Source organism: Roseateles puraquae (genome assembly GCF_002205845.1).
GTDB classification, from domain to species: Bacteria; Pseudomonadota; Gammaproteobacteria; order Burkholderiales; family Burkholderiaceae_C; genus Pelomonas; species Pelomonas puraquae.
In genome coordinates this window covers 224,555-282,225 of the sequence record NZ_NISI01000005.1, presented here as the reverse complement: position 1 = coordinate 282,225, position 57,671 = coordinate 224,555, and the positions used below count along the sequence as shown (strand labels likewise).

General features: G+C 68.5%; 46 protein-coding genes (2 of these 46 running past the window's edge). 28 read left to right on the top strand and 18 right to left on the bottom strand.

Annotated features, from left to right (window positions below; genetic code table 11):
- Window positions 1–261: the 3' portion of a TonB-dependent receptor gene (locus tag CDO81_RS13830; RefSeq protein WP_158218277.1), read on the top strand. 2,439 nt of this gene lie to the left of the window's left edge; only the last 261 of its 2,700 coding nucleotides appear in the window; its start codon lies off the left edge, out of view; it ends in the stop codon at window positions 259–261.
- 199 nt (window positions 262–460) lie between these two features.
- Entirely contained in the window at window positions 461–1,072 is a 612-nt protein-coding gene (locus tag CDO81_RS13825) for a hypothetical protein (protein ID WP_088483805.1), read from the top strand.
- A 171-nt stretch (window positions 1,073–1,243) separates the two neighbouring features.
- Here the strand turns inward: CDO81_RS13825 and CDO81_RS13820 are convergent, their stop codons facing one another.
- Window positions 1,244–2,137, bottom strand: coding sequence for a DMT family transporter (locus CDO81_RS13820; RefSeq protein WP_088484050.1), 894 nt, complete (start codon window positions 2,135–2,137; stop codon window positions 1,244–1,246).
- 152 nt (window positions 2,138–2,289) lie between these two features.
- Between CDO81_RS13820 and CDO81_RS13815 the strand changes: the two genes are divergently transcribed.
- On the top strand, window positions 2,290–3,171 hold the full coding sequence (locus CDO81_RS13815) for a LysR family transcriptional regulator (protein WP_088483804.1): 882 nt from the start codon (window positions 2,290–2,292) through the stop codon (window positions 3,169–3,171).
- On the opposite strand, the gene CDO81_RS13810 is transcribed toward CDO81_RS13815, so the two are convergent.
- From CDO81_RS13810 to CDO81_RS13800, 3 genes are all read right to left on the bottom strand, one after another.
- Window positions 3,155–4,366, bottom strand: coding sequence for a glycoside hydrolase family 27 protein (locus CDO81_RS13810; RefSeq protein WP_206602103.1), 1,212 nt, complete (start codon window positions 4,364–4,366; stop codon window positions 3,155–3,157). The two genes, CDO81_RS13815 and CDO81_RS13810, sit on opposite strands and share 17 nt — an antisense overlap.
- Window positions 4,367–4,396: 30 nt before the next feature.
- A complete protein-coding gene (locus CDO81_RS13805) occupies window positions 4,397–5,881 on the bottom strand; it encodes an MFS transporter (RefSeq protein WP_144397246.1) in 1,485 nt (494 codons plus the stop codon).
- Window positions 5,882–5,984: 103 nt separating this feature from the next.
- A complete protein-coding gene (locus tag CDO81_RS13800; RefSeq protein ID WP_088483802.1) occupies window positions 5,985–7,031 on the bottom strand; it encodes a LacI family DNA-binding transcriptional regulator in 1,047 nt (348 codons plus the stop codon).
- Window positions 7,032–7,218: 187 nt separating this feature from the next.
- Here CDO81_RS13800 and CDO81_RS13795 point away from each other — a divergent pair, with 187 nt between their 5' ends.
- From CDO81_RS13795 to CDO81_RS13775, 6 genes are all read left to right on the top strand, one after another.
- On the top strand, window positions 7,219–8,142 hold the full coding sequence (locus CDO81_RS13795; protein ID WP_158218276.1) for a PfkB family carbohydrate kinase: 924 nt from the start codon (window positions 7,219–7,221) through the stop codon (window positions 8,140–8,142).
- A gap of 9 nt (window positions 8,143–8,151) precedes the next feature.
- On the top strand, window positions 8,152–9,546 hold the full coding sequence (locus CDO81_RS13790; protein WP_088483800.1) for a GH1 family beta-glucosidase: 1,395 nt from the start codon (window positions 8,152–8,154) through the stop codon (window positions 9,544–9,546).
- Window positions 9,547–9,642: 96 nt separating this feature from the next.
- A complete protein-coding gene (locus CDO81_RS13785) occupies window positions 9,643–11,145 on the top strand; it encodes a tryptophan halogenase family protein (RefSeq protein WP_088483799.1) in 1,503 nt (500 codons plus the stop codon).
- Window positions 11,142–12,707 carry a tryptophan halogenase family protein gene (locus CDO81_RS13780; RefSeq protein WP_338153599.1) on the top strand — a complete coding sequence of 522 codons (1,566 nt, stop codon included), beginning with the start codon at window positions 11,142–11,144 and terminating at the stop codon, window positions 12,705–12,707. The genes CDO81_RS13785 and CDO81_RS13780 overlap by 4 nt, the downstream gene beginning before the upstream one ends.
- 669 nt (window positions 12,708–13,376) lie before the next feature.
- On the top strand, window positions 13,377–13,871 hold the full coding sequence (locus CDO81_RS27630) for a hypothetical protein (RefSeq protein ID WP_158218275.1): 495 nt from the start codon (window positions 13,377–13,379) through the stop codon (window positions 13,869–13,871).
- Window positions 13,872–14,324: 453 nt separating this feature from the next.
- On the top strand, window positions 14,325–15,254 hold the full coding sequence (locus CDO81_RS13775) for a hypothetical protein (RefSeq protein WP_088483797.1): 930 nt from the start codon (window positions 14,325–14,327) through the stop codon (window positions 15,252–15,254).
- Between the two features lie 128 nt (window positions 15,255–15,382).
- On the opposite strand, the gene CDO81_RS13770 is transcribed toward CDO81_RS13775, so the two are convergent.
- Window positions 15,383–18,502, bottom strand: a complete 3,120-nt coding sequence (locus CDO81_RS13770; RefSeq protein WP_241516997.1) for a TonB-dependent receptor — start codon at window positions 18,500–18,502, stop codon at window positions 15,383–15,385.
- Between the two features lie 162 nt (window positions 18,503–18,664).
- The gene (locus CDO81_RS13765) at window positions 18,665–21,181 is read right to left on the bottom strand and encodes a glycoside hydrolase family 2 protein (protein ID WP_144397243.1); all 2,517 of its coding nucleotides are present in this window, start codon (window positions 21,179–21,181) and stop codon (window positions 18,665–18,667) included.
- Between the two features lie 316 nt (window positions 21,182–21,497).
- On the opposite strand from CDO81_RS13765, the gene CDO81_RS13760 reads away from it, so the two are divergent.
- The 6 genes from CDO81_RS13760 to CDO81_RS13735 all read left to right on the top strand — a co-directional run bounded on the left by CDO81_RS13760 (window position 21,498) and on the right by CDO81_RS13735 (window position 28,989).
- On the top strand, window positions 21,498–22,739 hold the full coding sequence (locus CDO81_RS13760; protein WP_088483794.1) for an extracellular solute-binding protein: 1,242 nt from the start codon (window positions 21,498–21,500) through the stop codon (window positions 22,737–22,739).
- Entirely contained in the window at window positions 22,736–23,620 is an 885-nt protein-coding gene (locus tag CDO81_RS13755) for a carbohydrate ABC transporter permease (RefSeq protein WP_088483793.1), read from the top strand. Before CDO81_RS13760 ends, CDO81_RS13755 begins: the two co-directional genes overlap by 4 nt.
- A complete protein-coding gene (locus tag CDO81_RS13750; RefSeq protein ID WP_088483792.1) occupies window positions 23,617–24,504 on the top strand; it encodes a carbohydrate ABC transporter permease in 888 nt (295 codons plus the stop codon). Before CDO81_RS13755 ends, CDO81_RS13750 begins: the two co-directional genes overlap by 4 nt.
- Before the next feature lie 65 nt (window positions 24,505–24,569).
- Complete coding sequence (locus CDO81_RS13745; protein ID WP_158218274.1) at window positions 24,570–26,741, top strand: GDSL-type esterase/lipase family protein; 2,172 nt, start codon at window positions 24,570–24,572, stop codon at window positions 26,739–26,741.
- A complete protein-coding gene (locus CDO81_RS13740; RefSeq protein ID WP_088483790.1) occupies window positions 26,738–27,973 on the top strand; it encodes an AGE family epimerase/isomerase in 1,236 nt (411 codons plus the stop codon). Before CDO81_RS13745 ends, CDO81_RS13740 begins: the two co-directional genes overlap by 4 nt.
- Window positions 27,970–28,989: a glycoside hydrolase family 5 protein gene (locus CDO81_RS13735; protein ID WP_088483789.1), complete on the top strand. Its 1,020-nt coding sequence runs from the start codon at window positions 27,970–27,972 to the stop codon at window positions 28,987–28,989. Before CDO81_RS13740 ends, CDO81_RS13735 begins: the two co-directional genes overlap by 4 nt.
- A gap of 10 nt (window positions 28,990–28,999) precedes the next feature.
- On the opposite strand, the gene CDO81_RS13730 is transcribed toward CDO81_RS13735, so the two are convergent.
- On the bottom strand, window positions 29,000–29,956 hold the full coding sequence (locus CDO81_RS13730) for a tripartite tricarboxylate transporter substrate binding protein (RefSeq protein WP_088483788.1): 957 nt from the start codon (window positions 29,954–29,956) through the stop codon (window positions 29,000–29,002).
- Between the two features lie 169 nt (window positions 29,957–30,125).
- Between CDO81_RS13730 and CDO81_RS13725 the strand changes: the two genes are divergently transcribed.
- The gene (locus tag CDO81_RS13725; RefSeq protein ID WP_088483787.1) at window positions 30,126–30,923 is read left to right on the top strand and encodes a class II glutamine amidotransferase; all 798 of its coding nucleotides are present in this window, start codon (window positions 30,126–30,128) and stop codon (window positions 30,921–30,923) included.
- Here the strand turns inward: CDO81_RS13725 and CDO81_RS13720 are convergent.
- The 3 genes from CDO81_RS13720 to garD all read right to left on the bottom strand — a co-directional run bounded on the left by CDO81_RS13720 (window position 30,920) and on the right by garD (window position 36,889).
- Entirely contained in the window at window positions 30,920–32,569 is a 1,650-nt protein-coding gene (locus CDO81_RS13720; protein WP_088483786.1) for a phosphohexomutase domain-containing protein, read from the bottom strand. The genes CDO81_RS13725 and CDO81_RS13720 overlap by 4 nt on opposite strands.
- Before the next feature lie 69 nt (window positions 32,570–32,638).
- Window positions 32,639–35,224, bottom strand: a complete 2,586-nt coding sequence (locus CDO81_RS13715; protein WP_088483785.1) for a PAS domain-containing hybrid sensor histidine kinase/response regulator — start codon at window positions 35,222–35,224, stop codon at window positions 32,639–32,641.
- A gap of 75 nt (window positions 35,225–35,299) precedes the next feature.
- A complete protein-coding gene (garD, locus tag CDO81_RS13710; RefSeq protein ID WP_088483784.1) occupies window positions 35,300–36,889 on the bottom strand; it encodes a galactarate dehydratase in 1,590 nt (529 codons plus the stop codon).
- Window positions 36,890–37,000: 111 nt separating this feature from the next.
- Here garD and CDO81_RS13705 point away from each other — a divergent pair, with 111 nt between their 5' ends.
- The 6 genes from CDO81_RS13705 (at window position 37,001) to CDO81_RS13680 (ending at window position 44,170) form a co-directional block, all read left to right on the top strand.
- Complete coding sequence (locus tag CDO81_RS13705) at window positions 37,001–37,735, top strand: FadR/GntR family transcriptional regulator (RefSeq protein WP_088483783.1); 735 nt, start codon at window positions 37,001–37,003, stop codon at window positions 37,733–37,735.
- Between the two features lie 79 nt (window positions 37,736–37,814).
- Window positions 37,815–38,726: a 5-dehydro-4-deoxyglucarate dehydratase gene (gene kdgD, locus CDO81_RS13700; RefSeq protein ID WP_088483782.1), complete on the top strand. Its 912-nt coding sequence runs from the start codon at window positions 37,815–37,817 to the stop codon at window positions 38,724–38,726.
- 33 nt (window positions 38,727–38,759) lie between these two features.
- Complete coding sequence (locus tag CDO81_RS13695; RefSeq protein WP_088483781.1) at window positions 38,760–39,731, top strand: Bug family tripartite tricarboxylate transporter substrate binding protein; 972 nt, start codon at window positions 38,760–38,762, stop codon at window positions 39,729–39,731.
- Window positions 39,732–39,843: 112 nt separating this feature from the next.
- Complete coding sequence (gene gudD / locus CDO81_RS13690) at window positions 39,844–41,172, top strand: glucarate dehydratase (RefSeq protein WP_193466501.1); 1,329 nt, start codon at window positions 39,844–39,846, stop codon at window positions 41,170–41,172.
- 133 nt (window positions 41,173–41,305) lie between these two features.
- Window positions 41,306–42,751 carry an aldehyde dehydrogenase family protein gene (locus CDO81_RS13685; protein ID WP_193466500.1) on the top strand — a complete coding sequence of 482 codons (1,446 nt, stop codon included), beginning with the start codon at window positions 41,306–41,308 and terminating at the stop codon, window positions 42,749–42,751.
- Window positions 42,752–42,814: 63 nt separating this feature from the next.
- A complete protein-coding gene (locus CDO81_RS13680; RefSeq protein ID WP_088483779.1) occupies window positions 42,815–44,170 on the top strand; it encodes an MFS transporter in 1,356 nt (451 codons plus the stop codon).
- Here the strand turns inward: CDO81_RS13680 and pelA are convergent.
- Window positions 44,154–45,413, bottom strand: a complete 1,260-nt coding sequence (pelA, locus tag CDO81_RS13675; RefSeq protein WP_206602102.1) for a pectate lyase — start codon at window positions 45,411–45,413, stop codon at window positions 44,154–44,156. The two genes, CDO81_RS13680 and pelA, sit on opposite strands and share 17 nt — an antisense overlap.
- A gap of 141 nt (window positions 45,414–45,554) precedes the next feature.
- Between pelA and CDO81_RS13670 the strand changes: the two genes are divergently transcribed.
- The 3 genes from CDO81_RS13670 (at window position 45,555) to CDO81_RS13660 (ending at window position 49,162) form a co-directional block, all read left to right on the top strand.
- Window positions 45,555–46,946, top strand: coding sequence for a metallophosphoesterase family protein (locus CDO81_RS13670; RefSeq protein WP_158218273.1), 1,392 nt, complete (start codon window positions 45,555–45,557; stop codon window positions 46,944–46,946).
- A gap of 179 nt (window positions 46,947–47,125) precedes the next feature.
- Window positions 47,126–48,559: a S41 family peptidase gene (locus CDO81_RS13665; protein WP_088483776.1), complete on the top strand. Its 1,434-nt coding sequence runs from the start codon at window positions 47,126–47,128 to the stop codon at window positions 48,557–48,559.
- A gap of 123 nt (window positions 48,560–48,682) precedes the next feature.
- Window positions 48,683–49,162 carry a hypothetical protein gene (locus tag CDO81_RS13660; RefSeq protein ID WP_088483775.1) on the top strand — a complete coding sequence of 160 codons (480 nt, stop codon included), beginning with the start codon at window positions 48,683–48,685 and terminating at the stop codon, window positions 49,160–49,162.
- A 14-nt stretch (window positions 49,163–49,176) separates the two neighbouring features.
- On the opposite strand, the gene CDO81_RS13655 is transcribed toward CDO81_RS13660, so the two are convergent.
- Window positions 49,177–50,361, bottom strand: coding sequence for an MFS transporter (locus tag CDO81_RS13655; protein WP_088483774.1), 1,185 nt, complete (start codon window positions 50,359–50,361; stop codon window positions 49,177–49,179).
- 101 nt (window positions 50,362–50,462) lie between these two features.
- On the opposite strand from CDO81_RS13655, the gene CDO81_RS13650 reads away from it, so the two are divergent.
- From CDO81_RS13650 to rocF, 3 genes are all read left to right on the top strand, one after another.
- Window positions 50,463–51,212, top strand: a complete 750-nt coding sequence (locus CDO81_RS13650) for a HesA/MoeB/ThiF family protein (RefSeq protein ID WP_088483773.1) — start codon at window positions 50,463–50,465, stop codon at window positions 51,210–51,212.
- A 64-nt stretch (window positions 51,213–51,276) separates the two neighbouring features.
- Complete coding sequence (locus CDO81_RS13645) at window positions 51,277–52,152, top strand: LOG family protein (protein WP_088483772.1); 876 nt, start codon at window positions 51,277–51,279, stop codon at window positions 52,150–52,152.
- A complete protein-coding gene (rocF, locus tag CDO81_RS13640; RefSeq protein WP_088483771.1) occupies window positions 52,149–53,069 on the top strand; it encodes an arginase in 921 nt (306 codons plus the stop codon). Before CDO81_RS13645 ends, rocF begins: the two co-directional genes overlap by 4 nt.
- 156 nt (window positions 53,070–53,225) lie before the next feature.
- Here rocF and CDO81_RS13635 read toward each other — a convergent pair whose 3' ends face one another.
- From CDO81_RS13635 to ntrB, 6 genes are all read right to left on the bottom strand, one after another.
- Window positions 53,226–53,891: an HAD family hydrolase gene (locus CDO81_RS13635; RefSeq protein ID WP_158218272.1), complete on the bottom strand. Its 666-nt coding sequence runs from the start codon at window positions 53,889–53,891 to the stop codon at window positions 53,226–53,228.
- Window positions 53,892–53,957: 66 nt separating this feature from the next.
- Window positions 53,958–55,106 carry an aminotransferase class V-fold PLP-dependent enzyme gene (locus tag CDO81_RS13630; RefSeq protein ID WP_088483769.1) on the bottom strand — a complete coding sequence of 383 codons (1,149 nt, stop codon included), beginning with the start codon at window positions 55,104–55,106 and terminating at the stop codon, window positions 53,958–53,960.
- Between the two features lie 43 nt (window positions 55,107–55,149).
- Window positions 55,150–55,599 (bottom strand): nuclear transport factor 2 family protein, encoded by a 450-nt coding sequence (locus CDO81_RS13625; RefSeq protein ID WP_241516995.1) that lies wholly within the window; start codon window positions 55,597–55,599, stop codon window positions 55,150–55,152.
- Between the two features lie 134 nt (window positions 55,600–55,733).
- Window positions 55,734–56,177 carry a cyanase gene (gene cynS / locus CDO81_RS13620; protein ID WP_088483767.1) on the bottom strand — a complete coding sequence of 148 codons (444 nt, stop codon included), beginning with the start codon at window positions 56,175–56,177 and terminating at the stop codon, window positions 55,734–55,736.
- Window positions 56,174–57,058 carry an ABC transporter ATP-binding protein gene (locus CDO81_RS13615; protein WP_088483766.1) on the bottom strand — a complete coding sequence of 295 codons (885 nt, stop codon included), beginning with the start codon at window positions 57,056–57,058 and terminating at the stop codon, window positions 56,174–56,176. Before CDO81_RS13615 ends, cynS begins: the two co-directional genes overlap by 4 nt.
- Before the next feature lie 132 nt (window positions 57,059–57,190).
- Window positions 57,191–57,671 carry the 3' portion of a nitrate ABC transporter permease gene (gene ntrB / locus CDO81_RS13610; RefSeq protein ID WP_088483765.1) on the bottom strand. Its footprint extends 392 nt past the window's final position, so only the last 481 of its 873 coding nucleotides appear in the window; the start codon falls outside the window, past its right edge; it ends in the stop codon at window positions 57,191–57,193.

The window sequence follows — 57,671 nt, the reverse complement described above, 5'->3', positions numbered from 1 at the left end:
CTGGGCACGGCCGTGCACTACAAGTCGGGCTACACCGACTTCGTGCCGACGAACCGCGTGTCGGCCTTCACCACGACCGACCTGTACGGCAGCTGGACCCCGATGAAGGGCACCTCGCTGGTGCTGGGCGTGCGCAACCTGTTCGACCGCGATCCGCCGTTCACCAACCAGGCCGACCTGTTCCAGTCCGGTGGCTGGGACTCGCGCTACGCCAACGCAGCGGGCCGCACCTACTACGTGCGCGGCACCTACTCGTTCTAAGCCTGCAGCGGGCCCATCACCCGCTCCAAGCACAGAGGGCCGCCCGGCATCCGCCGGGCGGCCTTTTTTTTCGCGCCATCAAATCACCCAGCCTGAATCGGGTACGGACGCATCCAGCGGCCATATTCACCTCAAGCTGCACCTATATTCATCGAACCGAATATCTACACTGCTAACTCCATTAGCAACTGGCGTTTTGATGTACAGGATTTCGCTTCTTCTCGGCGCAATGCTCAGCGTTTGCACCTCAAGCTTCGCCCTCCCTGAAGAGGGCGACGACTTCCAGGATCAGTGCACCCAAGAACAGGTCACCATCCTTTACTACCAAGGTACCGCTTACTGCACTGCCTCGGTCAACGGCATCAACTACCCGCTGTCCCTCTTCGTCGAGAAGACGACTGAATCAAGCGTGATCCTCAACGGCGGCAATGGTGCGTCCTGCCGAGCGCAGGTGCCGTTCTACACATCCGAGGCCAGTGTGCGGAACGTCTGCAAACGCGTACCCGCTCAGCCCTTCTACAGAATGGAGCACACATACCTGGGCTGCATCTCGCAACGAGCAACTGGCAAGCTCAACTGGAGCCGCTACCAGAACAAGCTCTACTTCGTGGAACGAAGCGTCAACGGCGGCGCCTTCCAGCCCGTCGGCACGTTCACCGCTGATTCGCCCGTGCTTCAGTACTCCATCTCGCCCCCTGGCGGGCGCTTCGTGTACCGGCTGCAGGCGCAGGAAACAACCAATGGCGTCTACGGTTCATGGTCCTACGTGACCCTGAACGTTCCGAACTGTCAAGGCATGAAGGACTGGTAAGCCACCAGATCACCTGATCAATTGACTTGGGCGAGTCACCCGCGCAGGCATGTGGCTCGCCTTCAAGAATCTCACTTGGCATCGGCGATGGCGAACCCGCCTCGTCATGTCCTCATCTTGACGGCACGAAATCAAAGCGGCCAAACGGGCCTGACTTCGCCCGCCCACGCACTACGCACGCGACCTGCTGCCCGGCTGAGCCGCCGGCCAGTTCGCCGCCGCCACGCCCAGCAGCACCAGGGCGCTGCCGGCCAGGAAGTTCGGCGTCAGCTTCTCGTCGAGCAGCAGTGCGCCCAGCACCACGCCGAAGAGGGGCGTCAGGAAAGAAAAGGCCCCCAGGCGCGACGCCAGGTAACGCCGCAGCAGCCAGAACCACGCCAGGAAGCTGGCGAACGACACCACCACGCCCTGGAAGGCCAGATGGGCCCAGACTGTCGGCGTGGCAGCCCATTGCGATTGGCCCGTCAGGGCGGCCGCCGGCAGCAGCAACACCACGGCCCCCATCAACTGGTAGCACAGCGTCTCGGTCGCCGGTGCGGCGCTGAGCCGACTGCAGCGAATGGCGACGGTGGTCGCTCCCATGGCCAGGCCTGCCAGCAGCGCCAACCCATCACCCAGCAGCGCCTGCTGCGCGCCCGCCGCCCCGCGCGCGCCGCCCAGGAAGGCCAGCACCAGCCCCGCAAAGGCCAGCCCCAGCCCCAACCAGGCGCGCGGCCTCAGGCGTTCCGCGGGTTTCAGCAGATGCAGGCCGAGTGCCGTGAACAGCGGCGAGGTGTACAGAAACACCACCACATGCGCCGCTTGCGTGCGTTGCAGCGCCTGGGCCACCCACAGGAACTCCAGCCCGAACAGCAGGCCGACCAGCGCGCCGGCAGGCCAGTTCGCACGCTGCAGTCGATGGCCCTGCCAGCGCATGACCGCTCCGAGCAGAGCAAGTGCCAGCAGCGAGCGCCACGCGATCATCAACATCGGGCTGGCCTGGGTCGACACGGCCTTCAGTGACACCTGCTGCAACCCCCAGAGCGTGCACAGGCAGAGCATCACGCCGAAGGCGCGTGCATCCATCGGCGCTGGGGCGGCAGGCGCAGACACGGGCGTCAAAGGGCTGGCCAGCGGCGGGGCAACAAGCTTCAGGGCATCCATGCGGCCAATGTGCCGCGCAAGCTCGCATCCGAAAAGCGCACAATTCGCCCACTATCCATTCGTTTCTCGAAAGCATGCGAGACCTGCAGATCGATTGGCTCAAGTGCTTCGTTGCCGCTGTGGATGCCGGCTCGCTGTCCAGCGCGGCTGCCGACATCCACCGTTCGCAATCCGCCGTCAGCATGCAACTCAAGAAGCTGGAGGCCACCGTCGGCCACGCCTTGCTGGTGCGTGGCGCACGGCGTTTCGAGCTCACGCACGAGGGCCAGACACTGCTCGGCTACGCCCGCCGCATGCTCGACCTGCAGGCCGAAGCGCAGGCGGCACTGCAAGAGGACGAGGTCACCGGCCTGGTGCGCCTGGGCGTGCCGGACGACTACGCCAGCCGCTACCTCACGCCCGTGCTCAAGCGCTTTGCCCCGCGGCACGGCGGCGTCGAGATCCAACTCGACTGCGAACAGTCCACGTCTCTCATCCCCCGGGTGGCGCGGGGCGAGCTGGATCTGGCCCTGGTCTCCCGTGACAACGCCCGCCGCGGCACCCTGCTCTTCCACGAGCCCATGGTGTGGGCGGGCTCGCCCCAGTTCGACGTCTGGCGGCGCCACCCGCTGCCGGTCGCGGTCTACGAGCCGGCCAGCCCCGGGCGGCGCAGTGCGCTGAACTCGCTGGCCCTGCAGGGGCGGCCGTATCGCATCGTCTACAACAGCTCCAGCCTGGCCGGGCAGATTGCGGCCGTGGAGAGTGGCCTGGCGGTCGCGGTGCTTACCCAGTGCAGCCTGCCGCCGCACCTGCAACGCCTGGGGGCGGAACACGGCCTAGGCCCGCTCGCGCCGATGGAAGTGGCCGTCTACCGCAGCCCCGCGTCCAAGGGCAATGCAGCGGTGGACAGCCTGCAGCGCATGCTGGTGCAGACCCTGCGCCAGCCGGTGCCCGGCCCCGTCAAGACGCGGGCGTGACCCGGACCATGATGACCCCGTGCGGCGCCACCCGGCCGCCGTACTCGCCACTCACGCCGCGTGTCTTGCGGCCCGACCACAGGTCGTGCACCTGCGCCTTCAGGTGCGGGGCGAGGTCGAGCTGGGCCCACGTCACCTTGATGTCGGCAGGCGCCTCGCCGCGGTTGAACAGCACCGCCGCGCGCTCACCGTCGGCCAGCGTGCGCACCCAGACCTCCAGGTCGCCCTGGCGCCACACGCGCCGGCCTTGCCGGCCCAGCGGGTCCTGGTCGACGCGGATGACTTCGGCGTTGGTCAGGATGCGGCGGGTGTCCGCGTCCATCCGGCTCAGGTCGTTGCCCGCGATCAGCGGCGCAGCCAGCATGGCCCAGATCGAAAAGTGGCTCTCGTACTCGGTCGTCGTCATGCCGCCGTTGCCCACCTCCAGCATGTCGGGGTCGTTCCAGCCGTTGGGGGCGGCCTCGGCCCACAGGTCGGCATTCATGTCGATGATGTCCAGCAGGCCGTGGGACCATTCCTTCTTGCCCTTCCAGGCGTCCCAGATGTCGCCCGTGGTGCGCCACAGGTGGCCGATGGGATGCGCCCAGCGACCGGGCCGGCTGTTGCCCCATTCGCAGATCGACAGCACGATGTCGCGCCCTGAGGCGCGCAGCGCCTTGGCCATGATGGTGTAGGCCGCCTCGGGGGTTCGCGGGCCGGTGTAGCACCAGTCGTACTTGAGCCAGTCCACGCCCCACTTGGCGTACTGCCGGGCGTCCTGGAACTCGTGCCCCGCACTGCCGGGCCGGCCGCCGCAGGTGAGCGCCCCGGCGTCGGAATAGAGGCCGAACTTCAGGCCCTTGCTGTGCACGTAGTCCGCCAGGGCCTTCATGCCCGACGGGAAACGTTCGGGGTCGGGCTGGATGTTGCCGTCGGCGTCGCGGCTCTTCTGCCAGCAGTCGTCGATGACGAGGTAGGTGTAGCCCGCTGCCTTCATGCCCGAGGCGACCATGGCGTCGGCCTGCTGACGGATCAGGGTCTCCGACACATTGCAGCCGAACTTGTTCCAGGAGTTCCAGCCCATCGGCGGCGTGGGCAGCAGCAGCGGCTTGGGCGCGTCGAGCTTGAGCGTCTCGTGGCCCACGGTCTGGGCTGTGGCGGCTTGAGTGAACAGGGACAGGCACAGCAGGGCCGGTCCCAGGCGACGCATCATCATGGCGAACTCCAGCAGGCGGGGTGGGCGGTCTCAGACGGTGCCGCGGCGGGCTTCCAGCGCCGCGCGGATCTCATGCATGCGCTGCTCGGTCAGGAAGTAGCGGGACACGATGAAGAGCGCGATCAGCAGCCCGCAGATCGGCACGCCCGACAGAAACACGCGGATCAGGAAGATGGCCTCGTCGCTCTGGGCCGGCAGCTTGGCATCGAAGCCGGTGAACATCAGCACCCAGCCCGACGCACTGTTGCCCAGCGCCAGGCCCACCTTGGAGATCCAGGAGCCGCAAGCCGCGAACGAGCCCTCGCGGCGCTGGCCGCTGCTGAGTTCGTCGTGGTCGATGACATCGGCCATCGCCGAGCCGTAGATCGTCCAGAAGCCCGCGCCGATGAAGGCCACGCCGCCGCTGGCCAGCAACTGCAGCCAGGGCAGTTGCGGGTTGTAGAAGAACCAGTCGCCGATGAAAGCGAAGATGCCCAGCACCAGCACCGTCATCAGCGCATGGCGCTTGCCGTGGCGGCGTGCGACCGCGCCCGCGAAGCTGATGCCCAGCAGGCCGCACACCAAGCCCGCCACGCCCATCAGCGAGTTCCATTTCGTGGCCTCGACCACGTTGCCGCCACACACGTAGTAGACGGTGGCGTAGTAGCCCAGCAGCCCGACCATGGCGGTGGCCATGTTGTAGGCCAGCATGGTGCCCAGCATCTGGCGGAAGGGGCGGTTCTTGAGCGTGCGGTAGAGGGTGTCCTTGAACGGCACGCGCTGCGTGCTGCGCGACACCACCGCCTCGTAGTAGCGCTCGCGGGTCAGCGAGAAGATGAAGATGGACACCACCACCATGATCCCGCCGAGGATGCTGGTGTAGACCTGCGCGCCGAGCAGGATGTCGGGCTTGCCGGAGGCGTCGTTGAAGATGGCCAGCGTCGTGAACTGCGCCGCCACGAACATCGCCAGCTCAGGGATCTTCTGGATCGCGTTCTTGACCGACATCACGCGGGTCCGCTCGTGATAGTCGGGCGTCATTTCCGCGCCCAGGCTGTTCCAGGGCATGTTGAAGCAACTCATCACCGGCACATACAGGCAGGTGGACACGAGCATGAAGACGAAGTACTCGGTGTCGCTCCAGCCGCGGCCGACCGCGAACATCAGCGGCAGCCCGATGCCCGACAGCACGCCGCCCACGAGGATGTAGGGCCGGCGGCGCCCCCAGCGCGTGCGGGTGTTGTCGGACAGCCAGCCGAACAGCGCATCCGACACCGCATCCACCGCGATCTTGAGCCCCAGGGCCGTCGAGATGAGGCCCGGCGCCACGCCGAGGAACACGTTGAAGACGTGGAAGACCATCGACTGATAGAGCCAATGGCCCCACATGTCGAGAAAGGAGCCCAGGCCGATGCCGATCTTCTGGCTCACCGGCACCCGGTCGGCGTCGGCAGTGGCGGTCAGGCTGGCCGGCGCCGGGGCGGACCCGGAGCGCGGCCTGGCGGGCATGGCAGCCCTGTCGGCATCGGCAAGCACGTCTGTCTCCTCGGTCGCCTGAGGCGACTCGGTTTAGTAAACAGACGGATTTTTGTTCGCCGTTCGAACGAAGTGGAGCGGTGAAATACCTAGAAGCGCTTCGTCAGGCTGCCCGGCGGCGGCGCGGCGCCGCCGGCAGCACCGCCGCCTCCGCCTGCGCCGCCACGGCGCGCGAACTGTCGCGCACCACCAGCTCCACCGGCAGCGAGGCATCGTTGGGTGCCACGTCGCCCTCGATCAAGGCCTTGGCCGCGACATAGCCCAGGGCCTCCTTGTCCATCTTGACCGTTGTGAGCGGGGGCTTGAAGCGCGCCGCGGCCTCGATGTCGTCGTAGCCGACGAAGCGGATGTCCTCGGGCACCCGCAGGCCCTGCTCCAGGCAGTACTCGATGGCCGTCATGGCCGTGGAGTCGTTGTAGGCGAACACGGCGTCCGGCGGTGACGGCAGCTCCAGCAGCCGGCGCATCGCATCGCGGCCCGCCTCGCGGTATTCCAGCGAGGGGTCGAGGATGACTTCGTAGTCGGGGTCGAAGAGCCTGCCGGCCTCGAACAGCGCGCGGCGAAAGCCCTTGGCCCGCAACGAGACCGAGTAGTGCACCAGCGGCCCGAAGATGGCCGCGATGCGCTGCGACTGGCCTTCCAGCAGGTGCTGGGTGGCGAGCCAGCCACCGCGCAGGTTGTCGTCGTTGACGCAGCGCACCCCGGGGTAGAAGTGGTCCACCAGCACCAGCGGCAGCTCGCACTGGCGCACCGCCTCCATGGCTTCGGGGTCGATGTAGCCCGCGACCAGCAGCGCGTCGGCCTCGTGGCGGCGGATCTGGCCGGCGATGTCCTCGCCGCCCAGCACCGACATGATGCTCAGCGGCACGCCCGGATCGCGGCAGGCCGTCTCGGCGCCATGCAACACGTAGGAATAGAACGGGTTGTTGGCCAGCGAGCCGATGCTGCGGCTGTACAGAAAGAGCATGCGGCGCGGCTTGCCGGTGCGCAGCTTGGCGGTGTCGTAGCCCAGCTGCTGCGCGACGCTCAACACCTGCGCGCGGGTCTGCTCCGACAGGCCGGGCTGGCCCTTGAGCGCGCGCGAGACCGTCCCGATGGACACGCCCGCGGCCTCGGCCAGCTCGCGAATCGTCACTCCCTTGTCGGCCATGGACCCCACTCCCGCTGTGTTTAGCAATCCTCGGAACCCGGCGATTGTGTCACCGCGCCCTCCCGTCTCCGCGGGCACACCCGCCGCCGAACGACGGCTGGGTTTGCACCTAGTTCAACAATTGTTCACTAAACAAATGTTGTTGCCTAGAATATTTCGTCAACGCCCGATCGCCACGCCTGCCTGCATGTCCACCTGTTCCATCGCCGTCCTGGGCGAAGCCCTGGTCGATGAGTTCCACGACGGCGCGGTCGCAGGCGGGGCGCCGTTCAACGTCGCACGCAGCCTCGCGGCCCTGGGCGCGCCGGTTGTGTTCGTGAGCCGCATCGGGCGGGATGACGACGCCGGCCGCCTGGTGCTGGACAGCGCCCGCCGCTATGGCCTGCCAACGCAGGGCCTGCAGCGCGACGCGCAGCACGCCACCGGCCGCGTCAGCGTGATCGAGGACGGCGGGCGCCACCGGTTCGTCATCCATGACGACGCCGCCTGGGACCATCTCGATGCCGAGGCTGCGCGGCAAGCCCTGGCCGGCACGCAGCCGGGCATCGTCTACTTCGGCAGCCTTGCGCAGCGCCAACCCGCCTCGCGCGCGGCCGTGCGAGCCGTCGTCAAGCCCTTGGCGGGCCTGCGCTTCCTCGACCTGAACCTGCGCCCCGGCTCGGACGCACGACTGCTAGCCGCCGAATCGCTGATGCTGGCCGACTGGGTCAAGCTCAACGACGAAGAACTCGCCCAGCTCGCTGCCTGGTTCGACGCCACCGCGCCGGACGACGCCGGCCGTGCCGCGGCGCTGATGGCGCGCTTCGGCCTGCAGCGCCTGGTGCTGACGCTCGGGGCCCAGGGCTGGCGCCTGTACGGCCCCGCGGGCACGTTGCTCGCGCAAGGCGCGGGCGTCGCCCAACCGCAGGTGGCTGACACCGTCGGCGCCGGCGACGCCTTCACCGCCCTGCTGCTGGCCGGGCTGGCCCTGCGCCGCGACCTGGCGGCCACGCTGGCCCTGGCCAATCGCTACGCCTCGTTCATCTGCGGCGTGCGCGGCCCCCTGCCCGCCGAGGCCGCCGCCCTGCAACCGTGGCGCGACGCGCTGCACGCCCTTCCCTCCTCCGCCTGAGCTCGACCCATGGACCTGACGCCTCCCCCCACCTCGCTTGCCGACCTCGTGGCCCCGCCCGCCGGCTCGGCCATGCGCCAACCCGGCTTCGTCTTCGGCTGCGGCACGTCGTCGTACCAGATCGAAGGCGCGGCGCATGAGGACGGCCGCCTCGAATCCATCTGGGACCGCTTCTGCCGCACGCCGGGCAAGGTGCTGCGCGCCGAGAACGGTGACGTGGCCTGCGACCACTACCACCGCCTCGACGAAGACCTCGACATCCTGAAACGCCTGGGCGTGGACGCCTACCGCTTCTCGATCGCCTGGCCCCGCGTGATGCAGCTCGACGGCACGCCGAATTCCCGCGGCATCGACTTCTACAAGCGCCTGCTCGACGGCCTGGCCACGCGCGGCATCCGCGCCTTCGTGACCCTCTACCACTGGGACCTGCCCCAGCACCTGGAAGACCGCGGCGGCTGGCTCAACCGCGAGACGGCGTACCGTTTCGCCGACTACGCCGACCTGATGAGCCGCCAGCTCGCCGGCCATGGCGACGTGGCCGCCTGGACAACGCACAACGAGCCCTGGTGCTCAGCCTACCTCGGCTATGGCGACGGCCATCATGCACCGGGTCTCGCCAACCCGCGGTGGGCCGCGCAGGCCATGCACCACCTGCTGCTGGGCCACGGCCTGGCGCTGCCAGCGCTGCGGGCCAATGCGGCGCAGGCGCTGCACGGCATCGTCGCCAATTGCGCGCCCGGCTATGCCGACAGCGACAGTGCCGCCGACCGCGACGCCGCCCATCTGTTCGAGACCTTCCAGAACCGCTGGGTGCTGGACCCGCTGCTCAAGGGCGAGTACCCCGCCGACCTGTGGCGCTACTGGAAGGGCGCCGAGCCCCTGGTGCTGGCCGGCGACATGGACATCATCCGCCGCCCGATCGATTACCTGGGCATCAACTTCTACAGCCGCGCCGTGCTGCGCTCCAAGGGGCCCGACACCATCGACTGGGTGCGCCACCCCGAGGTCGAGCGCACGACGATGGACTGGGAGGTCTACCCGCAAGGCATGCAGGACCTCTTCGAGGCCTTCAAGCGCGACTACCCCAACCTGCCGCCGATCTACGTGACCGAGAACGGCATGTCCAGCCACGACGGCGTGGACGGCGCCGGCCACGTGGACGACGTGCAGCGCCAGGCCTACATCAAGCGCCACTTCGCGGCCTGCTCACGCGCCATGGACCACGGCGTGGACGTGCGCGGCTACTTCATCTGGTCGCTGATGGACAACTTCGAATGGGCCTTCGGCTACGAGCGCCGTTTCGGCCTCGTGCATGTCGATTTCGACACCCAGCAGCGCACCCTCAAGCGCAGCGCGCTGGCCTATGCCGACTTCCTCGCCGAGCGCCGCGCCGGCAAGGTCTGACGGCCTGCGGCAAGCCCTCAGAGGGATAGCGCCGATTCGACCCGAGCCGGCTCGCGCCTAAGCTCCCGGCCACAAGAACAGCCAGGAGACACCTGCATGAGCCCGCACCTCGGTCCGCCCCGGCGCATCGTCATCCTCGGAGGCGGCTCGGCCGGCTGGATGTCGGCCGCCGCCCTGGCCACGGGCCTGCGAGGCGCCGAGGTCACCCTCGTCGAATCCGAGGTCATCGGCACCATCGGGGTGGGTGAAGCCACCTTCCCATCGATCCGCAACTTCAACCAGCTGCTGGGCATCGACGAGGCCGCCTTCCTCGCGGCCACGGGCGGCAGCTACAAGCTCGGCATCCAGTTCTGCGACTGGCGGCGCCCCGGCGAGCATTACTTCCACACCTTCGGCGATTTCGGCCCGCTCAGCGGCCCGATGGCCCTGTGGGGCCAGTACCGCCGGCTCGATGCACGCTGCGACGGCGGCCTGGGCGACTTCTGCCTGCCCACCGTCATGGCGCGGCACGGCCGCTTCAGGCTGCCGGATGCCGGCGACGGCCTCGGCGCGCGCTACACCTACGCCTATCACTTCGACGCCACGCGCTATGGCCACTTCCTCCGCCAACTGGCCGAAACCCGCGGCGCCCGGCGCGTGGAAGGCCGCGTGGTCGACATCGCACGCCGGCCCGACGGCGGCGTGCGGGCCCTGCGCCTGGCCGACGGGCGCGACATCGACGGCGACCTCTTCATCGACTGCTCCGGCTTCGCCTCGGTGCTGATGGGGCAGACGCTCGCGCAGCCGTTTGTGGACTACAGCCACTGGCTGCCGGTCGACCGCGCCTGGGCCGTGCCCGCCGAGCGCGCGCCAGGCCCGCTGCTGCCCTACACCCGCTCCACTGCCATGGAAGCCGGCTGGTGCTGGCGCATCCCGCTGCAGGATCGCACCGGGCACGGCCATGTGTTCAGCAGCCGCCACATCGACGAAGACCGCGCCCGCGCCCAGCTGCTGGCGCAACTCGACGCCCCGCCCCTGTCCGAGCCGCGCCTGTTGCGCTTCCAGACCGGCCACCGCGAGCGCTTCTGGCAGCACAACGTGGTTGCCATCGGGCTGGCGGGCGGCTTCGTCGAGCCGCTCGAATCCACCGCCATCTTCCTCGTGCACAACGCGCTGGGCCGGCTCATCCCGCTGCTGACCCAGCCTGACCCGCAAGGCGGGGCGCCGGCTCATTTCAATGCCCAGCAGACGCGTCAATACCAGCGCATCCGCGACTTCATCATCCTGCATTACTGCCTGAGCGAGCGGCGTGACAGTGCCTTCTGGCAGCACATGACCGGCATGCCCCTGCCCGAGACCCTGGCCTACAAGCTGCACGCCTGGCGCGAGACGGGCCTGCTACACAACTACGACGACGAAGCCTTTGACGAGACCAGCTGGCTGGCCATCCACGCCGGCATGCAGCACTGGCCCCAGCGCCGCAACCCCTGGCTGGACGACGTGCCCGCCCCCGCCGCGGCGCACCTGCTCGCCGAGCGGCACGCGGCCATCGCCCAGCTTGCAGCCAGCATGCCGCCGCACGCCGAGTTCCTGCGCGAGCGGATCGGCGCACGGGCTTGAGCCGACACCCCTGGAAACACCCCGAGATGCAGAACAGCGCCAAGCCGCTCCGAAAGATCGTCATCGTCGGCGGCGGCGCCGCAGGCTGGATGTCGGCCGCCGCCCTGAGCGCGGTGCTCAAGCCGCCGTATGAGATCCGCCTCGTGGAGTCCGAGGAGATCGGCATCCTGGGCGTGGGCGAGGCGACCATCCCGCTGATCAGCATGTTCAATGGCCTGGCCCGCCTCGACGAGGCCGCGTTCATGAAGGCCACGCAGGCCACCTTCAAGCTCGGCATCGAGTTCGTCAACTGGGGCCGGCAGGGCGAGCGCTACTTTCATGGCTTCGGCCGCGTCGGCAAGGAGCCGCTGTGGCCGGTCGACTTCACCCAGTACTGGCTGCGCATGCGCGCCCTCGGCCGCGCGCAGCCGATCGAGGCCTACGTCATGTCCGCCGCGGCGGCCCAGGCGGGCCGGTTCATGCTGCCCCGGCGCGAGATGCAGAACTCGCCGCTGGCCGACCTGGCCTACGCCTACCACTTCGACGCCGGCCTGTATGCACGGCACCTGCGCGCCCTGAGCGAGCAGCGCGGCGTGCGCCGTACCGAAGGCAAGGTCGTGCGCGTGCTGCTCGACGACCAAGCCGGCCCGACGCAAGGCCATGTGCGCGCCGTGCAGCTGGAAAGCGGCGAGCAGGTGGCGGGCGACCTCTTCCTGGACTGCACGGGTTTTGCGGGCCTCTTGATCGACAAGGCCCTCGGCGTTGGCTTCGAAGACTGGCGCCACTGGCTCCCCTGCGACCGGGCCTGGGCCGTGCCCAGCGAGAGCACGAAGCCGCTGCTGCCCTACACCCGCGCCACCGCCCACCGCGCGGGCTGGCAATGGCGCATCCCGCTGCAACACCGCGTGGGCAACGGCCATGTCTATTCAAGCCAGCACATGAGCGACGACGAGGCCGCCAGCGTGCTGCTGCGCCACCTCGATGCGCCTCCCCTCGCCGACCCGCGCCTCATCCGCTTTCGCACCGGCATGCGCCACGACGCCTGGGCGCGCAACGTCGTGGCCATCGGCATGTCGGCCGGCTTCGTCGAGCCGCTGGAGTCGACCGCGCTGCACCTCATCCAGATGGGCATAGCCGGGCTCATCGAAGCCTTCCCGCACGAAGGCTTCGACCCCACCGAGATCGCCGAATACAACCGCCGCAGCCGCGAACGCTACGAGTCCGTGCGCGACTTCATCGTGCTGCACTACCACCTCAACCAACGGCAGGACGGCGGCTTCTGGGACGCCTGCGCCCACATGGCCGTGCCCGACAAACTGCGCTGGCGCATGGACCTCTACGCCGCCAGCGGCCGCCTCGTCTACGTCGACACCGACCTCTTCCGCGAACCCAGCTGGTTCGAGGTGATGGAAGGCCAGAACCTGCGTCCGCGGCGCTGGCTGCCGCTGACGGAGCTGCAGGGCGTGGAGGAGACGGCGGCCTATCTCAAGGGCGTGTCAGACACCATCGCGAACTGCGTGGGGGTGATGCCGGGGCATGAGGAGTTTGTGCGGCATTACTGTGCGGCGGGGGCGGGGCGGTAGGCGCGTGGGGCGGGCGTTAGCGCAGACAGTCAGGCATTGTTAGGGGCAGGAAGGCGGCGCCTGTGCCGCGGGCGCTTCCGCTCGCCCGGAGCAGCCAGCACATTCGGTGTCAGCTGGTACCCCTCTATCCTGAAAGTTCGCTTCTACGCGCTCCGTTCGGTAGGAACGCATCGGCGGATTGAGCAAGGCGCCGCCACGAAAGCACATCACAACGACGTGCATATGTGGTAACGCCATCGGTCAAACCAAGTGAAAGTGCGGCATCTTCAAAAAATATGTCGTCCTCGCGGTGGCTGCAATGCAGGTACCCGTCCCGCCCTCGCACCTGATAAAACAGCCGAAGCCCTTCAATGACGTCAGACTACCTGCCGTTCAACGCGGCGGCATCGCGCGAGAGGTCACCGTGGGCTGGACTTCGCGTGCATGGCTGGCGCTGACGTGAAAACCCACTGTTGCGTGCCCTTTGACGGGCAGGCAAAGTCGGGAAGGCGGCAGTTGCTGGTATAGCCCGAATTTCGCCGCTGTACAAAACAACAGTTCATCAACTGGGTGTAGTTGCCAATCAAGGACTTGCGATGGCATCGTCCCCGTCGGCTTATCAACAAGCCGCCAAGTTCAGTAGACGTCGTGCGAACCAATAGTCGGGCAGCACGCCAACCTTTAATCAATATGACAAATGGCGCATCAAAATCATATCTGGGCACCGCGGGCGAACTGCGAGCAGCTAGCGAACTATCATTAAGAGGATATGTTGCGCATATTCCCACGGTTGACGAAGGCGCCGATTTGTGGGCTGTTGATCACGGCAATGGAATAGGCAAGCGCATCCAAGTCAAGACCTCCGCCTACCCGAATCTGACCAAGATTGAAGGCTTCATCTGCTACCAGATATCCATAGACAGCGCCATTCTTGCATCCACAGACATTTCGCTTGTCATATACATATACGCATTTGGCGATTGGCAGTGCTACGTTACAACGGCACCGCAATTGCAAGCACTGCGTGGGAATAGCAAATCAACCACGGTACTGTTGGTGCTTGACGACCAGGGCAGGGTAACAGTGGGAGGTAAAGGAGGGGGCCTTCTTGACCCCTATCGCGACGCATGGGATGCAGAATTCCCTGTCTTGGAGGGCACATCGGCTCTGGCATACGCTGCGTAAAGCTGCTGCAGGCCCTCCCGAAACACGCCACATGCAAACACCTTACGAGCCACGCTCCCGAGATGCTTGCTGTCTACTGGAACGGAGGTGGATTCTGACGTTCTGCTGCAGCGGACGGCTCGAAGCCCGCGGAAGACATGATTGAACTTCCACGCGGCTTCCCTCAGCCTCGCCCACACTCCGATCGAGGATTGAAACCCAAAACCACCCAGGAGGCTAACTTTGCATCTCGGCCGATTTCATGCAGTCGTATACGACCTAAATAGTCATTTCATTCGAGCTCAGCTAGCGCAGAAGCTCGAAGCCTGTGCAACCCAGCTCGAGCAGTTCGCCTCAAACCGAACCCAATCTCAGCTCGAGTCATTTCGAAGCTCCGTCGACGCGGTGCTTTCTGCGGCAGAACTGAAGGATCCAGATCTCCTTCAACCGTTCGCACAGCAGGTAATTGCAGACATGAATGTCGCAGACATCCTCCCGCCGGCCTTCAACTCATCAGTAAAATCAGCAATCGAGGAAAAATCATTCGATCCTGCGGGGCTCGTCACTGAGTTCAGGCGTCTTGCCAACGTTGTGGCCAAGAAGGTTGCTCACGTCAGTTCGATCGACGATGCATTCACTGCCCTCGACGTTGAATTTGAACGCGTGGGTAGTGAAAGCGCCGAGGTTGGCTTTTTGTTGCCGCGGGAGGTGGTTGGAGAGACGCTCAAGGATCTAACCGGGGAGTTCAATCAACTTAGCAAACTAGTTCGCGCCGTCAATGAACTCGTTGGTGCTGCCGACTATGACCCCAGGGTGGTCACCATATCGTCATCTTGGTGGCAAGTCTTCCTTGATCTGGATCCGAATCAAATTCTTGTCTGGGTGCTAGCGATCGAGCGAATCTCCAATCTCTTTAAATCAAATCTTGAGATCAAGCATCTGCAGCGTCAACTTGGTGAAAAACAGGTCGCTTCAGAAATCACCGAGCTCCTTGATAGAGAGATTGAGAAGCGCGTCGCAGCGGCTCTGCAAGATCTAGCTGTCGAGATCCGCAGAGACCACGCCAAGATCGCCGACGACGCTCGTCTGAACGAGGTAGAGACGCAACTACGTCATGGGCTGTACTACCTTGCCAAGCGAATGAACCAAGGCGCTCAGATTGAAATCAACGTTGGTATCCCAGAGGAGCCAAATGCACCCCAGTCCGATTCTGACGAAGGGCCTCCAGACGTAGAGTTCCAAGCGCGCCTTGCCGAAGCAAAGGCGCGAATTGCAAAGCTCCGCGACCTTCGGACTCGAGCCCGAGCTGCTTCAGCTGAGACCCTCAACCTCGACACTTCAGCCCATCTCCTGCTGACGCAAGACCTCCACATCGAACAACAGCCCAATGGCTCTAGCCGCTAGCAGCGACAAGCGGACCTGAGCCGGCCTTCAATCGCCAAGCCAACGGCTTGCCCACCCGCACGCCCAAGAAAAAAGGGGCACCGCAAGCGGTGCCCTTTGCCTACCAGCCGGGCTGACCCGGCCGATGTTCAGAAGCTGTACTGCGCACTCAGCTTGAAGCTGCGCCCCGACGTGAAGTAGTTGTGACCGATCAAGCCGATGTGCTGCTGCATGATCTGCTTGTAGGTCTTGTTCGTCACGTTGGTCACATCCAGCCCCAGCTTGAAGCTGTCGCTCACCGTGTAGTGCAGGCCCACGTCGACCTGGCCGTAGGCATCAGCCCAAAGCGGCAGGCCCAGCGGGAGGCTGATGTCGTGCCGGTTGTAGGTGGCGCTGGCCGGGTTGGTGTCCAGGGCGTTGGTCTGGTTGGGGCCGGTGTTGTCAGAGTTCAGCGCCACGCCGTAGAGATAGCGGCCTCGCCAGTTGTAGGCGATGCGCGCCGACAGCGGCCCGCGGTCGAACAGCAGCGCGATGTTGTAGGTGTTGCGCGAGAGGTTGTCCAAGGGCATGTCGCCGAAGGTGCGGCCATCGGTGTCGCAGCCGTTGATGTACAGGTTCAGGTTTTCCTGACCGGCACCGGGCGTGCAATAGGCGCTGTAGACGGCGTTGTAGCGCTTCACCTTGCTGTCCACATAGGTGTAGTTGGCTTGCAAGCCCAGGCCCTGCAGCCATGAGGGCACCCAGTCAAAGTACTGCTGGTAGGCGATCTCCGCGCCGCGGGCATAACCCTTGGCACCGTTGACCGGGCCGTTCATCACGAAGTTGACCGGCTTGCCGTCGCTATCGAGGATGGTGCGGTTGAAGGTCTGGTTGAGGATGATGTCCTTGAGGTCCTTGTTGAAGACCGCCATCGTCAGCGAGCTGCCCTTGGCGAAGTACCACTCGGCCGTCACGTCCTCCTGGGTCGAGCGGATGGGCTTGAGCTCCGGGTTGCCGCCGGCCGTGCCGGTCAGCTTGACGGCCTTGACGATGGGTGGCGCGGTGGAGCCCTGGGCCGGCGTGTCGACGTCGAGCGTCAGCTTCATCGGCAGGTAGGCCTGCATCTGGTCCAGGCGCGGCCGCGAGAGGCCGCGAGACACGGCAAAGCGGAACTGCAGGTCCGGCGCCGCCTTGAGCCGCAGGTTCAGGCTGGGCAGGAAGTCGGTGAAGCTCTGGTTGATGTCCTGCTGCCGGGTGTTGGCCGCAATGGTGGCCGCGCTGAAGTTGGGCAGCGTCACGCCCGAGGCCAGCACCGCGCCGGTGGGCACGGTGGCCACGCTCAGCGAGGTGTAGCCCTTCGCTTCGTTCTTGGTGTGCACCACGCGCAGGCCGACGTTGCCGTCCACCGGCAGGCCCTTTTCCTCCAGCGAGAAGCGCAGCTGGCCGTAGCCTGCGGTCGTGGTCTCGCCTTGCGAATTGGTGCCCTTGGGGTCGGTGCCGAAGGAGGCCACCTGCCACTTGCCGCCGCCTTGGTAGCTGTTGGCCTGCTGGGCGCAGCCGGCGCCGTCCCAGCCCGCGGTCTTCGCGAAGGCGGCGCACTTGTCGAGGTAGAGCTGGTGCAGCTGGTTGTAGCTGTCGGGCCAGCCAAAGGCGACGGACGCCGCCGGGAAGTACAGCGCCGGCAGGTCGGCCTTGCCGCCGCCCATGAAGTTGTTGAAGGTGTTCTTGTAGGTCGGGATCTTGGACTGGTTGATGTAGGCCAGCTCGCCGATGTTCCAGCCCAGCTGCCAGGCGTGGGTGATGGTGGCCCAGTTGTAGCTGTCGCCCTGGCCGTTCATGCTGTTGATGGTTTCGGCATCGCGCTTGGCCACCCGCACACCGAAGCGGAAGTCCTCCAGGATCTCGGTGTCCTTGAACTGCCAGCGGCCGTCCAGCTTGAGCGCTTTCTGCGTGCCCTTGCCCTTGTCCAGGTGGTCCATCATCATGGCCCAGTAGTACTTGGACGGGTCGTTCAGCGCGGTCTTGGCGGCCTCGTCGAACACCACGCGCGGCAGAGAGCCGGTGAAGTCGACCTGCTGGCTGGGCAGCTGCACCCCGGTGCCCACGGTGGAGTCGAAGTTCTGCGTCTTGGACTTGATGTACTGCAGGTCCGACGTCCAGGTCAGCTGGTCGTTGACGCGGCCCTGCATCTTCCAGGAGAGGTCATCGGTCTGCGAGCTGCGCTTGGAGTAGCGCGTCTGGTTCTCGACCTCGATGCCGGTCACGTCACCATTGCCGTTCACGCCGGTCAGCACGCCCTTGGTCATCGCGCCGTTGGCGTCGTACGAGGCATTGCTCACGCGGACGTTGTACGGGTCGACCTGGTTGCTGACGTTGTTCTCGTTCCAGTCGAAGCGGTACTTGGAGCGGAAGAAGGTCAGCGAGCTTTCGAGGCTGTCCTTCTTCCATTGCGCGGCGGCGTAGATGCCGTCACGCACGCGGTCGTAGAACTGCTGGCGCCAGGTGATGCCGCGCGAGAGCCAGGTGGTGCTGGTGGCCGACTGCTTGTAGAAGGGGTCGAGCACCAGGCCGTCGGTGCGGTTGGAGCTGAGCGAGTGGGCCACGTCCACCAGCAGGCCCACCTTGCCGAGGTCGGTGTTCCAGGTGTTGGTCAGCAGGCCCGAGACGCTGGGCTTGTTCTTGGCCGCGAGGCTGTTGCGGCTCACGTCGACCGAGATGGAGCCCTTGAAGCCGGGGAAGTCGAACGGCAGCGCGGTGCGCAGGTTCACCAGGCCGCCGATGGCGCCTTCGATCTGCTCGGCCGACGGGTTCTTGTAGACGTCCACACCGGCCATCAGCTCGGGTGGCACGTCTTCGAAGCCGAGGTTGCGGCCCTGATTGGCGCTGAAGGTCTCGCGCCCATTGAGCTGGGCCGCCACATAGGTCAGGCCGCGGATGTTGACCCCCGAGCCTTCGACCGAGAAGTGCACCGGGTCGTTGGAGGCCGCCACGCGCGACATCGTCGCACCCACGATGCGCTGCAGCACTTCAGAGACGGAGCGGTCGGGCAACTTGCCGATCTCGTCAGCCACCACCGAGTCGACGATCTCGTCGGAGTCTTGCTTGATCTTCTGGGCCGTGGCGAGTGCGGCACGGCGGCCCGAGACGACGACCGTCTCCAGGGCCTGGGTGGATTTGTCCTTGGCGGCGGGCGTGGCTGCCGCAGGGGTGGCCGGGGTGGCAGGGGTGGCGGGCGTGGTCTGCGCCATCGCCGGGGTGGCTGCCCAGACCATCGCTTGCACGGCGGCCACGGACAACGTTGTCCTCTTGAAATGTCTCATCCTTGTTGCTCCTCTTTGGTGGGATACATGGGTTTCTTCAACCTCATGCGACAACAACTGGCCGGCGGCTGGAAGTTGTCATTGGTAACGCTAACAACTGGTGCCCCATCTGGCATTGGGGTCAACCAGGGCTCATCCAACCTCCTTTGCCTTTGACAGCGCGACGACAGCGTCGGCGTGATCCAGCGCCGCGACCTTCAGGGCCGCGGGCAAGGCACCCGTCATGCCGACGCGACGGGGCGCGCCGGGCACGAGATCGACGAAGTTGTCGGCCAGCACCACGCCGGCCGGCACGGTCAGCCACAGGCCCTTGACCGGGCGATCGGTGGCCAGGCGCAGGCCCAGGCCGTCGGGGTCGACGTCGATGGCCAGACGCGCGCCGCCCAGGCGGTAGAAGCGGAAGGGCTCGGTCCAGGCGCAGTCGCGGGCGAGTTCGTCGCCCTGCTCATCCAGTGCGCGAACTTCGGCCACCACCGGCTCGGCCGGAACGTCCAGCGCCAGCGTCAGCTCGACCGTGCCGGACGCAGGCGCCACCACCGGCTGGCTGATCCGCGCCAGGAGCCGGCCGTCGAGCGAGAACACCCGAAGCTCGCACAGCAACGCGCGGGCCGCGGGCGGTGCATGCATGACGGCCAGCCGCACACCGGCCGCCTCCAGCCGCACCGCGACCGCCACCGAGCCCAGCGCCCGGCGCACCGCATGCCAGGCGGGCTTGACCGTGCCGGCGGCGTCGATCAGGGCCCAGCTGGTCACAGGCCAGCAGTCGTTGAGCTGCCACACCAGCGCCCCGCCCACCGCGCGCGCGCCGGGGCGCTGCCAGCGGCGGCGGAAGTCCTGGTAGGCCACGCGCATCGCCTCGGCCTGCACGAACTGGGTGGCGTACACATGGCCGGCCAGCGTCGTGGTGGCGCGCAGGTTGTCGGCCTGGTAGACCGACAGACGCCGGTGGCCATCGGGCCCGGCGGCCGAGCCCGCCTTGTTGTGCCACTGCACCGTGCGGCTCTCGGGGAAGCGCTCCTCCTCCGGCAGCACCGATTCCAGCAGCGCCAGCGACGGATGCGACTGCATGCCGAACTCGCTGACGAAGCGGGCCTGCACGTCGCCGTAGCGTTGGTAGGGCAGCATCTGCTGGTGCCAGACCTCCCAACTGTGCCGGTCACCCACGGTGGCATCACTGCTGCGCGCGCCGTCGCCCGGGGTGAATGGGCTGCCGGGCCAGTAGGGCCGGTCGGGGTCGAGCGCCGAGCACACGTCTGGCAGCAGGCCTTCGTAGATCGCCCGCGCCTCGAACTTGTCGGCTGGCACGCCCGGGCCGGCAAGGCCGACCGACTCGGCCAGCATGTAGTCCTCGTTGTTGCCGCACCAGAGCGCCAGGCAGGCGTGGTGGCGCAAGCGCTTGACGGCCGCTTCGGCCTCGGCACGCACGCTGGCCTGGAATGCGGCATTCGCGGGGTAGAGCCCGCAGGCGAACATGAAGTCCTGCCAGACCAGCAGGCCGAGCTCGTCACAGGCCTCGTAGAAGGCCTCGTGCTCATAGATGCCGCCACCCCAGATGCGCAGCATGTTCATGTTCGCGGCCGCCGCCTGGCCGACGCGCTCGCGGTAGCGCGCGGGCGTGATGCGCTCCAGCAGGTTGTCGTCAGGAATCCAGTTGGCGCCGCCGGCAAACAGGTCCTGGCCATTGAGCTCGAAGTGGAAGCTGCTGCCCGCCTCGCCCTCGACCGGGGCCTGCACCAGGCGCAAGCGCCGCAGCCCGATGCGGCGCTGGTCCTGCGCCATCAGCTGCGCGCCGGCCATCACGCGGGCCACCACGGTGTAGAGCGGCTGCTCGCCGAGGCCGCGGGTCCACCAGAGCCGCGCATCCGGCACTTCGATCGTGGTGCGGGCCGCATCGGCCGGCAGGTCGCGTGTGGCGACGACACGGCCGTCGGGGTCCTGCAGCTCGATCACGCAGCGGTGCTCCGCCCCGGCGCCAGCCACCTCCACCGCCACCTGCAGCGTCGCGTGGCGGGCCACCACATCCACCTCGCTGCGGCAGGCCAGTTCAGCCACACGGGCGGACCAGGCATGCCGGCGCACCGCGCGCCAGGGGCCGCTGACGAGCAGCTCGGGGCCCCAATCCCAGCCGAAGTGGTACTGCGCCTTGCGCGCATGCAGGCGTGCGCTGTCGCCATTCCACAGGGCGCGCTTGCCATGCACGGCTTCCACCGCGCGCGCTGCGGCCAGCGGCGGCTCAAAGCACAGCAGCAGCTGGTTGGCGCCGGGGCGCAGACGCTCCTTCACCGGCACGCGGTGGGCCACGAACATGTTGTCGCTGCGCAGCAGCAGCTCGCCGTTGAGCCAGGCGCTGCAGTAGGTGTCCAGGCCTTCGAAGACCAGGTCTTCCTGCGCCGCGAATTCACCGCCGTCGAAATCCAGCCGCCAGACCCAGCGGCGCTCGGCCACCCAGCGCACCGCCAGCTCATTGCAGCCGTAGAACGGGTCCGGGATACGGCCGGCCGCCAGCAGGGCGCCATGGGCCGTGCCCGGCACCTGGGCCGGCAGCCAGGCTTCGCGAGGCAGCGCCGCCAGCGAAGCGCCGTCCACGCGCTCGGGCGCTTCGGCCAGCTGCCAGCCGTCATGCAGGTTGATCAATCGTTCGAGGGTCACGGGGTCGTCGCGGGGGCAGGCGCCAGAGCGCTTGGCAGAAGAGCCCGCGCGGCACCGGCAAAACCGTCGGGGCCCCGCGTCACGCAGCGCTTGAAGGGCGGCTGCGCCTTGTCTCCTGCTTCGCCTCAAGCAAAGCTAAACATTGTTTTGTTGCGCATTCTGTTTCTCAGTCAGACGACCCACACTCGGGGATATTCCCGATGTTTTATCCAGGAAACAACTCGCCCGATCACGCAACAGGCGAACATAATGCCATTCGTTTAGTAAACATCTATGAGACAAGCCGGCCTTCCGAGGCCGGGCGTTCCCGCCATCCATGAAAGCCCTGATCTTTCCGGGCGCGCTGCTGGCGCTGGCCCTGGGCCAGCCGGCACTGGCGCCCCCCGCCCAGGCCGCGCCCGCGCCGCGGCTGGTGGTGTGGATGGTGGGTGACGACAAGACGCCCCAGGTGCTGCAGCCCGCCGTCGCCGCCTACCGGGCGCGCCACCCCGAAGTGGAGGTCGAGGTGCGCGATGTGCCCTGGGCCGACGCGATGACCAAGTACTCGGCCGCGCTGGCCAGCCGGCGCGGGCCCGACCTCATTACGGGCAGCACGTCTTACGCCCTGGCCCTGGGCGACAAAGGCGCCCTGGTGGACCTCGCCCAAGCCGCCCCCGATCTGGCGGCCACGCTGGCCGCGCAGGCCAATCCCGGTGCGCTGCGGGCCATCCAGCGCAAGGACGGGCGCCTGTATGGCGCGCCCTTCGAGATGCACCTGCAGCTGCAGTACTACCGCACCGATCTGCTGGACGCGCCGCCTGCCGATTGGGCGGGGCTGCTGGCCGCAGGCCGGCGGCTGCGCGAGCGCGGCCACGGCTATGCGCAGCAATGGGGCAACACCAGCTGGCTCGGTTTCTATCCCTATCTGCGCCAAGCCGGCGGGGCGGTCTACGACGCCGACTGCCGACGCGCGGTGCTCGACAGCCCCGCCGCCGTCCAGGCCCTCACCTTCTACGCCCGCCTCTACCGCGACCTCAACGCGCCCACCGACGGCTGGCCCGATGCCGACGGCGGGCTGGAGAGCGGGCAGTACGGGCTGATGCAAAGCGGCACCTGGCTGCTGTCCCGCATGGACATGGTGCACAAGGGCCTGGTGGGCCGGTGGGCCGCCGCCGCGCTGCCGGCGGGGCCGAGCGGCCGGCGCACCGCGGTGCTGGGCGGCACGGTGCTGGCCATCACGCGCTTCTCGGCACAGCGAGAGCGGGCGCTGGACTTCCTGCGCACCGTCTACCAGCCTGACGTGACCCGGCGCATGGCCGAGGCGGCCCTGGCCTACGGCGGCATGTGGCTGCCCGCCGGCCGACCCGACCAGATCGCCGGCCTGCCCCTGCCCCATCGCGACGCACTGATCGCCCAGCTCACCGATGCCGAGGGGCCGCCACCCTGCCCGGCCTGGATCCGGCAGGACTACCTCGTCACCCGCGCGGTGCAGCGCGTGGTGCTGGCTGGCGCCGACCCGCAGGCCGAGCTCCGCCGCGCCGCTGCCGTCATGAACCGCACGCTGGAGGCCCAGCAATGAACTGGCGCCGCCATGGCCGAGACATCGCCCTCGTCACGCCTTTTTTTGCGTTGTTCGGCCTGTTCGGCATCTGGCCCGTGCTGCGTTCGGCCTGGCTGAGCCTGACCGACTACCACGCGACCGACGCGCCGCGCTTCATCGGCCTGCGCAACTACGCCGAGCTGGCGGCCGACGAGCGCTTCTGGACGGCGCTGGGCAACACCGCCGCCTACATGGCCTCGGTCTCGACGATCGCGGTGCTGCTGGGCCTGGTCCTGGCCCTGAACTTCGGCAGCAACTCCCGACTGCATCAGGCGGTGCGCGTGGCCTTCTTCCTGCCGTCGGTCGCCGGCGGCGTGGGGGCGATCTCGGCCTGGAAGTGGCTCGCCAACTCCGAGGCCTACGGGCTTTTCAACAGCCTGCGCGCAGCGTTCGGCCTGGCGCCGGCGCGCTTCCTGGGCGACCCGGGCTGGACGCTGCCGGTGCTGGTGCTGGTGGGCGTGTGGTCGGTGCTCGGCTACAACCTCGTCATCTTCGTGACGGGGCTGCGCGCCATCCCGCAGGAGCTCTACCAGGCCGCGCGGCTCGATGGCGCTTCGCGCTGGCAGCAACTGCGCCACATCACCCTGCCCAACCTGCGGCCCACGCTGGTATATGTGAGCGTGACGGGCATGATCGCCAGCTTTCAGGTCTTCTACGAGCCCTACCTGCTCTACGGCGCGGTCGACACCCTCGGCGGGCCGCTGGACTCGGCGCTGATGCTGGTCACCTATCTGTTTGACCGGGGCTTTCGCCACCTGGACCTTGGGCTGGCCTCGGCGGCCGCCTGGGTGCTCACCCTGCTGCTGTTCGGCCTCACCTGGCTGAACCTGAAGCTCATCGGCCAGGAGACCGGCCGATGAAACCGGCGCGCTGGCTGCTCCCGATGCTGCGCCTGCCCCTGTGGCTGCTCGTGCCGGCCATGCTGCTGCCCTACTACTGGATGGCCATCGGCGCCTTCAAGCCCGTGGCTGAACTGCTGCGACAGCCGCCCACGCCCTGGCCGCAAGCCGCCACCACACGCAACTTCTTCAACCCCGACTGGGCCGGCACCACCGCGGACCCCGACCGGCTCGCCGGCATCTTGCAGGTCAGCGTCGAGGGCCACGGCTTTTTGCGCTTCTATGCCAACAGCCTGCTGGTCACGGCGGTGGTCACGGTCGTGAGCCTGCTGGCGGCCTCGCTGGTGGCCTTCGTACTCACCAAGAAGCCCTTTCCGGGCAGCCGCTGGCTGTTCCGCGCGCTGCTGCTGTCGATGATGCTGCCCTGGGAGGTGACCATCGTCCCCAACTTCGTGACGGTGGCGCAGCTCGGCTGGATCAACAGCTTCGCCGCGCTGATGGTGCCGGGCCTGGCCAAGGCTTTCGTGGTCTTCTACTTCCGCCAGGCCCTGGCCGCGGTACCGGATGAACTCATCAGCGCCGCCACGCTGGATGGCGCTGGCACGCTGCGCATCTGGTGGAGCGTGGTGCTGCCCGTGCTGCGGCCGTCGCTCGCCGCCATCGCGATCCCGGTGGCGGTCGGCGAATGGAACAACTTCCTGTGGCCGCTGCTCGTCGTCAACGACGCCTCCGCCCTGACCCTGCCCCTGCAGCTGGGCAAGATGGCCGGCGACCTCAGCTACAACCCGCAGGCGGCCGCCGTGCTGATGGCAGGGTCGTTGCTCGCCTCGCTGCCGGCCATCCTGCTCTTCCTGCTGTTCCAGAAACAGTTCGTCGCCGGCCTCACCGCCGGTGCCACCAAATGAGCCTCGCAGCGCCCGGCGCGGACGCACATGACCGGCGAGGCGCTCCCCCTTCCTCAGAGAACGACATGAATCGCCATTGGTTGAAAGGACTGGCCCTGGCCACCTCACTCGCCCTGCCCTGCGCCGCCCAGGCCGACGCGCGCCTGCAGGCCGTCATGAAGAAGCTGGCCGCTGGCGAGCCGGTCACGCTCGTGACGTTGGGGGGCTCCATCACCACCGGCTATGCCGCACAGCCGCCGCGCGAGCGCGGCTGGGCGGCACTGTTGGCCCGCGCGCTCGGGCCGCGGGTCAAGCTGGTCAACGCGGGCCTGAGCGGTACCGATTCGGCCGCGGCCGTGCAGCGCGTGGAGGCCCAGGTGCTGGCGGCAACGCCAGATCTCGTCATCACCGAGTTCGGCGTCAACGACGAGTGGCTGGACCCGGCCGTGCGCGGCAGCAGCTACGAAGGCCTGTTGCGCCGCCTGCTGCAGGCCCGGCAGGCGCCCGCGGTCGTCGTGCTGGCGCTGACCCAGCAAGGCAACCAGCCGCGCACGGCGCCAGACTTGCAATTGCGCCTGGCCGCCCACTACGGCCTCACGGCCCTGGACTTCGGCGCCTGGATGCAGGCACGGGTCGACGCGGGTGAGGATCGCTGGGCCACGCTCTACGACGAACCGGTGCACCCCAACGGCACCGGCCATCAACGCATTGCGCTGGCCCTGGCCGAAACCCTGCGCGCAGCGGCTGCCGCACCGGCTGCAGCCCCGGCCCGGCTGCCGGCGCCGCTCTTCGGCCACGCCCATGAGTTCACCCGCCTGGCGATGGGCGAACGCCTGCAGCCCTACGCGCAGCACGGCTTCACGCGCGGCGGCGCAGTGCACCCCGAGTGGCCTGGCCAGCAGCCCGGCTGGACGAGCACCGCCGACGATGCCGAGGCACGCTTCCTGGCCTGGGGCAGCGAGGTGGCGGTCTTCCATGCCGAAAGCGAGGCCTACCGCAACCTCGAAGCCCGCGTGGACGACGGCCCCTGGGTCACGTTGCGCGGCCAGGTGCCCGAGCGGCGCGGCTACCTCGGCTGGCACTACACGGTGGTCGGCCGCGACCTGGAGCCCGGCATCCATCTGCTGCAGGTGCGCATGAAGCCTGACGAGTGGGCGGGCAGCGGCCGACCCGCCTCGCTGCTGGCGCTGATGCAGGCCGGCCTCTACCCCAAGGACCAGCGCCCCAGCGCCTTCGAGCGGCTGCCGCTGAGCCCGTCCACGACCGGCCTTGTGGCCCCCGACGACCCGCAGCTGCGCTGGGTCGGCCGCATCGGGCCGGCCGAGGGCGGCGCACGCCTCGTGACCTGGAGCGGCAGCGAGCTGCGCGCCCGCTTCACCGGCGATGCGCTGACGCTGCGCTTCGCCTCGCGGCACTGGGGCACGGCACATTACGCGGTGGAGGTCGACGGCCGGCGGCAGGTGCTGAGCGTGCCCGGCAATAGCGAGGGCGAATGGCGGCTGACCACGCCGCTGACGGGCGGCGAGCATGAGCTGCGCGTGCTCAAGCGCACCGAGGCCGGCATGGCCGAGAGCCTGTTCCTGGGGCTGCGCCTGGCGCCCGGTGCGCAGCTGCTCGCACCGCCACCGGCGCGCCCGCTGCGGCTCATGTTCTACGGCGACTCCATCACTGCCGGCGCCTGCCTGGGCGACCCCGGCGACGACCAGTACGACGATCTCTTCTTCCACGACGGCACGCGCGCCTACGGCGCCCAGACGGCCGCGCGGCTCGGCGCCGACTACGTTGGCATCGCGGTCAGCGGCATCGGCATCACGGCCACCTGGGGCGACACCCTGATGCCGCAGGTCTGGAACCGGCTCGCCCCACGGGTGGACGCGCCGGTGGCCGCCGTGGACGACCGCGCGCCCGACGTGGTGCTCGTCAACCTGGGCCAGAACGACCACGGCTTCCCGGCGTCCAAGGGCCAGCGCATGTCACCCGACTTCGGCGGCCGCTACCTCGCCTTCGTGCGGACCCTGCGCACCCGCTACCCCGACGCCCGGCTGGTGCTGCTGATCGGCGGCATGACGGCCTGGAAGGACGAGCCTGCGCTGCTGCAGGCGCTGCAGCAAACCGTGGCCACGCTGCACTGCGAAGGCGACCGCCGGGTATGGACCTACCGCTTCAACGCCTTTGCCTGGGCCCATCCGCGGCTGGACGTGCACACGCGGATGGCCGATGAACTCACCCGCTTCCTGAAGGAGGAAGTCCTGCCATGACGTCACCTGCCCTGCCCGACTTCCGCCAGCCCGCGGCCCTGTGGGCCCACATGCGCCACACGTTGGCCTTCTATGCGCCGCGGGTCATGGACCCGAGCGGTGGCTGCTTCCAGTTCTTCAAGGACAACGGCCAGATCTACGACCGACGCACCCGGCACCTCGTCAGCAGCACCCGCTTCGTGTTCAACCACGCGCTGGCCTGGCGCTGGTTCGGCGCGCCGACGGACGACGTGGCCCATGCCCTGGCCTTCGTGCGGCATGCGCATGCCCAGCCGCAAGGCGGCTACGCCTGGGTGCTGGACTGGCATGAGCAGCGCGCCACGGTGCTTGACGGCACGAACCACTGCTATGGCCTGGCCTTCGTGCTGCTGGCCCACGCCCATGCGGCCGAGGCCGGCGTGCCGGGCGCACGCGAGGGCGTGGCTGCCACCTTCGAGCTGATGGAGCAACGCTTCTGGGAGGCCGCCCACGGCCTGTATGCCGACGAGGCCACGCCCGGCTGGCAGCTCAGGCCCTACCGCGGCCAGAACGCCAACATGCACGCCTGCGAAGCCATGCTGGCGGCCCATGCCGCCACCGGCGAGGCGCGCTACCTGGACCGCGCCCTGACGCTGGCCACCGGCATCGCGCAACGCCAGGCAGCGCTCGCCGGTGGCCTGGTCTGGGAGCACTACCACCCCGACTGGACGCCCGACTGGCACTACAACCGCGACGACAAGACCAACATCTTCCGCCCCTGGGGCTTCCAGACCGGTCACCTGACCGAATGGGCCAAGCTGCTGCTGATGCTGGAGCGGCGCCTGGGCGCCGCGGCGCCGGCCTGGCTGCTGCCCACGGCGCGCCACTTCTTCGACACCGCGATGCACGAGGGCTGGGACGACATGCACGGCGGCCTGGTCTATGGCTTCGCCCCGGCGCAGGAAGGCGGCGGCGTGTGCGATGCCGACAAGTACTTCTGGGTGCAGGCCGAGAGCCTGGCCGCGGCCGCCTGGCTGGCGGTGCGCACGGGCGATGAGGCCTACTGGCACTGGTACGACCGGCTCTGGGCCTATGCCTGGCAGCACTTCGTCGACCACGAGCACGGCGCCTGGTACCGCATCCTCGGCCCGGCCAACCAGAAGCTCACCGACGAGAAGAGCCCCGCCGGCAAGACCGACTACCACACCCTGGGCGCCTGCCAGGACGTGCTGGCCGCACTCGGCATCACCCCGCCCGCCAAGGTCACCGCATGAAGCACACCCTGACCCTCGTCGCCACGCTGCTGGCGCTGCACACCCCACCGACGCAGGCGACCGAGCCCCTGCCCTGGCGCGGCATCAGCCTGTCCAGCGCCGAATGGGGCGAGAAGCTGCCCTTCCCCGGCACCTACGGCAAGGACTACGTCTACCCCAGCGTCGCCAGCACCGCCTACTACCAGGCCCAGGGCATGAACCTGATGCGCATCGCCTTTCGCTGGGAGCGGCTGCAGCCGGTGCTGGGCGGCGAGCTCGACCCGACGGAGCTGGGCCGGCTGCGCGAGTTCGTCGACGGCACCACCGCCCGCGGCCTGCATGTGCTGCTGGACCCCCACAACTACGCCGCCTACAAGGACGTGCACATCGGCAAGCCGGAGGTGCCGTTCGCGGCCTTCGCCGACTTCTGGCGCCGCCTGGCCCTGGTGTTCAAGGACAACCCGCGCGTGCAGTTCGGCCTGGTCAATGAGCCGCGCAACATGCCCACCGAAACCTGGGCCCAGGCCGCCCAGGCCGCCATCGATGCCATCCGCGCCACCGGCGCCACCAACCTCATCACCGTGCCGGGCAACGGCTACACCGGCGCCTGGAGCTGGTTCGAGAGCACCTGGTATGGCACGCCCAATGCGCAGGTGATGGGCCGTGTGCGCGACCCGCTTGACCACATGGTCTATGAAGTGCACCAGTATTTCGACAAGGATGGCTCGGGCACCAGCACCGACTGCGTCAGCCCCGAGATCGGTGCTGAGCGGCTCAGGCGTTTCACGGCCTGGCTGCGGGAGCACAAGCGCCGCGCCCTGCTGGGCGAACTCGGCGGCGGTGCCAACGCGGTGTGCGAACAGGCCGTGGTGGGCGCGCTGAAGCACCTGCAGGCCAATGCCGACGTCTGGACCGGCTGGCTCTGGTGGGCCGGCGGCCCGACCTGGGGCGACTACTTCCTGTCCCTGGAGCCCACGGCCGACGGGCGCGACAAGCCGCAGATGCGGTGGCTCGCGCCCTTCCTGAAGCAGCCCTGAAGGCTGGCGCCTAGTCTTCCTTCATCTGCGCCGCCTTGGCCACCGGCGCGAGGCGCGCCTTCTCGGCGGCCAGGAACTTGCGGAAGTCCTCGCGGCTGCCGCCGGTCGGATCAATCGCGAGCGGGATGAGCTTGGCGCGCAACTCGCTGGACTTCAGCGCTGCGTTCACGGCGGCGTTGAGCTTGTCGAGGATGGCCTCCGGCGTGCCCTTGGGCGCGAACACGCCGGACCAGTGGCCGATGGAGACATCCGCAAAGCCCTGCTCCTGGGCCGTGGGCAGGTCGGGCAGCGCGGCGATGCGGCGGTTCCAGGTCGACGCCACCGCACGCAGCTTGCCCGCCTTGACCATGGACAGCACCACCGGGCTGGCCTCGGAGGTGGCGTCCACCTGGTTGCCCACCACGGCCGCCATGCCTTCCGAGCCGCTCTTGAAGGGCACGATCTGCAGCTTCGCGCCGGCCTTGAGCTTCAGCATCTCGGCCACGAAATGCGGGGTGCTGCCGGTGCCGGCGGTCGCGAAGTTCAGGCCAGGCCCCTTGCGGGAGGCGGCGATCAGCCCCTTGAGGTCCTTCACCGGTGAGTCGGCCGGCACGACGATCACGGAGGGACTCACCGCCATCATGACCACCGGCACCAGATCGTCCTCGGCATAGGGCATGCGCGACTTGATCAGGGCGTTGGTGATGACGCCTGCCGCGGGGGTCAGGAAGGTGTAGCCGTCCGGGGCCGCCTTGGCCACGTAGGTGGCGCCGATCATCGAGCCGGCGCCGGGCTTGTTCTCGATGATGATGGGCTGGCCGAGCTGCTTGGCCGTGGCCTCGGCCACGGTGCGGGCCACGATGTCATTGGCGCCGCCCGGGCCGAAAGGCACGATGAAGTGCAGCGGCTTGGACGGCCAGCCGGCCTCCTGGGCCTGGGGTGCGGCACTGGCGAGGGCCAGCAGGCCGGCGACGAGGATCTTGTGCATGGTGTCTCCTGGAAGGTCCTGCGCCGAGCCTACCCCTGGCTCGCGGGGCCTTGGCGCGTGACAACCCGCACAGGCATAAGCAGATGACGAAAGCTTTGTTGGGATTTCTGTCATCCGCCGTCAGACTGGCGGCGTTGCCACAGCACCGACTGCTTCCGCCCCCCGTCCGATGTGTGAGCTTTTCGCCCTCAACAGCCGCCAGCCGGCTGCCGCCACCTTCTCCCTGAGCGGCTTTGCCGCCCGCGGCGGCCGCACCGCCGACCACGTGGACGGCTGGGGCGTGGCCTTCCACGAAGGCGAGCGCTGCGAAGTGACGGTGGAAGACACCCCGGCCGCTGAATCGGCCCTCGCGCGTCATCTGGCGCAGCACCCGGTGCGGGCGCGCAACATCCTGGCCCACATCCGCAAGGCCACCCAGGGCGCCCGCACCCTGGAGAACTGCCACCCTTTTCGCCGCGAATGGGCCGGCCGCACCTGGGTCTTTGCCCACAACGGCTGCCTGAAGGACTTCTCCCCCGCCCTGGACGGCAGCTTCACGCCCGCCGGCCAGACCGACAGCGAGCGCGCCTTCTGCTGGCTGATGCAGCGCCTGCAGCAGCATTTCGGCAGCCGCCTGCCCGACTGGCCCGAGCTGGCCGCCACCCTCACGCCCTGGCTGCACGAGATCGCCGAGCACGGCCGCTTCAACCTGCTGCTGACCGATGGCCGGGCGATGCTGGCGCATGCCTCCACCCGCCTGCACTGGCTGCAACGCCGCCCGCCTTTCGGCCATGTGTCGCTGCGCGACGGTGACCTGAGCGTGGACCTGGCCACCGTCAACAACCCGGCCGACCGCATGGCGCTGGTGTCCACCGAGCCGCTGACCCACGGCGAGGCCTGGCAGGCGTTCGCCCCGGGCGAGGTGCGCGTGTTCCAGGACGGCGACTGCGTCTTCGTCAGCGAAGGGCTGGCCGCACTGGCGGCCTAAGCGATCGCTGCATCCACCAGCTGGCGCGCCTCGCGCATGAGCTGACGCAGGTGAGCCTCGTCCCGAAAGCTCTCGGCGTAGACCTTGTACAGGTCTTCGGTGCCCGAGGGCCGCGCGGCAAACCAGCCATTGGCGGTACACACCTTGATGCCTCCCAGCGGCTGACCGTTGCCGGGTGCCCGATCCAGCACCGCCGTGACCGCCTCGCCGGCCAGGGACCGTGCCGGCAGGTCGGCCGCGGTGAGGGCGGCCAGTTGGGCCTTCTGCGCGCGGGTGGCGGGCCCTTCGACCCGGTCGGCCAGCGGTTCGCCCAGATCGGCGGTGAGGCCGGAGTAGTAGATGCCGGGGTCCGCCCCGGTGCGCGCGGTGATCTCGGCGGCCAGGCAGGCGGCGGCGATGCCGTCCTTGTCGGTCGTCCACAGTCGGCCGTCGCGGCGCCGCAGCGTGGCACCGGCACTCTCCTCACAGGCGAAGCCCAGCCGGCCGGCACACAACCCTTCGGTGAACCACTTGAAGCCCACGGGCATGTCCAGCAGCGGACCACCCAGGCGACGGGCAATCCGGTCGATCAGGGCGGTCGTGACCACCGACTTGCCAATGCCGGCCTCCGGCGCCCAGGCGGGGCGGTGGCGCAGCAGGTAGTCCGCCGCCACGCTGAGGTACTGGTTGGGCGGCATGAGGCCGCCGCTGCGGGTGACGATGCCATGGCGGTCATGGTCGGTGTCGCAGGCAAAGGCCACGTCGAAACGGTCCCGCAGCGCGGTCAGGCGGCGCATGGCCCAGGGTGACGATGGGTCCATGCGGATCTGCCCATCGGCATCCAGCGTCATGAAGGCGAAGCGTGGGTCCACCTCGGTGCTCACCACGGTCAGCGGCAGACGGTAGCGCTCCGCAATGGCTGGCCAGTAGTCGACGCCCGCCCCGCCGAGAGGGTCCACCCCCAGCTGCAGGCCGGCTGCGCGCACGAGATCGAAATCCACCACGTCGCCCAGCGCCTCCACGTAGCGGGTCTGGAAGTCGTAGACGTGGCAGCAGGACGTCGCCAGCGCCCGCTCCGGGTCGCGCCGCAGCACACCGTTCAGCGACCGGGCCAGGTAGGCATTGGCTGCCGCCTGGATGTCGGCGGTGATGGCGGCTTCTGCCGGGCCGCCGTGTGGCGGGTTGTATTTGTAGCCGCCGTCGCGCGGCGGGTTGTGCGACGGCGTCAGCACGATGCCATCGGCCCGGTCGCTGCCGTCGCGGCCTTCGTTGAAGGCCAGGATGGCCAGCGAGACCGCGGGGGTCGGCGTGAACTGGCCGTCCGGCGCGAGCATCACATCCACCCCATGGGCCACCAGCACTTCCAGCGTGCTCGCCAGCGCCGGTGCCGACAGCGCATGCGTGTCTGCCCCCAGGAAGAGCGGGCCGCGGATGCCGGCCCGGCGCCGGTAGTCGCACACGGCCTGGGTGATGGCCAGCACATGCCATTCGTTGAACGACCCGTCGAGAGACGACCCACGGTGGCCGGAGGTGCCGAAGGCGACCGCCTGCTCCGGGCTGGCGGGGTCGGGGCGGCGCGAGAAGTAGGCCTCGCGCAGCGCCTCCGGGTCGATCAGCGCGTCAGGCGGTGCCGGCTGGCCGGCGAGCGGGTGTCGGGCGGCACGCATGCCCTGATGCTGCCCAAGCGCCGGGACCCGGCGTGTCAGACGCCGTCCGCACGGCGTGCAGGCCCCCGCCTACACCGCGTCCAGCACCTCGCGAACGCGGCTGGCGAGTTCGTCCAGCGTGAACGGTTTGCCGATCAGGTGGACCCCGGCGTCCAGCACCCCGTTGTGCACCACCGCGTTGCGCGTATAGCCGGTGGTGAACAGCACCTTGAGCCCGGGGCGACGCCTGCAGGCTTCGTCGGCCAGCTTGCGGCCATTCATGCCGGGCATGACGACGTCGGTGAAGAGCAGCGCGATGTCGGCATGCGCCTCCAGCAGCCGCAAGGCTGTCGCCGCGCCATCGGCCTCCAGCACACGGTAGCCCAGCTCCTGCAGCGACTCGACCGACAGCGCGCGCATCGAGGGCTCGTCCTCCACGACGAGGATGAGCTCCTGCCCGTCGCCATGCAGACCGGCCGGCGCCTGCTCGACGTCCTCGACCACGACCACGTCGCCCATCAGGCGGGGCATGTAGAGCTTGACGGTGGTGCCATGCCCGGGCTCGGAGTAGATCTTGGCGTGCCCGCCCGACTGGCGCACGAAACCGTACACCTGGCTCAGGCCGAGGCCCGTGCCGCGGCCGACTTCCTTGGTCGTGAAGAACGGCTCGAAGGCCTTGGCCACGACATCGGGCGGCATGCCGGTGCCGGTGTCGGTCACGGCCACCATGACGTACTGCCCCGCCTGCACGCCCGGGTGTCCGGCGGCGTAGCGTTCGTTGAGGTGGCAGTTGGCGGTTTCAATGGTGAGGCGCCCTTCGCCCGCTTCGGGCATCGCATCCCGCGCATTCACGGCCAGGTTGAGGATGGCGCTTTCGAGCTGGTTGGGGTCGATGTGGGTGCGCCACAGGCCGCCGGCGAGCACGGTCTCGAGCTGCACGCCGCCGCCCAGCGAATGACGCAGCAGGTCCGACATGCCGGCCACGAGTTTGTTCACGTCCAGCGGCTCGGGCTTGAGGGGCTGTTGCCGGGCGAAGGCCAGCAGTCGCTGCGTGAGCTGGGCCGCACGCCGGGCGCCATTGCGAGCCGCATCGACGAAGCGCCGCGCCCGTGGGTCGTCCGCCAGGAACTTGCGGTCCAGCAGGTCCAGCGAGCTGAGCACCACCGCCAGCATGTTGTTGAAGTCGTGGGCGATGCCACCGGTCAGTTGACCCACCGCTTCCATCTTCTGGGACTGCCGCAGCGCCTCCTCGGTGCGCAGGCGCTCGGCCACCTCGGCGGCCACGCGGCGCTCCAGGGTGTCGTTGAGTTCACGCAGCGCCATCTCGGCCCGATGGCGGGCGGTCACGTCCTGGAAGAGCACCGCCACCTGGCGCAGCTCGGGCGGCTCGACCCGAAACGCCGCCAGCTCCAGGTAGCGCGCGGTCTTCACCAGCTCGCGTTCGAAGCGCACCGGCTCGCCGGTCACCAGCACGCGGCGATAGATGTCGACCCAGGCATCGGCCTCGTCGGGCACCATGTCGCGCACCTTCTGGCCGACGACGTTGGCGATCCCGGCATTGGCGAGGTAGGCGGGGTTGGCCAGCACATGCACATAGTCGCTCATGGGGCCATGGGGGCCGTCCAGGAACTCGATGATGCAAAAGCCTTCGTCGATGCGCTCGAACAGCGCCTTGAACTGCTGCTCGCTATAGCGCAGCGCGGCTTCAGCCGCCTTGCGCGATGACAGGTCGAGCATGGCCCCGATCATCCGCACCGCGCGGCCCTGGGCGTCGCGCAGCACGGAGCCGCGGTCGAATACGTGCGCGTAGTGGCCGTCGGCGCAGCGGAACCGGTACTCGCCCGTCCACGCCGTCTCATGGCCGTCGATGACCGCATGGATGCTGGTCTCGATGCGGGGGCGGTCGTCGGGGTGGATGTGAGACAACCACCACTCGGCGTCGGTGTGTTCGAGTGCGTGGCCGAAGAGCCGGGCCAAGGCCGGGTTCCAGACCACCTGCCCGTCGGCGAGCTGCCAGTCCCAGATGGCGTCATTGGTGGCCAGGGCGGCCAGGCGGTAGCGCTCGGCGATCTCCTGCCGCTGCGCGAGGCGCTCGGCTTCCAGCTTCAAGTTGCCGGCAGCCAGGGTCTGCAGCGCCGCCTGTTTGTCAGCCAGGGTCTGCTGGGCTTTGACCTTGTCGGTGGTCTCCCAGACGGTGGCCAACAGCCCGCGCACCACCCCCTGCTCGTCGTGCAGCGGCGTGTACCAGAACGTAAACCAGGCCGGCGACACCGTGTCACCCTGTTGGACCTGGAGCTGGAAGTCTTCGCGGTAGACGCCCTCGCCGCGCAGCGCGGCGGTGACGGGTTCCTCCAGCGCCGGCCAGGCTTCGGCCCACACCGTGCGCAGCGAGGCACCCAGCGCGGTCGGATGCTTGGGCCCCAGGATGCGGGCGTAGGCCTCGTTGTAGACCAGCGCCAGTTCGTCGCCCCAGGCCAACCACTTGGGCACGGGCGACGAGGCCAGCCAGGAAGCGGCGGCCCGCAAGGCCGGGCACCATTGCGGCAGCGGCCCGAGCGACGACCCGGTCCAGTCGTGCCCGCTCAGCAGCGCGGCCGAGGGCGTGGCCGCGGGAAAGAGATGGCTGGCATCGGGCGGCGCTGCGCTGGCGCCACGAGGCGCGTCATGGTCTTGCATCGTCAACCTGTGAGGCGCACCCAACACAGGATGCTGCGAGGCAGTATCACACGCAGTGGCGCGTCAGGCGGCGGCTCAGGTCACCGGCGCCGGGTTGAACAGCACCAGCGCGTTGTGCAGCTTCCAGTGCTCGGCCCAGGTCTTGCGCCGGCCGCTGGCCACGTCCAGCAACAAGTGAAAGAGCTCCCAACCGACGTCTTCCAGGCTCGCGTCACCGTCGGCGATGCGGCCGGCATTGACGTCCATCAGGTCGTGCCAGCGGCGGGCCAGGTCCGTGCGCGTGGCGACCTTCACCACCGGGCATTCCGCCAGGCCGTACGGCGTGCCACGGCCGGTGGTGAAGATGTGCAAATTCATGCCGGCGGCCAGCTGCAGCGTGCCGCAGATGAAGTCGCTGGCCGGCGTGGCGGCGTACACCAGCCCGCGCTGGTCGGCTCGCAGCTTGTCGCCGGGCGACAGCACATGGCTGATGGCTGCGCTGCCGCTTTTGATGATGGAGCCCATCGCCTTCTCGGCGATGTTGGACAGGCCGCCGGCCTTGTTGCCGGGCGTGGTGTTGGCCGCGCGGTCGACGCGGCCGCGGTCGAGGTAGCGGTCGTACCAGCCCAGCTCGCGCACGATGGCCTCGGCCACCTCGGGCGTGGCGGCACGGCTGGTGAGCTGCTCCACGGCGTCGCGCACCTCGGTGTTCTCACTGAACATCACCGTGGCCCCGGCCCGCACGAGCAGGTCGGCGCAGAAGCCCACGGCCGGGTTGGCGGTGACGCCGGAGAAGGCATCGCTGCCGCCGCACTGCACGCCCACCACCAGCGCGCTGGCCGGCACGGTCTCGCGGCGGCGGGCGTTCAGGCGTTCGAGATGAGGGCGCGCGCTTTGCACGATGTCGTCGAGCATGGACATGAAGCCCACGTGCGCGTCGTCCTGCAGGCAGATGGTCTCGGGGCCGGCGGCGGGGTCGCGCTCGTCAACGATGGGGAAGGACCCCGGCGGCAGCAGGCGCACGGGCTGCAGCTTCTCGCAGCCCAGGCTCACCACCATCACCTCGCCGCCGAAGTTGGGGTTCAGCGAAATGTTGCGCAGCGTGCGGATCGGGATGACGGCATCCGGCGCGTCGATGGCCACGCCGCAGCCATAGCTGTGCTCCAGGCCGATGACGTCATCGACGTTCGGGTACTGCGGCAGCAACTCCGCCTTGATGCGCGCCACGGCCTGCGCCACCACGCCGGCCACGCATTGCACGGTGGTGGTGATGGCCAGGATGTTGCGCGTGCCGACCGAGCCGTCGGCGTTGCGGTAGCCCTCGAAGGTGTAGCCGGTGAGCGGCTCGGCCACGGGCGGTTTCACCGTGGCCAGGGGCAGGCCTTCCAGCGCCCGGGCCGAGGGCATCTGCAGCAGCCGCTCATGCACCCAACTGCCGGCCGCGATGGGCTGCAATGCATAGCCGATGGGCACGCCGTAGCGCAGCACCGCCTCACCTTCGGCCAGGTCACGCAACGCGACCTTGTGGCCCTGCGGCACCTTGTCGCGCAGCATCAGGCCCGCGCCGGGCACGCCCGCCGGCAGCACCGTGCCCGCCGGCAGGCCGCCGTCATTGGCCACGATGGCGACGTTGTCCTCGGCGCGCATGCGCAGGGTCAGCGGGGGGCGGGGAGAAACGGCATTCATGTCCGACAAGGGAGTGGCTACAGTGCGGGTCGTTGCACGAAACTAAGTTGTCGTACAACTGGCCTCACTGTAGACGCCTCACCTGACCCAAGACCCCGGGAAAACCCGCGAATGCACGCCCCCGTCCGCCGCCGCCCCCGCAATCTCGCCCTTGAACTGGTGGAGCGGTTCAGTGACCGCATCCGCGGCGGCGAGCTGGCTGCGGGCACCAAGCTGCCGACCGAGGCGGCCATCATGGGCGAGTTCGAGGTGAGCCGCACCGTGGTGCGCGAGGCCCTGTCCAAGCTGCAGGCCGCCGGTCTGGTCGAGACTCGCCACGGCATCGGCACCTTCGTGATCGGGCCGGGCGATGGGCCCTCATTCAAGATTTCGGCGGAGCAGTTCAGCACACTGCAGGACGTGATCGCGGTGCTTGAGCTGCGCATCGGCCTGGAGACCGAGGCGGCGGGCCTGGCCGCACAAAGGCGCACCGAGGCCAATCTGGCAGCGCTGCGGCGCGCGCTGGATGCGGTGATCGCGGCCGTGGAAGCCGGGCAGGACTCGGTCGCGGCGGACTTCCAGTTCCACCTGGAGATCGCCCGGGCGACGCAGAACGACCATTTCGCCGACCTGATGGCCACGCTCGGCGCCCAGATCATCCCCCGCGCCCGGCTGGAGCCAGCCGCCGAGCTGGACGAGCCCCGGCGCCTGGAGCGCCAGGCCTATATGCGCCGCGTGAATGCGGAGCATGAAAGCATCCTGGACGCGATCGCCCGGCAGGACGCCGAGTCGGCCCGCGCTGCCATGCGCACCCACCTGAGCAACAGTCGCGAGCGCCGCCGCAAGGCCCAGGCCGCCCACGGCTGACCGGGGTTTACCCGGGTATTCCCGCGACGCGACGTAGGTTGTACGATGACCTACAACATCACCGCTGGAGCTCCACGCCATGTCGCCCCAAGAACTGAAGGTCGTCCTCGAAGCTGGCCTGCTTTCCTTCCCACTGACCGATTTCGACGCCCAGCTCGACTTCGCGCCCCGGGCCTATGCCGAGCGCCTGGAATGGCTGCAGCCTTATGGCGCCTCGGCGCTGTTCGCCGCGGGCGGCACGGGTGAGTTCTTTTCGCTGGAGCCGGGCGAGTACAGCCGCGTCATCCAGGTGGCACTGGACACCTGCCGCGGCCGCACGCCCATCCTGGCCGGCGCCGGCGGCGGCACCCGCGTGGCCATCCAGTACGCGCAGGAAGCGGAGCGCCTCGGCGCGCAGGGCATCCTGCTGCTGCCGCACTACCTGACCGAAGCCAGCCAGGCCGGGCTCATCGCCCACGTCGAGGCGGTCTGCAAGAGCGTGACCTTCGGCGTGGTGGTCTACAACCGCGGCGCCTGCAAGCTGACGCCGCAGAGCCTGCAGGTGCTGGCCGACCGCTGCCCCAACCTGATCGGCTTCAAGGACGGCCTGGGCGACATCGAGAAGTTCGTGTCCATCCGCCAGACCCTGGGCAACCGCTTTGCCTACCTGGGCGGCCTGCCCACGGCCGAGGTGTTCGCGGGCGCCTACAAGGCCATGGGCTGCCCGGTGTATTCGTCGGCGGTCTTCAACTTCATCCCGAAGACGGCGATGGACTTCTACCGGGCCCACGCGGCCGGCGACACCGCCACCACCGACCGCCTGATCCGCGACTTCTTCCTGCCCTACATCGCCATCCGCAACAAGGCCGAAGGCTACGCGGTGTCCATCGTGAAGGCGGGCGCGACGCTGGTGGGCCACAGCGCGGGCCCGGTGCGGCCGCCGCTGAGCGATCTGCTGCCGGCCGAGGTCGAGCAGCTCGCCGCACTCATCGCCAAGCTCGGGCCCCAATAAGAACCGTCGTCACGACAACCCAGGAGACAACCCATGAAGCGACTGCTGACCTCCGCGCTGCTGAGCCTCGCGGCCCTTGGCATCACCAGCCCGGCCCTGGCCCAGGCCTGGCCCGCCAAGCCCGTCACCCTGCTGGTGCCCTTCCCGCCCGGCGGCTCCAGCGATGCCATCGCCCGGCTGCTGGGCAACAAGCTGCAGGAGAAGCTCGGGGGCAGCTTCGTGGTGGACAACCGGGGTGGCGCCGGCGGCACCATCGGCACGGCCGCCGTCAAGCGCGCTGCGCCGGATGGCTACATGGTGCTCGTCACCTCGCTCGGCCCGCTGGTGATCGGCCCCCACCTGCTGAAGAACATCGGCTACGACCCCACCAAGGACCTCGACTACGTCTCGGTGGCCGTGCAGGCCCCCAACGTGCTGGTGGTGCCGGCCGCCTCGCCCCACAAGACCCTGGCCGAGGTGCTGGCCTTCCTGAAGGCCAACCCCGAGAAGATGAGCTTCGCCTCCAGCGGCAACGGCTCCAGCGACCACATCACGGCCGAACTCTTCTGGCAGCAGACCGGCACCTCCGGTCTGCACATCCCGTACAAGGGCGGCGGCCCGGTCATGAGCGACCTGCTGGGCAACCAGGTGGATGCCAGCTTCATGAACATCAACACCGCCCTGCCGCAGATCAAGGCCGGCAAGCTGCGCGCGCTCACCATCACCAGCGCCAAGCGCTCGCCGGTGCTGCCGGACGTGCCCACGACCGAGGAGGCCGGGATCAAGGGGCTGCAGGTCTACTCCTGGCAGGCCGTGGCTGCACCCAAGGGCCTGCCGGCCGACATCAAGGCCAAGCTGCATGCGGGCATCGTGGCGGCGCTGAACGCCCCCGACGTGAAGCCCAAACTGCTGGAACAAGGCTTCGAGATCGTGGCGAACACACCCGAGCAGTTCACAGCCTTCCAGCACGCGGAGTTCGAGCGCTGGAAGAAGGTCATCACCGACCGCAAGATCACCGCAGATTGAACACGCCCACCCCGTACCGGCTTCGCCGGCCCCCTCAAGGGGGCAGCGCCCAGCGGCCTGGCAAAGCCAGATCCGCGGGCTTGCCTCGACCATGCACTACGGCCCGGAAGATATGAACGCCACACCTACCGTCACGTCGCTGCGCGTCATCCCGGTCGCCGGGCGCGACAGCATGCTGCTCAACCTGAGCGGCGCGCATGCCCCCTTCTTCACGCGCAACCTGCTGATCCTGACCGACAGCGCCGGCAACACCGGCGTGGGTGAGGTGCCCGGCGGCGAGAAGATCCGCCGCACGCTGGAAGACGCCGCCAGCCTCGTCGTGGGCCAGCCCATCGGCGCGCATGCCGGCTTGCTGCAGCGCGTGCAGCAGGCCTTCGCCGACCGCGACTCGGGCGGCCGCGGCCTGCAGACCTTTGACCTGCGCACCACCATCCACGCAGTGACCGCGCTGGAGTCGGCCCTGCTGGACCTGCTCGGCCAGCACCTGGGCGTGCCCGTGGCGGCGCTGCTCGGCGAGGGCCAGCAACGCGCCTCGGTGGAGATGCTGGGCTACCTGTTCTATATCGGTGACCGCCGCCGCACCGACCTGCTCTACGACAGCGACGAAGGCGCCGACAACGCCTGGTTCCGCCTGCGCCATGAGGCGGCGCTGACGCCCGAGGCCATCGTGCGCCTGGCCGAGGCGGCGCACGAGCGCTACGGCTTCAACGACTTCAAGCTCAAGGGCGGCGTGCTGCGCGGCGAGGAGGAAGTGACCGCCATCCGCGCGCTGCACGAGCGCTTCCCCGAAGCCCGCGTGACGCTCGACCCCAACGGCGGCTGGCTGCTGAAAGACGCCATCCGCCTGCTGCGCGATCTGCGCGGCGTGATGGCCTATGCCGAAGACCCCTGCGGCGCCGAAGACGGCTTCTCGGGCCGGGAGGTCATGGCCGAGTTCCGCCGCGCGACCGGCCTGCCCACGGCCACCAACATGGTGGCGACCGACTGGCGCCAGCTCACCCACGCCCTGTCACTGCAAAGCGTGGACATCCCGCTGGCCGACCCGCACTTCTGGACGATGGCCGGCAGCGTGCGCGTGGCCCAGACCTGCCGCGACTGGGGGCTGACCTGGGGGTCGCATTCCAACAATCACTTCGACGTGTCCCTGGCGATGTTCACCCACGTGGCCGCCGCAGCCCCCGGCCGGGTCACCGCCATCGACACGCACTGGATCTGGCAGGACGGCCAGCGCCTCACGAAAGACCCGCTGCAGATCATCGGCGGCCATGTGAAGGTGCCGCAGCAGCCCGGCCTGGGCGTGACGCTGGACATGGCCGAGGTCGAGAAGGCCCACCAGCTCTACCAACGCCACGGCCTGGGCGCGCGCGATGATGCCATCGCGATGCAGTACCTGATGCCTGGCTGGACCTTCAACCCCAAACGCCCGGCGTTGGCGCGCTGATCATCCGGGCGCCCAGAAACACAGCCACAGAGACACAGAGCCACAGAGACCGCGGGTCGGCGCCCTCACCCTTGCCTCTCTGTGCCTCTGTGTCTGTGTGGCTGCATCCATCATCACCGCCAAAGACCTACCCATGACCCTGCACAAGAACCTCATCAACGGCCAATGGCTCGACGGCGCCGCCGTCTCGCGCAACATCAACCCGTCAGACACGCGCGACCTGATCGGTGAGTACGCCCAGGCCGATGCCGCCCAGGCCGACCTCGCCATCGCCGCCGCGACGGCCGCCTTCCCGGCCTGGAGTCTGTCCACCCCGCAGCAGCGCTTCGACATCCTCGATGCGGTGGGCAGCGAGATCCTGGCCCGCCGGGCCGAACTGGGCGACCTGCTGGCGCGTGAAGAGGGCAAGACCCTGCCGGAGGCGATCGGTGAGGTGGTGCGGGCCGGCAACATCTTCAAGTTCTTCGCGGGCGAAGCCCTGCGCCCGGGCGGCGAGAGCCTGCCCTCGGTGCGGCCGGGCGTGGGGGTGGAGATCACCCGCGAAGCCGTCGGCGTCGTCGGCCTGATCACGCCCTGGAACTTCCCGATCGCCATCCCGGCCTGGAAGATCGCGCCGGCCCTGGCGTGGGGCAACTGCATCGTCTTCAAGCCCGCTGACCTCGTGCCCGGGTCGGCCTGGGCCCTCGCCGAGATCCTGTCGCGCAGCGGGCTGCCGGCCGGCGTGTTCAACCTCGTCATGGGACGCGGCTCGGTGGTCGGTGAAAAGCTGCTGAACGACCCGCGCATCGCCGCGGTCAGCTTCACCGGCTCGGTCGCGACGGGGCAGAAGGTCGCGGCGGCTTGCGTGGCGCGCATGGCGAAGTTCCAGCTGGAGATGGGCGGCAAGAACCCGATGGTGGTGCTGGATGACGCCGACCTCGGCGTGGCCGTGAACGCGGCCGTCAACAGCGGCTTCTTTTCGACCGGCCAGCGCTGCACCGCGTCCAGCCGCCTCATCGTGACCGACGGCATCCACGACCGATTCGTGGCCGCCATGGTGGAGAAGATGAAGACGCTGAAGGTGGACGATGCCCGCAAGGCAGGGACCGACATCGGCCCCGTGGTCGACGCCAGCCAGCTGGGCCAGGACATCGACTACCTCGGCATCGCCCAGGCCGAAGGCGGCCGGCTGGCGCACGGTGGCGCCCGCCTGGAACACAACGCCGACGGCGCCCCCGGCTTCTACCTGACGCCCGCCCTCATCACCGACACCACGCCCGAGATGCGCATCAACCGCGAGGAGGTCTTCGGCCCGGTGGTGAGCGTCATCCGCGCCCGCGACTACGAACACGCGCTGGCCCTGGCCAACGACACGCCCTTCGGGCTGGCCGCTGGCATCGCCACCACGTCGCTCAAGCACGCCACCCATTTCAAGCGCCACTCGCAGGCCGGCATGGTGATGGTGAACCTGCCCACCGCAGGCGTCGACTACCACGTGCCCTTCGGCGGCCGCAAGGGCAGCAGCTACGGCCCGCGTGAGCAGGGGCGCTACGCGGCGGAGTTCTATACGACGGTGAAGACCGCTTACACCCAGGCCTGATCGCCCTCTTTTCGCATGACCGCCCGTCAAGAGGCGGAGCCGCTGCATTGCCCGGAGACACTCATGTCAACCATCACCCCGCTGCCTCGGTCCGCCGTGCGCACCCGAAAGCGCTACCTGATCCTCGCGATGCTCTTCATCGTGACGACGATCAACTATGCCGACCGCGCCACGCTGTCCATCGCCGGACCGGCCATCTCCAAGGAACTCGGCATCGACGCCGTGACCATGGGCTACGTCTTCTCGGCCTTCGGCTGGTCTTATGTGATCGCCCAGTTGCCGGGAGGGTGGCTGCTGGACCGCTTCGGCTCCAAGCGCGTGTATGCCGCGAGCATCCTGCTGTGGTCGGTATTCACGCTATTGCAGGGCGGCATCAGCTTCCTCACGGCCACGGCAACGACGGCAGTCGTCGTTCTGTTCGCGCTGCGATTCCTGGTCGGCGCGGCGGAGGCGCCGTCTTTCCCGGCCAATGGCCGCATCGTCGCCAGTTGGTTCCCAGCCAGCGAGCGAGGGACGGCCTCGGCGATCTTCAACTCGGCGCAGTACTTCGCCACGGTGCTGTTCGCGCCGCTCATGGGCTGGATCACGCATCGCTACGGCTGGCCAGCGGTGTTCGTGGTGATGGGTGTGCTCGGCATGGCGCTCAGCCTGGTCTGGCTCAAGACCGTCTACACGCCACGCACCCACCCCAGCGTGAGCAAGGGTGAACTCGAGTACCTCGCGGCCGGCGGCGCCCTCGTCAACATGGACCAGCCCGGCACCCAAAGTCGCAGCTTCGCGCCTGAGTCACCGCGGCTGGGCTACATCCGCCAGTTGCTGGCCAACCGCATGCTGATGGGTGTGTACGTGGGGCAGTACTGCATCACCACCCTGACCTACTTTTTCCTGACCTGGTTCCCCGTCTACCTCGTCAAGGAGCGCGGCATGTCCATCCTGAGTGCCGGTTTTGTCGCTGCCCTGCCTGCCATCTGCGGCTTCGCGGGTGGCGTGCTCGGCGGCCTGGTTTCCGATGGGCTGCTGCGTCGTGGCCAAAGCCTCACCGTGGCGCGCAAGGCCCCCATCGTGGTGGGCATGCTGCTGTCGACAAGCATGATCCTGTGCAACTTCGTCGAGAGCTCCGCCGTGGTGGTGGCCATCATGTCGCTTGCGTTCTTCGGCAAGGGCCTGGGTGCCCTGGGCTGGGCCGTGGTGTCGGACACCTCGCCGCGAGAGATCTCCGGGCTGTCAGGCGCCTTGTTCAACACCTTCGGCAACACGGCCGGCATCACCACGCCCATCATCATCGGCTACCTGATCAAGGGTACGGGATCGTTCAACGCAGCGCTGGTGTTCGTCGCCGCCAACGCGTTGGTCGCGGTGTGCTGCTACCTGTTCGTCGTCGGCGAGATCAAACGCTTCGAGATCAGTTCCCAGGCTTGAGCCAGCGCGCGGCCCACGCGTCGTAGGCCGCCAGCGTCTTGACCGGCCAGGTGCCCCACCAGGAGTAGCCATTGCGACGCTCGGCGCTGATGTCGTTGACGTTGTCGTGCAGGCTCTTGTCCCGGTCACCAAACACCGGCGTGAGCGTCGCCGGGTCGTAGAAGCGAGCCCAGAGCGGGCCGGCGCCGGGTTGATCGATCAGGCGACGAGCGCCGTCGACCTTGACGAAGGCGCGGCCGCGCACGGGCAGTTCGCGCAGCACCGCAACACCCGCACGCACCGACTCGACGATGGCCGGCGTGGGCTTGGGCAGCTGCATCAGGAACTCCAGCGCCCGCGCGCTCTCACCAGCGCTGAGTGCGGGCGGCTCGTAGTTGCGCGCCGAGCTGGGCGCCAGCGTGAGCGGATCATGCTGCTGGGCCCAGAGCGTGAGGCGACCGTCGACACGGATCTGCGTGGCCAGCAGCAGTTGCACCGCGCGGTCATGCGCCGCGGCGGCGGCGGCCTTCAGGTCCGCCGGCAGGAAGCCGAGGTCGGCCTCGCCGCGCGAGGCCCAGCCCATCAGCTCGGCCACTTCCACCACCGCGTTGTCGTTCATGGTGATCGCGTCGTGGTAGCCGCCCTGCAGCGGCCACACCTGCGGCCAGCCGCCGTTGGGGAACTGAGCAGCCAGCAGGTAGCGCAGCCCGCGCTCGGCCGCCGCGCGGCAGGCCTTGGCGAGCTCGGGCTCCTGGTGCGGCGCGGCCTTGGCGAGGAAGCGGATCTCGGTGATGGTGGCGTCGTTGTCGATGGTGCCGACATAGCTCCACTGCGGGTCCTTGGCGGCATCGAAGTCGCCGGGCGTGGCCTTCTTGTTGCTGTTGTCCGCCACGAAGTCCTGGCCCTTGAGCCGAGCCGGCCGGTCGCGCGGCTGGTTCTTGCCCCAGCCGCCGGCGGGAGTCTGGAAGCTCAGGATGTTGGCAATCACGAGGCGCGCAGCATCGCTGGCGTACCAGTGGCCGGGCTTGTCGAGCGGCATGCTGCCTTCGCTGTGGCCACCCTCGGGACGTGCCGGCCAGGTGCTCATGCCTTCGCGCTCGGCTGCCAGCGCCGCGCGGTCGGCGGCGCGCTGGGCGTCAGAGCGAGCCACGTAGGCCGCCCAGGCGTCCCGCTGCGCGGGGGGCAGGGCCTGCACCCGCTCGGTGGTCAGTGACTCGGCCGGGGGAATCGTGCCAATCTGCGCCGCGAAGACGGGCGAAGACAACGCGAACACCAACGGAAGAAGCGTAACGAGACGGCGGACAGCGGGCATGGCACGACAGGCAGTAGACATGCCCGGCAATCTAGCCGCCCCGGCCGTCAGGCACATTGCTACTCTATTGCCGCTCACATGGTTGATCGACTCATGATTCATCTTGCGCGTTTCCTGCTGCCAGCCCTGGCGCTGACCCTGGCCGGCTGCGCCGCGCCACCTCCACCGCCCGCGGAACCGGCGCCGCCGCGCACCGGGCTGCAGGAGGCGTGGGTGCAGGCGGTGGCCGGGCCGGGCTGGGCCGTGCGCGCCCTGACCGACGACGACAGCTGTCCCGCCCTGCAGTGGGACGGCGGAAGCGCGGCCATGCAGACCCGCAGCGCGCCAGGGCTGGAGCCGCCGCCGCCCGGCAACAGCCAGCCGGAGCGCAAGCCCTCACGCTTCACGCTGCGGGCCTGCGAGGCGCCGTGGCCGCAGGGCGTCGCCGCGTTGACCGTGGGCGGCATCGCGCTCAAGGCGCCCGCCAGCGAGCTGCTGCGCATCGTCGTCATCGGTGACACCGGCTGCCGGCTCAAGGCCTCTGAGAACGATTTCCAGCCCTGCAACGACGCCTACGGCTGGCCCTTCCCGCGCGTGCTGGCCCAGGCGCTGCAGCTCAAGCCTGACCTGGTCGTGCATGTGGGCGACTACCACTACCGCGAAAGCCCGTGCCCGGCCGACATGGCCGGCTGCGCGGGCAGCCCCTGGGGCTATGGCGACGACACCTGGCAGGCCGACCTCTTCCAGCCCGCCAAGGCGCTGCTGGCGGCGGCACCCTGGGTGTTCGTGCGCGGCAACCATGAAGCCTGCAACCGCGCAGGCCAAGGCTGGCTGCGCTACCTGGACGCCACACCCGGCGCTGCACGCCGCTGCGAGACGGCGATGGCCTCGGGCCAGGTCAATCCGGGCGACTTCACGCCGCCCTTCGCCGTGCCGCTGTCGCCGCGCAGCCAGCTGATCGTGTTCGACTCGGCCGAGATCGGCGGCGGCAAGGTGCCGCGGGACTCCGCCGCCTGGGCGCGCTGGCGCCAGCAACTGGACGTCGTGGCCACGCTGGCGGCGGACCGGGCGCAAAGCCTCTTCCTTAGCCACCACCCGAGTCTGGCCTTCGCGCCCAGCCTGCTGGGTTCGCCCGGCCTGCCGCGCTCGGGGCTCACCCCGCTGCTGCAGGACGCCTTTGGCCCGCGCCTGTACCCGCCCGGCGTGCAGGCCGTGCTGCAGGGCCACTTGCACATCCACGAGGCGCTGGGCTTTGCGAGCAACCACCCGGCCTCGCTGGTCATCGGCAATGGCGGCTCGGCGGCCTCGGGCCGCGTGAACGCCGCCGCCGCCCTGAAGACCGAGCCCGTGCCCGGTGCCCGGCTGGAGACGTTCCACAGCCACACCGAGTTCGGACTCACGCTGCTGTCGGCCACGCCGCAGGGCTGGCATGTGCAAGCCTACGATGCCCTGGGCCAGCCGCTCGCGCGCTGCACCCTGGCGGGCCAGAAATTGCGTTGCAGCTGAAACGGCGCCGTAACCACTGACTTCCGGCACACCGGCCCACGCGCATTTCGTCACTCGCCTACCCGATATGAAGGGTTTCTGCAGGGTAAATGGGCAAGGCTGGCGCAAGGTCGAGGGCTACACTCGGAGCACCTGTCAAGCTGTTTCGGCAGGATTTCGTTGATACAGGACTCGGCCTCATGAGCTCCAAATTGAAAGTCGCCGGTTGGGTTGCCCTCGGCGCCGTCGCAGGTGCCCTCACCACGATGCAACTGCAGGCCAATGCGCGCAGCAGCCTGTCGCCCCTGCCCCTGGACGAAATGCAGCAGCTTGCTGCGGTGTTCGGCCTGATCAAGAGCGACTATGTCGAGCCGGTGGACGAGAAAAAGCTCATCAACGACGCGATCGCCGGCATGGTCTCCGGCCTGGACCCGCACTCCCAGTTCTTCGACAAGAAGACCTTCAAGGAATTCCGTGAAGGCACCACCGGCAAGTTCGTCGGCGTGGGCATCGAGATCGGCATGGAAGACGGCCTCGTCAAGGTGGTCTCCCCGATCGAAGGCTCGCCCGCCTTCCGCGCCGGCCTGAAGAGCGGCGACCTGATCACCCGCATCGACGACAGCGCCGTGCGCGGCCTGACCCTGGACCAGGCGGTCAAGAAGATGCGCGGCGAGCCGGCGACCAAGGTGTCGCTGAGCATCTACCGCAAGGCGGAGAACCGCACCTTCCCGGTGACCATCGTGCGCGAGGAGATCAAGGTGCAGAGCGTGCGCGCCAAGGTCATCGAGCCGGGCTATGCCTGGATCCGCGTCAGTCAGTTCCAGGACCGCACGGTCGACGACTTCGCCAAGAAGCTCGAAGAGATCTACAAGCAGGAGCCCCAGCTCAAGGGCTTGGTGCTGGACCTGCGCAATGACCCGGGCGGCCTGCTGGACGGCGCCATCGCCATCTCCGCGGCCTTCCTGCCCAAGAACGTCGAGGTCGTGTCCACCAAGGGCCAGCTGGCCGACCAGCAGGCCACCTACCGCGCCACGCCGGACGACTACCGCCGCCGCAGCGGTGACGACCCCATCAAGCGCCTGCCGGCCGCCCTGAAGAACGTGCCGCTGGTGGTGCTGGTGAACGAAGGCTCCGCCAGCGCGAGCGAGATCGTGGCCGGTGCCCTGCAGGACCACAAGCGCGCGACCATCATGGGCGCCCAGACCTTCGGCAAGGGCTCGGTGCAGACCGTGCGCCAGCTCGGCCCCGAAAGCGCGCTGAAGATCACCACGGCCCGCTACTACACGCCAAGCGGCCGCTCCATCCAGGCCAAGGGCATCGTGCCCGACGTCATGCTGGACGAAACCGCCGAGGGCAACGTGTTCGCCGCGCTACGCACCCGCGAGGCCGACCTCGAGAAGCACTTGAACAACGGCCCCGAGGCGGAAGACAATGAAGCTCGCGCCAAGGCGCGGGAAGAAGCCCGCCAGAAGCTGGAGGCCGAAATGGCCAAGCGGGAACCCCTGAAGCCGCTGCCGGAGTTCGGCTCGTCGGAAGACTTCCCGCTCGTGCAGGCGCTGAACCAACTCAAAGGTCAGCCTGTCATTGCGTCGAAAACGGCAGTGGAACGCAAGGCTGAAGCGAAGACACAATAACGCCGTAGCTCCACAACCCAAGCACAACGGGCCTCGCAAGAGGCCCGCTTTTTTTGCCGCGACAAACCTGAGTCAGCCTGGAGCTCGCGTTAGCATACCCATCGCCATCACCATGGGGGACACATGAGAACGCTCGTCATCACGCTGGCCGCACTCGGCTGGCAGGCCGCAGGGCTCGCCCAGGAGGGTCATGTGCACGTGCAGATCAGCACGCTGCACACACGCGCACCTGCCTCTTTCACGCAGACGCTGGACGCGGCCTGTGGCCAGCGCACCTTCGTGCTCAGTCGCAGCGCGTCTGCCGCCACCCCGGATCAGCGTCACACGCAGTTGACCATCCACGATGGCAGCGCCCAACGGCAACTCGACATCACCGACACACCGCTGGGCCAGGCGCTGGCGCGGACACCGACGCTGGGCGAGTTCAGCCTCGGGTGCGGCAACGGCTTGTACGTGCGCTACTGGCTCCCCCGTCAAGGCCCGACCGACGCGCCCAACCCGACACCCAACGCGCTTTATCGCATTGCAGAAGACGGCAGCGTGTCGCTGCACCCGGAGCCCGGCGTCACATTTACGCCTTTGCAGCCGCGCTCGGGAGGCTGAACGGGCCGTGCTTGTCAGGCCCGGCGGCCGTGGCGCGACACGACCACGGCCCCCAGCGCGGCCACCGCACCGAGTACCGGCACCGCCCGCCAGCCAAAGGCCGCCAGCAGCGACGAGCCCAAGGCCGCACCACTGGCCATGCCGACGAACATGCCGCTGACCAGCACCGCATTGAGCCGGCTGCGTGAAGCAGGGTCCAGGCTGTAGACCACGCTCTGGTGAGACACCAGCGCGGCCTGCACGCCCAGGTCGAACACCACGGCCACCGCCACCAGCAGCCACAGGGACGCCGGCGCCACCGCCTGCACCGCGAACGACAGGAACACCAGCAGCGCCGCCACACGGATCACGGCCTGCGGCCCGCGCCGGTCGGCCATGCCGCCGGCCAGCGGCGCGGCCAGCGCACCCGCCGCCCCGGCCAGGCCAAAGGCGCCCGCCACCGCGCTGCCCTGGCCGAAATCGGGTCCGGCGAGCACCAGGGCCAGCGTCGACCAGAACGCGCTGAAGGCCACCGACAGCAGGCCCTGCGCCATGGCCGCGCGGCGCAAGGGCGCATGCTGCAGCCACAGCCGCCCCATCGACGCGAGCAGTTCGCCGTAACCCGCCTGCGTCGCCGGTACGAAGCGCGGCAGCCGCCACCACAGCAAGGGCATCAGGGCGGCCACCGCGACCGCGGCACTGCCGTACACCGCCCGCCATCCGGCCACCGCAGCCAGTGACCCCGCCGCCACGCGCGACAGCAGGATGCCCAGCAGCAGCCCCGTCATCACCTGGCCGACACGCTTGCCCCGCTCGGCCTCCGGCGCCAGTGTGGCCGCGGCCGGCACCAGGTCTTGCGCCAGCGTGGCCATCAGGCCGATGGCCACGCTGGCCACGCACAGCGCGCCAAAGCCGGGGGCCCATGCGGCGAAGGCCAGCGCCGCGACCAGGGCGGCTGCCTTCCAGAGGATGATGCGACGCCGGTCGAACCGGTCGCCCAGCGGCGACAGCAGCAGGATGGCCGCTGCGTAGCCCAACTGCGTCAGCGTGGGCAGCAGCCCGATGCTGGCACTGCCCACGCCAAACTGTGCGGACAACAGGCCGAGCAGGGGCTGCACGTAATAGATGCTGGCCACCGCCAGGCCGGTGGCCGTGGCGAGCAGCAGGGTGAGGGCCGGGCTCAGGTGAGCGGGGTGTGCGGGGGCGGCGGGCGAAGGCATGGGGCCGCCAGTGTGCCGCCTGCGCCCAAGACCCCACCCGCGCCCAGGCTGCCACTGCCGCCGCCACACGGCCGCCAAGGTCCCGGCGCTATCCTGCCGATATGACGGACGACGACCTGCTGCGCTACTCCCGCCACCTGCTGCTCGACGAGATCGGCATCGAGGGCCAGCAGCGCCTGCTTGATGCGCGCGCCCTGGTCATCGGCGCCGGCGGCCTGGGCTCGCCGGTGGCGCTGTACCTGGCCTCGGCCGGCGTCGGCCAGATCACGCTGGTGGACCACGACACCGTGTCCCTCACCAACCTGCAGCGCCAGATCGCGCATGACATGGCCAGCCTGGACCGGCTCAAGGTCGAGTCTGCCGCCGCCCGCATGGCCGCGCTCAACCCGGGCGTTCGCGTGCGCGCCCTGCCCCAGCGCGCCGACGAGGCGCTGCTGGACCTCGAGGTGCCAGGCGCCGATGTCGTCATCGACTGCACCGACAACTTCGCCACCCGCCACCGCGTGAACGCAGCCTGCGTGCGCCATGGCCGACCGCTGGTGTCGGGCGCGGCCATCGGCTTCGATGGCCAGATCAGCGTGTACGACAGCCGGGGCCGCCACGGGCCCTGCTATGCCTGCCTGTTCCCGCCGGAGTCAGGCTTTGAAGACGCCGCCTGCTCCACCATGGGCGTGTTCGCGCCGCTGGTGGGCATCGTCGGCAGCCTGCAGGCGGCCGAGGCGCTGAAGCTGCTGGCCGGCGTGGGCGAGCCGCTTGCCGGCCGGCTGCTGATGCTGGACGGACGCCGCATGCAGTTCAGCGAGATCGCCATGCACCGGGACGCCAGCTGCTCGGTCTGCGGCACCGCATGAAATCCCGTCGTGCCGCCTGAACGCGGCACAAAATCCAGCCCCGACCTGCCGACAATCCTCGCCGATGAAGCCCACTGACGTCCCGACACGCAACTTCCCCACTGCCAAGGAAGAGTGCCGCACGCTCCAGCCCCACCCGGACTACGACAAGCCGGGCAGTGCGTACGAGCTGGCCTTCAAGGACGAGAGCTTCCTGCTGCGCCAGGACATGCGCGCGGTGCGCATGCAACTGGAGCTGATGAAGCCGGAGCTGCTGCTCGACGAACAGGGCGTGCACGCCACCATCGTCATCTTCGGCAGCGCCCGCATCCTGCCGGCCGAGGCCGCGCAGGCCCTCCTCACCGTGGCTGAAGACCGCGGTGACGACGCCGGTGCGGCCAAGGCACGCCGCCAGCTGGCCATGAGCCGCTACTACGAAGAAGCCCGCCGCTTCGCCCACATCGCCACCTCGGCTTGCGCGGAGCGTGGGTGCCCGGTCGTCATCGCCACGGGCGGCGGCCCCGGCATCATGGAAGCCGGCAACCGCGGTGCGTTCGAAGCCGGCGGCAAGAGCGTCGGCCTGAACATCGTGCTGCCGCACGAGCAGTACCCCAATCCCTACATCACGCCGGAGCTGTGCTTCCGCTTCCACTACTTCGGCCTGCGCAAGATGCACTTCCTGATGCGCTCGATCGCGCTGGTGTGCTTCCCTGGCGGCTTCGGCACGCTGGATGAACTCTTCGAGACGCTGACCCTGATCCAGACCGGCAAGAGCCGGCCGCGCCCCATCCTGCTGTTCGGGCGCGACTTCTGGACCCGGCTGATCAACGTCGACCTGCTGCTCGAGACCGGCATGATCAGCCCGGGCGACGAGAAGCTCTTCCATTACGTGGAGACGGCCGAGGAAGCCTGGGCCGTCATCCAAGGCCAACCCGAACTCTGCAACGCGAGCCCGACATGACCCAACTCCGCCACGTCTCCCTCATCGGCGCCCCCACCGACGTGGGTGCCGGCGCCCGAGGCGCCAGCATGGGGCCGGAAGCCATGCGCGTCGCCGGCCTGGCCGAAGCGTTGCGGGCGCGCGGTGTGGACGTCATCGACCGCGGCAACCTGAACGGTCCGTCCAACCCCTGGCAGCCGCCGGTGGACGGCTATCGACACCTCGACGAAGTGGTGGCCTGGAACCGCACCGTGCACGAGGCCGTGTACGCCGAACTCAAGACCGGCCGCATGCCCATCCTGCTGGGCGGCGACCACTGCCTGGGCCTGGGCTCCATCAGCGCGGTGGCCCGCCACTGCCGCGACGTGGGCAAGAAGCTGCGCGTGCTGTGGCTGGATGCGCATGCCGACTTCAACACCAGCGAGCTCACGCCCAGCGGCAACATCCACGGCATGCCGGTGGCGGCGCTGTGCGGCTTCGGCCCGCAGGCACTGGTGGAGATTGGCGGCAAGGTGCCGGCCATCAGCCCGAAGTGGGTGCGCCAGATCGGCATCCGCAGCGTCGACGAAGGCGAGCGCCGCTTCGTGCACGAGCAGGACCTCGAAGTCTTCGACATGCGCTTCATCGACGAGATGGGCATGCGCCACACCATGGAGCTCGCGCTGGCCACGCTGGACGACAACACCCACCTGCACGTGAGCTTTGACGTGGACTTCCTCGACCCCGTGATGGCACCCGGCGTCGGCACCACCGTCAACGGCGGCCCGACCTACCGCGAGGCCCACCTGTGCATGGAGATGATCCACGACACCGGCCGCATGGCCTCCATGGACCTGGTGGAGCTGAACCCGGCGCTGGACGTGAAGAACCAGACGGCGCTGGTGGCGGTGGATCTGATCGAGTCGCTGTTTGGCAAGAGCACGCTGATGCGCAAGTGAGGCGTGGCGGGCGCCGGGTGCGCCTCGCCGGCAGGGGTGCGCTGGTGGTTTTGCGCTCCCCACCCTGCCCTGGCTACCGCAACAAGGGCCACTTCAGAAGGTCGCAGCTGAGGGTGTCGAGGCGGTCACACTCAGCGGGGTCAAGCGCCTGCAACTTCATTCAAAGGCCCTCAGCAAGAGTGGCATATCGGTGACCACCAGATCAGGCTCATAGCTGAGGCTGTCCTGCGGCTTGCCGTAGCCGTACGACGCGTAGGCGGCGCCAGCGCCAATGGCGCGCGCGTACTTCATGTCGGTAGCGGTGTCACCAAAAACCAAGAAGTCGTTGGGCTGCAAGTGCTCGTAGTTCGGCAGGATTCGGTGAAAGAAGCTGTCCGGATGCGGCTTCGTCGGCAATTCGCTAAAGGCTGCAACCACCTGGCACACCATGTGGTCAACCGCGTAGTGCTTGAGCGTGTTCCAGACCGCTGCCTCACCCTTGTTCGACACCACGATGACCGGAATCTCCTTGGCTCGCAGGTCCTCGAGCATGGCAGCCAGGCCGGGAAACGGGGAACTCGCCGTGATGCCAAGGCCGGCGTTGTAGATCTTGCGATAGTGGACCACCCATGCGTCGCGTTGCTCGGGATGCCCCTTGAGCTCAGGGCGCAGCGCCTCCAAGGTCTCTTCCAGCGTGATGCCCATCGAAATCGAAGCCTCAATGGCGCCGATCGTGGGCGGGGCAACGTCGCGTTCTTTGAAGGTTTCCAGCAGGACTGCGGAAATTGCCCTTTGCGAGTCGAAAAGGGTGCCGTCGAAATCAGAGATCAGTGCCTTGTACATGTCTTGCTCCCTTGTGCAATTTGGATCAAGCGGTCGCATCGCGCGCCCGCGAGGCGGACACCGCCCCTACTGCAACGCTGGCGACTCGAGCAACCGCGCCACATCCGCCTCCGTGTTGTAGCCCTGCACCGACAAGCGCACGAACACCCGCCCGGCGTGCGAGGTCACCGGGATCTCGATGCCGCTTTCCTCGAACAGCCGCGCGCGCAGCCGGTCGGGGTCCTGCGCGGGCACAGGCAGCGCGACCATCTGAGCCCAGTCCTCGTCGGCCCCGAGCGGCGGCAGGCCGAAGCGGTCCACCATCGTCTTCAGGGCTGACGCCGCCAGCGCATGGCAGCGGGCGCGCACTGTCGGCCAGCCGTGGCGCTGCTGGAAGTCCAGCGCCGCGGGCACAGCGAGCCAGGCACTCAGGTCTCGCGTGCCCTGCCACTGCAGCCGGCGCTCGAAGGGCGTGTGGCCCAGATAGGCTTCGAAGCCGGCATGCCCGCCCGTGCCCTCGGCATAACCCCAACTCGTGACGGTGGCGTGCAGCGCCGCCTGCTGGCTCGGCACCGCATGCAGGAAGGCCGCCCCCTTGGGCGCGCACTGCCACTTGTGGCAGTTGCCCACGTAGAAGTCAGCGCCCAGGGCCGTGAGGTCCAGGTCGATCTGGCCGGGCGCATGCGCGCCGTCCACGAGGGTGAGCACCCCCGCCTCGCGCGCCATGCGGCACAGGGCCTGCACCGGCAGGATGAGGGCCGTCGTCGACGTGATGTGGCTGCAGTAGACGAGCCGTGTGCGCGGTGTGAGCGCCTCGCCCAGCCGGGCCACGAAGCCCTCGCTGTCCAGTGGCAGCGGCATGGGCACGCGCCGGTAGATGGCGCCGGCCGCTTCGCAGACGCGCTGCCAGGTGGCATCGCAGGCGCCGTACTCCAGGTCGGTGGACAGCACCTCGTCGCCGGGTTGCAGGGCCAGCGATCGGGCGACCACGTTCACGCCCGTGGTCGCGTTGGGCATGAAGACGAGGTCTGCCCCCTGCGCGCCAAGTTCCGCCGCGAGCCGATCGCGCGCCGCCGCCAGCAACGCGGCCGAACGGCGGCCGAGAAACTCCACAGGGTTGCGCTCCATCTCCAGCTGCCAGCGCTGCTGGGCCTGCAGCACCTCGCGCGGGCAGGCACCGAAGGAGCCGTGGTTCAGGAAGACAAGATCGGGGTCGAGCAGGAAGAGGTCACGCATGGCGGCAGGCGTCGTCGCGGTGCCGCGCAGGTTACCGCGCCACTCACAGCCCCAGTTCGCTCAAGGACGGGTGTTCGTCAGGCCGCCGGCCCAGCGGCCAGAAGAAGAGCCGCGCCGTGGGGGCGATGGGCAGGTCGTTGATGCTCGCAAACCGCCGCCGCATCAACCCCTCGGCCGTGAACTCCCAGTTCTCGTTGCCATAGCTGCGGAACCATTGGCCGGAGTCGTCGTGCCATTCGTAGGCGAAGCGCACCGCGATGCGGTGCTCGCCGAAGGCCCACAGCTCCTTGATGAGCCGGTAGTCCAGTTCGCGCGCCCACTTGCGCGCCAGGAAAGCCCGCACCTGCTCGCGCCCCACCGGAAACTCCGCGCGGTTGCGCCAGACGGTGTCGTCGGTGTAGACGCCCACAACGCGGTCCGGGTCGCGGCTGTTCCAGGCGTCTTCGGCCAGGCGCACCTTTTGCACGGCGCTGTCGAAAGTAAACGGGGGCAAGGGTGGCCGCACAAATGCACTCCAAAGAGCTTCGCGTCAGCGAAGCGATCCATCCAGCGGACGCCGTGGAACTGGCTTCGCCAGGCCACTGGCGGCGCCCCCTTGAGGGGGCCGGCGAAGCCGGTACGGGGTGGTCAATAAGTCTTGTACGGAAGGAACTTGCCGCTCATGACGATCGAGACCCGATCACCAGCGGGATTGGCCTCGCGCTGCAGGTCCATCTTGAAGTCGATCGCGCTCATGATGCCGTCGCCGAACTCCTCGTGGATCAGCTCCTTGAACGTGGTGCCGTAGACGCTGACCAGCTCGTAAAAGCGGTAGATCAGCGGGTCGGTCGGCACCGAGGTCGGCAGGCTGCCCTTGTACGGCACCACCTTGAGCCACTGGGTCTCGGTCTCCGTCAGGTCGAAGAGTTTGGCGAGCGTGGCGGCCTGCTCGTCGTTGAAGGTCATCTGGCCCAGGCAGCCGGCCGTGACCCATTCCTTGGACAGGCCGATCTCGGCGGCGACATCGGCCCATTTCAGGCCCTTGGCCACCTTGGTGGCGATGATCTTTTCGGTGACGTCGAGGCGGCTCATGCGGTGCTCCTGTGGATGGCGGGGTGTGTGTCAAAAGAAATGACTTCGGCCGGTTGCGGCAGGCCGGGCCGGACCTCCGGCGGGTGCTCGGGCGCCCGGCCGTGGGAGAGAGTCGCACTGCGCTCGACGAGGAAGTCGACGAGGTGGTTGCGAATCGGGTAGTACTGCGGGTCGTGGTGCAGCGTGGCGCGCTGGCGGTCGCGCGACATGGTGTTCACGACGATCTCCGCGATGCGCGCCTGCGGCCCGTTGGCCATCAGCAGGATGCGGTCGGCCAGCAGGATGGCTTCGTCCACGTCGTGCGTGATCATGAAGACCGTCTGCTTCGTGGCCGCACAGATCTTCAGCAGCTCGTCCTGGATGGTGCCGCGCGTGAGTGCATCGAGCGCGCCGAAGGGCTCGTCCAGCAGCAGCATGCGGGGCTCGATCGCGAAGGCGCGGGCGATGCCCACGCGCTGCTTCATGCCGCCCGAGAGCTGGCTGGGCTTCTTGTCGAGGTGGGCGGCCAGGCCCACCAGCTCGACGTACTTCACCACTTGCGCGTCGACTTGCGCGCGGCTCCATTCCGGCCATTTGCTGCGTACCGCGAACGCGATGTTCTGGCGCACGGTGAGCCAGGGCATCAGCGCGTGGCCCTGGAACACGACGCCGCGCTCCAGCCCCGGGCCGACCACTTCCCGGTTCGCCATGAACACATGGCCGCTGCTCGCCTGCTCCAGGCCCGCGAGCACGTTCAGGATGGTCGTCTTGCCGCAGCCGCTGTGGCCGATGATGCAGACGAACTCGCCCTCGCTGAGCGTGAAGTTCACGCCGTCAAAGACCGTGGCATCGCCATAGCGCTTGGCCAAAGCCTCCACGTTCACCAAAGTCGGACTGCTCATAGGTCAACAAGCGTTGAAATCGACGCGCCCAAGGCGGTCGATCTTCCAGCGGCCGCCGCGGAACCGGCTTTGCCGGGCCGCTGGCTGCGCCCCCTTGAGGGGGAGCGCCGCAGGCGCTTCGGGGGTGGGACGTCAGTCGGCATAGGTCACCCACTTCTGGCAGCGCGCAAAACCAAGGTCCAACAACATGCCCACCACGCCGATCACCAGGATGGCCATCAGCACGTTCGGCAGGCTGAGGTTGTTCCACTCGTTCCACACGAAGTAGCCGATGCCCGTGCCCCCCACCAGCATCTCGGCGGCCACGATGACCAGCCACGCGATGCCCATGCTGATGCGCATGCCCGTGAGGATGGTGGGTGCCGCCGCCGGCAGGATCACCTCGAACGCTCGCCGCATGGCCCCCACCTCCAGCGTGCGCGCCACGTTCAGCCACTCGCGGCGCACGCCGGCCACGCCGAAGGCCGTGTTGATGAGCATGGGCCAGAGGCTGCAGATGAAGATCACGAAGATGCCGCTCGCGGCCGAATCCTTGATCGTGTAGAGCGCCAGCGGCATCCAGGCCAGCGGCGAGATGGGCTTGAGCACCTGGATGAAGGGATCGAGCGCGCGG

Bases quoted from the DNA above. Each gene is read 5' to 3' on its own strand.
- CDO81_RS13825 (WP_088483805.1), top strand. From the start codon at position 461: ATGTACAGGATTTCGCTTCTTCTCGGCGCAATGCTCAGCGTTTGCACC.
- CDO81_RS13820 (WP_088484050.1), bottom strand. From the start codon at position 2,137: ATGGATGCACGCGCCTTCGGCGTGATGCTCTGCCTGTGCACGCTCTGG.
- CDO81_RS13815 (WP_088483804.1), top strand. From the start codon at position 2,290: ATGCGAGACCTGCAGATCGATTGGCTCAAGTGCTTCGTTGCCGCTGTG.
- CDO81_RS13810 (WP_206602103.1), bottom strand. From the start codon at position 4,366: ATGATGATGCGTCGCCTGGGACCGGCCCTGCTGTGCCTGTCCCTGTTC.
- CDO81_RS13800 (WP_088483802.1), bottom strand. From the start codon at position 7,031: ATGGCCGACAAGGGAGTGACGATTCGCGAGCTGGCCGAGGCCGCGGGC.
- CDO81_RS13795 (WP_158218276.1), top strand. From the start codon at position 7,219: ATGTCCACCTGTTCCATCGCCGTCCTGGGCGAAGCCCTGGTCGATGAG.
- CDO81_RS13790 (WP_088483800.1), top strand. From the start codon at position 8,152: ATGGACCTGACGCCTCCCCCCACCTCGCTTGCCGACCTCGTGGCCCCG.
- CDO81_RS13785 (WP_088483799.1), top strand. From the start codon at position 9,643: ATGAGCCCGCACCTCGGTCCGCCCCGGCGCATCGTCATCCTCGGAGGC.
- CDO81_RS27630 (WP_158218275.1), top strand. From the start codon at position 13,377: ATGACAAATGGCGCATCAAAATCATATCTGGGCACCGCGGGCGAACTG.
- CDO81_RS13775 (WP_088483797.1), top strand. From the start codon at position 14,325: ATGAATGTCGCAGACATCCTCCCGCCGGCCTTCAACTCATCAGTAAAA.
- CDO81_RS13760 (WP_088483794.1), top strand. From the start codon at position 21,498: ATGAAAGCCCTGATCTTTCCGGGCGCGCTGCTGGCGCTGGCCCTGGGC.
- CDO81_RS13755 (WP_088483793.1), top strand. From the start codon at position 22,736: ATGAACTGGCGCCGCCATGGCCGAGACATCGCCCTCGTCACGCCTTTT.
- CDO81_RS13750 (WP_088483792.1), top strand. From the start codon at position 23,617: ATGAAACCGGCGCGCTGGCTGCTCCCGATGCTGCGCCTGCCCCTGTGG.
- CDO81_RS13745 (WP_158218274.1), top strand. From the start codon at position 24,570: ATGAATCGCCATTGGTTGAAAGGACTGGCCCTGGCCACCTCACTCGCC.
- CDO81_RS13740 (WP_088483790.1), top strand. From the start codon at position 26,738: ATGACGTCACCTGCCCTGCCCGACTTCCGCCAGCCCGCGGCCCTGTGG.
- CDO81_RS13735 (WP_088483789.1), top strand. From the start codon at position 27,970: ATGAAGCACACCCTGACCCTCGTCGCCACGCTGCTGGCGCTGCACACC.
- CDO81_RS13730 (WP_088483788.1), bottom strand. From the start codon at position 29,956: ATGCACAAGATCCTCGTCGCCGGCCTGCTGGCCCTCGCCAGTGCCGCA.
- CDO81_RS13725 (WP_088483787.1), top strand. From the start codon at position 30,126: ATGTGTGAGCTTTTCGCCCTCAACAGCCGCCAGCCGGCTGCCGCCACC.
- CDO81_RS13720 (WP_088483786.1), bottom strand. From the start codon at position 32,569: ATGCGTGCCGCCCGACACCCGCTCGCCGGCCAGCCGGCACCGCCTGAC.
- CDO81_RS13715 (WP_088483785.1), bottom strand. From the start codon at position 35,224: ATGCAAGACCATGACGCGCCTCGTGGCGCCAGCGCAGCGCCGCCCGAT.
- garD (WP_088483784.1), bottom strand. From the start codon at position 36,889: ATGAATGCCGTTTCTCCCCGCCCCCCGCTGACCCTGCGCATGCGCGCC.
- CDO81_RS13705 (WP_088483783.1), top strand. From the start codon at position 37,001: ATGCACGCCCCCGTCCGCCGCCGCCCCCGCAATCTCGCCCTTGAACTG.
- kdgD (WP_088483782.1), top strand. From the start codon at position 37,815: ATGTCGCCCCAAGAACTGAAGGTCGTCCTCGAAGCTGGCCTGCTTTCC.
- CDO81_RS13695 (WP_088483781.1), top strand. From the start codon at position 38,760: ATGAAGCGACTGCTGACCTCCGCGCTGCTGAGCCTCGCGGCCCTTGGC.
- gudD (WP_193466501.1), top strand. From the start codon at position 39,844: ATGAACGCCACACCTACCGTCACGTCGCTGCGCGTCATCCCGGTCGCC.
- CDO81_RS13685 (WP_193466500.1), top strand. From the start codon at position 41,306: ATGACCCTGCACAAGAACCTCATCAACGGCCAATGGCTCGACGGCGCC.
- CDO81_RS13680 (WP_088483779.1), top strand. From the start codon at position 42,815: ATGTCAACCATCACCCCGCTGCCTCGGTCCGCCGTGCGCACCCGAAAG.
- CDO81_RS13670 (WP_158218273.1), top strand. From the start codon at position 45,555: ATGATTCATCTTGCGCGTTTCCTGCTGCCAGCCCTGGCGCTGACCCTG.
- CDO81_RS13665 (WP_088483776.1), top strand. From the start codon at position 47,126: ATGAGCTCCAAATTGAAAGTCGCCGGTTGGGTTGCCCTCGGCGCCGTC.
- CDO81_RS13660 (WP_088483775.1), top strand. From the start codon at position 48,683: ATGAGAACGCTCGTCATCACGCTGGCCGCACTCGGCTGGCAGGCCGCA.
- CDO81_RS13655 (WP_088483774.1), bottom strand. From the start codon at position 50,361: ATGCCTTCGCCCGCCGCCCCCGCACACCCCGCTCACCTGAGCCCGGCC.
- CDO81_RS13650 (WP_088483773.1), top strand. From the start codon at position 50,463: ATGACGGACGACGACCTGCTGCGCTACTCCCGCCACCTGCTGCTCGAC.
- CDO81_RS13645 (WP_088483772.1), top strand. From the start codon at position 51,277: ATGAAGCCCACTGACGTCCCGACACGCAACTTCCCCACTGCCAAGGAA.
- rocF (WP_088483771.1), top strand. From the start codon at position 52,149: ATGACCCAACTCCGCCACGTCTCCCTCATCGGCGCCCCCACCGACGTG.
- CDO81_RS13635 (WP_158218272.1), bottom strand. From the start codon at position 53,891: ATGTACAAGGCACTGATCTCTGATTTCGACGGCACCCTTTTCGACTCG.
- CDO81_RS13630 (WP_088483769.1), bottom strand. From the start codon at position 55,106: ATGCGTGACCTCTTCCTGCTCGACCCCGATCTTGTCTTCCTGAACCAC.
- cynS (WP_088483767.1), bottom strand. From the start codon at position 56,177: ATGAGCCGCCTCGACGTCACCGAAAAGATCATCGCCACCAAGGTGGCC.
- CDO81_RS13615 (WP_088483766.1), bottom strand. From the start codon at position 57,058: ATGAGCAGTCCGACTTTGGTGAACGTGGAGGCTTTGGCCAAGCGCTAT.